Annotated in this window: 41 protein-coding genes and 1 tRNA gene; 28 read left to right on the top strand and 14 right to left on the bottom strand. The window is 64.2% G+C overall.

Features of this window, described 5'->3' with window-relative positions:
• The 5 genes from C2I19_RS10295 to C2I19_RS10315 all read right to left on the bottom strand — a co-directional run.
• Positions 1 to 978: integrase catalytic domain-containing protein (locus tag C2I19_RS10295; protein ID WP_158253685.1), on the bottom strand; the 978-nt coding region annotated here is incomplete at its 3' end.
• Between the two features lie 2 nt (positions 979 to 980).
• Entirely contained in the window at positions 981 to 1,652 is a 672-nt protein-coding gene (locus tag C2I19_RS10300; RefSeq protein ID WP_103902610.1) for a TnsA endonuclease N-terminal domain-containing protein, read from the bottom strand.
• Between the two features lie 684 nt (positions 1,653 to 2,336).
• On the bottom strand, positions 2,337 to 3,185 hold the full coding sequence (locus tag C2I19_RS10305; RefSeq protein WP_103902611.1) for an SIR2 family protein: 849 nt from the start codon (positions 3,183 to 3,185) through the stop codon (positions 2,337 to 2,339).
• A gap of 865 nt (positions 3,186 to 4,050) precedes the next feature.
• Positions 4,051 to 4,126: transfer RNA gene (locus tag C2I19_RS10310), tRNA-Ala, on the bottom strand.
• Between the two features lie 60 nt (positions 4,127 to 4,186).
• Entirely contained in the window at positions 4,187 to 6,475 is a 2,289-nt protein-coding gene (locus C2I19_RS10315) for a PAS domain-containing sensor histidine kinase (RefSeq protein ID WP_199181136.1), read from the bottom strand.
• Positions 6,476 to 6,658: 183 nt separating this feature from the next.
• Here C2I19_RS10315 and C2I19_RS10320 point away from each other — a divergent pair, with 183 nt between their 5' ends.
• From C2I19_RS10320 to C2I19_RS10345, 6 genes are all read left to right on the top strand, one after another.
• The gene (locus C2I19_RS10320; protein WP_103902612.1) at positions 6,659 to 7,663 is read left to right on the top strand and encodes a TRAP transporter substrate-binding protein; all 1,005 of its coding nucleotides are present in this window, start codon (positions 6,659 to 6,661) and stop codon (positions 7,661 to 7,663) included.
• 199 nt (positions 7,664 to 7,862) lie between these two features.
• Positions 7,863 to 8,453 carry a TRAP transporter small permease gene (locus C2I19_RS10325; protein WP_103902613.1) on the top strand — a complete coding sequence of 197 codons (591 nt, stop codon included), beginning with the start codon at positions 7,863 to 7,865 and terminating at the stop codon, positions 8,451 to 8,453.
• Complete coding sequence (locus C2I19_RS10330) at positions 8,450 to 9,778, top strand: TRAP transporter large permease (RefSeq protein ID WP_103902614.1); 1,329 nt, start codon at positions 8,450 to 8,452, stop codon at positions 9,776 to 9,778. Before C2I19_RS10325 ends, C2I19_RS10330 begins: the two co-directional genes overlap by 4 nt.
• A 149-nt stretch (positions 9,779 to 9,927) precedes the next feature.
• The gene (locus C2I19_RS10335) at positions 9,928 to 12,213 is read left to right on the top strand and encodes an NADP-dependent malic enzyme (protein WP_103902615.1); all 2,286 of its coding nucleotides are present in this window, start codon (positions 9,928 to 9,930) and stop codon (positions 12,211 to 12,213) included.
• A gap of 75 nt (positions 12,214 to 12,288) precedes the next feature.
• Complete coding sequence (locus C2I19_RS10340) at positions 12,289 to 12,540, top strand: PhaM family polyhydroxyalkanoate granule multifunctional regulatory protein (RefSeq protein WP_103902616.1); 252 nt, start codon at positions 12,289 to 12,291, stop codon at positions 12,538 to 12,540.
• Positions 12,541 to 12,745: 205 nt separating this feature from the next.
• Positions 12,746 to 13,648: a VirK/YbjX family protein gene (locus C2I19_RS10345; protein ID WP_158253686.1), complete on the top strand. Its 903-nt coding sequence runs from the start codon at positions 12,746 to 12,748 to the stop codon at positions 13,646 to 13,648.
• Between the two features lie 7 nt (positions 13,649 to 13,655).
• On the opposite strand, the gene C2I19_RS10350 is transcribed toward C2I19_RS10345, so the two are convergent.
• Positions 13,656 to 14,258 (bottom strand): flavin reductase family protein, encoded by a 603-nt coding sequence (locus C2I19_RS10350; protein WP_103902618.1) that lies wholly within the window; start codon positions 14,256 to 14,258, stop codon positions 13,656 to 13,658.
• Between the two features lie 117 nt (positions 14,259 to 14,375).
• Here C2I19_RS10350 and dnaE point away from each other — a divergent pair, with 117 nt between their 5' ends.
• The 8 genes from dnaE to C2I19_RS10390 all read left to right on the top strand — a co-directional run bounded on the left by dnaE (position 14,376) and on the right by C2I19_RS10390 (position 26,397).
• Complete coding sequence (gene dnaE, locus C2I19_RS10355) at positions 14,376 to 17,810, top strand: DNA polymerase III subunit alpha (RefSeq protein ID WP_103902619.1); 3,435 nt, start codon at positions 14,376 to 14,378, stop codon at positions 17,808 to 17,810.
• A gap of 507 nt (positions 17,811 to 18,317) precedes the next feature.
• Entirely contained in the window at positions 18,318 to 18,809 is a 492-nt protein-coding gene (locus C2I19_RS10360; protein ID WP_103902620.1) for a 2TM domain-containing protein, read from the top strand.
• A gap of 627 nt (positions 18,810 to 19,436) precedes the next feature.
• Positions 19,437 to 20,246 carry a 2OG-Fe(II)-dependent halogenase WelO5 family protein gene (locus C2I19_RS10365; protein WP_199181137.1) on the top strand — a complete coding sequence of 270 codons (810 nt, stop codon included), beginning with the start codon at positions 19,437 to 19,439 and terminating at the stop codon, positions 20,244 to 20,246.
• Between the two features lie 29 nt (positions 20,247 to 20,275).
• The gene (locus tag C2I19_RS10370; RefSeq protein ID WP_103902621.1) at positions 20,276 to 21,061 is read left to right on the top strand and encodes a 2OG-Fe dioxygenase family protein; all 786 of its coding nucleotides are present in this window, start codon (positions 20,276 to 20,278) and stop codon (positions 21,059 to 21,061) included.
• Between the two features lie 6 nt (positions 21,062 to 21,067).
• Positions 21,068 to 22,276, top strand: a complete 1,209-nt coding sequence (locus tag C2I19_RS10375) for an ATP-grasp domain-containing protein (RefSeq protein ID WP_103902622.1) — start codon at positions 21,068 to 21,070, stop codon at positions 22,274 to 22,276.
• Positions 22,277 to 22,327: 51 nt separating this feature from the next.
• Positions 22,328 to 23,551 carry an ATP-grasp domain-containing protein gene (locus C2I19_RS10380; RefSeq protein ID WP_103902623.1) on the top strand — a complete coding sequence of 408 codons (1,224 nt, stop codon included), beginning with the start codon at positions 22,328 to 22,330 and terminating at the stop codon, positions 23,549 to 23,551.
• Between the two features lie 55 nt (positions 23,552 to 23,606).
• Positions 23,607 to 25,106, top strand: a complete 1,500-nt coding sequence (locus C2I19_RS10385) for an FAD/NAD(P)-binding protein (RefSeq protein WP_103902624.1) — start codon at positions 23,607 to 23,609, stop codon at positions 25,104 to 25,106.
• A gap of 67 nt (positions 25,107 to 25,173) precedes the next feature.
• The gene (locus C2I19_RS10390; protein WP_146056776.1) at positions 25,174 to 26,397 is read left to right on the top strand and encodes an MFS transporter; all 1,224 of its coding nucleotides are present in this window, start codon (positions 25,174 to 25,176) and stop codon (positions 26,395 to 26,397) included.
• A gap of 5 nt (positions 26,398 to 26,402) precedes the next feature.
• On the opposite strand, the gene C2I19_RS10395 is transcribed toward C2I19_RS10390, so the two are convergent.
• Positions 26,403 to 28,373: a phosphocholine-specific phospholipase C gene (locus tag C2I19_RS10395; RefSeq protein ID WP_103902626.1), complete on the bottom strand. Its 1,971-nt coding sequence runs from the start codon at positions 28,371 to 28,373 to the stop codon at positions 26,403 to 26,405.
• A 166-nt stretch (positions 28,374 to 28,539) separates the two neighbouring features.
• Here C2I19_RS10395 and C2I19_RS10400 point away from each other — a divergent pair, with 166 nt between their 5' ends.
• The 8 genes from C2I19_RS10400 to C2I19_RS10435 are packed head-to-tail and all read left to right on the top strand — an operon-like array spanning position 28,540 to position 35,865.
• The gene (locus C2I19_RS10400; protein WP_103902627.1) at positions 28,540 to 28,977 is read left to right on the top strand and encodes a GNAT family N-acetyltransferase; all 438 of its coding nucleotides are present in this window, start codon (positions 28,540 to 28,542) and stop codon (positions 28,975 to 28,977) included.
• Between the two features lie 37 nt (positions 28,978 to 29,014).
• Positions 29,015 to 29,200, top strand: coding sequence for a DUF485 domain-containing protein (locus C2I19_RS10405; protein WP_103902628.1), 186 nt, complete (start codon positions 29,015 to 29,017; stop codon positions 29,198 to 29,200).
• Positions 29,197 to 30,660, top strand: a complete 1,464-nt coding sequence (locus C2I19_RS10410) for a sodium:solute symporter family transporter (RefSeq protein ID WP_103902629.1) — start codon at positions 29,197 to 29,199, stop codon at positions 30,658 to 30,660. The genes C2I19_RS10405 and C2I19_RS10410 overlap by 4 nt, the downstream gene beginning before the upstream one ends.
• A gap of 34 nt (positions 30,661 to 30,694) precedes the next feature.
• Positions 30,695 to 31,318 (top strand): glutathione S-transferase family protein, encoded by a 624-nt coding sequence (locus tag C2I19_RS10415; RefSeq protein ID WP_103902630.1) that lies wholly within the window; start codon positions 30,695 to 30,697, stop codon positions 31,316 to 31,318.
• Positions 31,319 to 31,354: 36 nt separating this feature from the next.
• Positions 31,355 to 33,274: a UvrD-helicase domain-containing protein gene (locus C2I19_RS10420; protein ID WP_103902631.1), complete on the top strand. Its 1,920-nt coding sequence runs from the start codon at positions 31,355 to 31,357 to the stop codon at positions 33,272 to 33,274.
• A 15-nt stretch (positions 33,275 to 33,289) separates the two neighbouring features.
• Positions 33,290 to 33,802, top strand: a complete 513-nt coding sequence (locus tag C2I19_RS10425; protein WP_103902632.1) for a cupin domain-containing protein — start codon at positions 33,290 to 33,292, stop codon at positions 33,800 to 33,802.
• Positions 33,803 to 33,817: 15 nt separating this feature from the next.
• Positions 33,818 to 34,486, top strand: coding sequence for a M15 family metallopeptidase (locus C2I19_RS10430; RefSeq protein ID WP_103902633.1), 669 nt, complete (start codon positions 33,818 to 33,820; stop codon positions 34,484 to 34,486).
• Positions 34,483 to 35,865, top strand: coding sequence for an FAD-binding oxidoreductase (locus C2I19_RS10435; protein WP_103902634.1), 1,383 nt, complete (start codon positions 34,483 to 34,485; stop codon positions 35,863 to 35,865). Before C2I19_RS10430 ends, C2I19_RS10435 begins: the two co-directional genes overlap by 4 nt.
• Before the next feature lie 47 nt (positions 35,866 to 35,912).
• Here the strand turns inward: C2I19_RS10435 and C2I19_RS10440 are convergent, their stop codons facing one another.
• The 5 genes from C2I19_RS10440 to C2I19_RS10460 form a co-directional block, all read right to left on the bottom strand.
• On the bottom strand, positions 35,913 to 37,754 hold the full coding sequence (locus tag C2I19_RS10440) for a tetratricopeptide repeat protein (RefSeq protein WP_103902635.1): 1,842 nt from the start codon (positions 37,752 to 37,754) through the stop codon (positions 35,913 to 35,915).
• A gap of 70 nt (positions 37,755 to 37,824) precedes the next feature.
• Positions 37,825 to 39,702: a methyl-accepting chemotaxis protein gene (locus C2I19_RS10445; protein WP_103902636.1), complete on the bottom strand. Its 1,878-nt coding sequence runs from the start codon at positions 39,700 to 39,702 to the stop codon at positions 37,825 to 37,827.
• A gap of 435 nt (positions 39,703 to 40,137) precedes the next feature.
• Positions 40,138 to 41,769: a 3-(methylthio)propionyl-CoA ligase gene (locus C2I19_RS10450; protein WP_103902637.1), complete on the bottom strand. Its 1,632-nt coding sequence runs from the start codon at positions 41,767 to 41,769 to the stop codon at positions 40,138 to 40,140.
• Positions 41,770 to 41,889: 120 nt separating this feature from the next.
• Complete coding sequence (locus C2I19_RS10455; protein ID WP_103902638.1) at positions 41,890 to 42,414, bottom strand: response regulator transcription factor; 525 nt, start codon at positions 42,412 to 42,414, stop codon at positions 41,890 to 41,892.
• On the bottom strand, positions 42,411 to 43,673 hold the full coding sequence (locus C2I19_RS10460; protein ID WP_233201162.1) for an ATP-binding protein: 1,263 nt from the start codon (positions 43,671 to 43,673) through the stop codon (positions 42,411 to 42,413). The genes C2I19_RS10455 and C2I19_RS10460 overlap by 4 nt, the downstream gene beginning before the upstream one ends.
• Before the next feature lie 112 nt (positions 43,674 to 43,785).
• Here C2I19_RS10460 and C2I19_RS10465 point away from each other — a divergent pair, with 112 nt between their 5' ends.
• From C2I19_RS10465 to C2I19_RS10485, 5 genes are all read left to right on the top strand, one after another.
• Positions 43,786 to 45,732, top strand: a complete 1,947-nt coding sequence (locus C2I19_RS10465; RefSeq protein WP_103902639.1) for a TonB-dependent copper receptor — start codon at positions 43,786 to 43,788, stop codon at positions 45,730 to 45,732.
• Positions 45,733 to 46,293: 561 nt separating this feature from the next.
• Entirely contained in the window at positions 46,294 to 47,319 is a 1,026-nt protein-coding gene (locus C2I19_RS10470; protein ID WP_103902640.1) for an MbnP family copper-binding protein, read from the top strand.
• The gene (locus tag C2I19_RS10475; protein ID WP_103902641.1) at positions 47,316 to 48,458 is read left to right on the top strand and encodes a methanobactin export MATE transporter MbnM; all 1,143 of its coding nucleotides are present in this window, start codon (positions 47,316 to 47,318) and stop codon (positions 48,456 to 48,458) included. Before C2I19_RS10470 ends, C2I19_RS10475 begins: the two co-directional genes overlap by 4 nt.
• 67 nt (positions 48,459 to 48,525) lie before the next feature.
• Positions 48,526 to 48,921: a hypothetical protein gene (locus tag C2I19_RS10480; protein WP_103902642.1), complete on the top strand. Its 396-nt coding sequence runs from the start codon at positions 48,526 to 48,528 to the stop codon at positions 48,919 to 48,921.
• A gap of 23 nt (positions 48,922 to 48,944) precedes the next feature.
• Entirely contained in the window at positions 48,945 to 49,286 is a 342-nt protein-coding gene (locus C2I19_RS10485; RefSeq protein WP_103902643.1) for a 5-carboxymethyl-2-hydroxymuconate Delta-isomerase, read from the top strand.
• A 122-nt stretch (positions 49,287 to 49,408) separates the two neighbouring features.
• Here C2I19_RS10485 and C2I19_RS10490 read toward each other — a convergent pair whose 3' ends face one another.
• Together C2I19_RS10490 and C2I19_RS10495 are read right to left on the bottom strand one after the other, a co-directional pair.
• Positions 49,409 to 50,758, bottom strand: coding sequence for an ATP-binding protein (locus C2I19_RS10490; protein ID WP_233201163.1), 1,350 nt, complete (start codon positions 50,756 to 50,758; stop codon positions 49,409 to 49,411).
• A complete protein-coding gene (locus tag C2I19_RS10495) occupies positions 50,755 to 51,417 on the bottom strand; it encodes a response regulator (protein ID WP_103902644.1) in 663 nt (220 codons plus the stop codon). Before C2I19_RS10495 ends, C2I19_RS10490 begins: the two co-directional genes overlap by 4 nt.
• Positions 51,418 to 51,559: 142 nt before the next feature.
• Between C2I19_RS10495 and C2I19_RS10500 the strand changes: the two genes are divergently transcribed.
• On the top strand, positions 51,560 to 52,384 hold an 825-nt coding region (locus tag C2I19_RS10500), incomplete at its 3' end, for a UDP-2,3-diacylglucosamine diphosphatase (RefSeq protein WP_103902650.1).

A 52,384-nucleotide genomic window follows, 5' to 3' on the forward strand; every position in this document is an offset into this window, starting at 1 on the left:
GGGCGGGCAGAACTGATAGTTGATGCCCAGTTCGAAAGTGGCGCGCAGCAGGTCCTGGGAGTGAAACTCCAATCCGTTGTCGACGACAGCAGTGGTAGGAATGCCATGGCATGGCCAGTCATGCTGGATGTCGGGATACCGCTCTTTCACATAGTCTTTGCTGCCGATGGCGTGCTGCAAGCAACGCAGCACCGCCTCGATGCTGGGCGGCGAAAACGACAGGTAAAAGCCCAGGATCATGCGCGTGTGGCAATCGATGATCACCGTGATGTAGGGGCGCCCCAGCACCAGCATAGACTCCTCATCGATGACGAAGATGTTGAACGGCGTATGGTCAATTTCGACGCGTTCCAGCAGGTACATTGTGGTGGGTGTGATGCTGCTGTGCCGGTACTTTTTGCGGGCGTACTCGCGCCCGTAGCGGGCAAGATCTACCTCATACTGAGGTTGATTGCGAACCAACCGTCGGAAGGTGTCGTAGCAGGGGACTTTGAGTTGTTTATCCGCAGGCGCTTGATCGTTGTGAGCAGCAATCTGGATAAGCAGCTTTTCATAGGTGACGCGGATGGATGGGCGCTTCAACGTCAAATAGGTTGTTTGAATTGCGGCCTCTGCCAAGAGGAGCAACTCGCCTTCCATCCGTGGGCCTTTCCCTCCGCGGCGGTCAAAGTTAGGCACGAGCACCAAGGGGTTGCCTCCGCTGCTTTGCAGGCGCGTATGCCATCGATATAGCGTACTGCTAGAGGGTGGGGTGCGATCCCCGATGCGTTGGGCAATGTCTTGGATGAACGCTTCCAGCTTATGTTTGGTGTAGCAAGGGCTGCGCTGGGCATTGAAGGCGTCAGTATAGGCTTGCCGCCGTAAAGCCGCAGTTTGGGCAAGAGAGGAGTGGCTGTCGAATGGACGCTGTTGAGCACTGGCCAGTGGTTCTTGGCCGGAAAGCCCTTCCGGGCTTTCCAGAATGATCTGGAGCGACATGATCAAATCCTCCAGATCAAGGTACTGGGACGAAGTGGCTTGTAGAGGCTGACTGCTAGCCATTCCTGGCCAATGGCGGCATAGACCAGTCGGACATCTCCTGCAGCGCTACTGAGGGCTTCCAGTGAGGCGGGACCCTCCCTGAGGATTTGAAGCATTGCGGTCTTGGCTGTTAGTGGAATAAGTCGATGGCGCTGGCCTTCAATCAACCCAAGGTTTTGCCGTATGACCTTGTTCCGCAGCGTTTTTTCGGTCACGACCGCGAAAAGCCCACCTGCGGATTCGATCAGTGGCGCGATCACTTGGAAACGGCGCTGGTTCTCAGGGGTGTCAGCCTCCTCCTGATACTTGATCTCTACAACGGCGCGTCGACCGTCGCGTAGGTGCAACAAAAAATCTGGCGTATAGCTATGGGCCTCACCGTCGAGCTCGTAGTCCAGAGCGAACGGCTCAGGGATGATGAGCATGACCTCGGGAGCCAAGTTGTAAAGTCGGATCGCGTCGCGGGCTAGCCCGGATTCATTGGGTATCCAGCCATCAATCCCTTTGTTTGACGGACAAATACCGCGATAGGAGCCATTTCCGTGCTTGTGGAATGCATCACGGACAGGGCGTTTGGAGTTAAGTAATTTTCGAATTGTGGCAAGTAAAGCTGCATAGATTTGACTGGTCATGTCGATCTCCTAAGATTTTTAGGCCGCACGTTCCCATCTCGATGTTCGAGACACAGAAAAAAGACGTGCGGGGAGCTTGACCAGTGCGAGACGTTAGACGATACTGAACTTGCTTAGGGTTATGAATACCGTCTGGTCTTTATCGCACGGGCAATAGGGCACTTCTCTATATTTAGGGGGTGTCCTTTTTGCTATGTAGCCATAGGTGTTCCTTTCACGTTTTCTCGTAATGTTCTCGTTGCATTTCCTCTAAATTCTAGCTGCCGACTGCTTGATGCGACAGCAATTTTTCTGCGTAACATGCTGTTTTTCCGTAGAAACTATATTCTACGAAAAATTATGCCATTGGAATTTTTGTGAATGAATGATAAAGCTAGCTCCGAGGATGAACTTAAGCCAATTTTTGTCGTGGATGCTTCTTTGGATCCCAGGATTTTTATCCGGAGGAGATTCCGGATTTGCGAAGGGATAATGGGTAGTTTTCAATGAGTTACTGAGGTGTAAGTCGGGGATTGGATATCGGGGAGTTGGCAGGCTTTGCTCTTTATTCTGCAGTGAACTGAAATGAAAAACACAGAACAGATGAAATCTATTCTGTGTTGTATTTTTGATACTAAATGTCGTTTGGTTTGCTTTTGGGATTTTGATGGGTTGATTTTTTATCGACTTGGAGCGAGTTGCAATTTATTTGCCTTGAGTTGTCAATAACTTTGCCTCCCTACATGAAAGGCCAAGCATCAGCGTGCGCTTGCTCCCAACGATGTGCGTCAATGCAGTGACCAGCCCCTGGTTGTTCGCCTGCGTGCAGAAGGCGGCAACCTGATCGTTGGACGCCACCAACCATTGGCGGTACTGGCCCGGGTCACCTTGAGCTTTCGCAGCACAGCCATGGAACTTGATGAGGCGGGTCTTATTGCGTGGCAGTTGAAGATCGGCGGGACGTGCAACAACAGTCGGGCTCAGCGCGGCAGTACCGCCTGTCAGGGCGTCCACAGCCCTTTCGACCAGTGGATCCCAATTGGCGGAGAGCATCTCAGGCGCAGTGCCCTCCAGACTCAAGGCCGCGAGGCAGAGGTGCTCCACATCTGGGACCATGGCGGGATCCGCGAACGTCGCGCCAACGTCGATGACGCTCCACAAGAGATAGTCCATGTCCTCGCCTTCGACAGTGAGGCCGAGCAGCTTGGAATAGTTATTGACCAAGCGCCAAACGATGGCATCCTGATCCGGCCAACTGGCAAAGGGCTCATCGAACTTCGAGCGCGCACGTTCTTCCGCTGAGGCGCTGGCCAAGTTGAGAATCTCTTGCAAGGTGCGGGCGAACTTGCAGTTGGGATCCGCATGGTTAATGCGCGAGCGTACGAACTCGACAACTTTGCCGACGAGGATCCGCAGACTCGGCGCGCGTCCGAATGAAATCCCCGACCCCAACCAGAATGCGTAAAGCCCGTTTGACACGCCGGCAGCGAAGGGTTCGAACGAGCCATCTAGCAGATTGAGCGTATCACGTACGCTGATGTCAGACGCGGCCATGTGTGGCCTCTCCCAGTTTTCATTTTATTACGGAGTCATCGAATGATACGGCACGCGCGCGTAGTGCGGGAAGGATCATTTGCTGCCATCCCGTCGGCGAGCGAGGCCGATTGCCCTGGCCGAACGAGATCGCGTTCTGTTCGACCAAGTCATGCGCTCCTGATAGGGGGTAGGTTGACGTCGTGACCACTCGGAAAAGATGGGCGTCAACGCTTCCTAGACATCACCCCTGCAGCACTGCTTCCTGATCCTCAGCCCGCGTGTCGCTAACTGGTAAACCAGTTAGTCGTCCGTGGAATATAAAGACGCTCAAAGAAACCACGTAATGGCTGCTTGGCAATCGAGACACTCGAATGAGCTAAGCCCGAGCGATGGGCAGTTTTGGCGATACATGACCAGTAGCAATGGTGCAGTTGCGGCTATCAGCGAGGCCATAGACGAATGGCAGCGGACGTATTGGGTTGCGGCGGTGACTATCCGCTTTGGCCGAACTTCTGTCAGTCAGTATCCGAGCCTGGTATCTGCTCCACTCAAATACCGGTTAAATCGACATGTAGTAGTGGGCTGGAAGCTATCCTCTGAGGAGGAATACCACTGTGGCCGAACCTTCATCCATCGGTAGTGACGCTGGATGACAACTTCACTTGAACAAGCACACGGTAGAAACGACTAACCCGCCGTTAGGCGGGTTCATGGATAGTGATACGCAGAGCAGTGCTATATGCACGCACCTTGTGCAACGCTTACGAACTATCTCGTGTAAGGACAGATAGCATATTTTTGCAGTTCGTCTGGGTAGCATATCTTTGCAGTAGCTGCAAAAAAATGCTTCCTGTTTCAACGCTGCTAAGCCCTTGATATTCCTTGGTGGACCGAAAGGGGATCGAACCCTCGACCTCTGCATTGCGAACGCAGCGCTCTCCCAGCTGAGCTATCGGCCCATCGATTTGGCAATACTAGCACGACGGCATTTCGCTTGACCAGCCCCCTGCCCGCCCCTGTCAGACGCCGGCTTGCGGCAGGCTGAACCAGAACACGCAGCCGCCCTCCAGGCTGCTGACGGCGCCGAATTCGCCGCGGTGGAATTCCACGATGGAGCGACAGATATTGAGGCCTATGCCCATGCCTTCCGGCTTGGTGGAGTAGAAAGGCGTGAACAGGTTGTCCTGCATCCCGGCCGCCAGGCCTGGGCCGTTGTCCACAACTTCCACCTTCCATCTTCCGTTTTCCACGCAGGTATGCAACTCCACGCCGGGGCGCGGCGTGCCGGCTTCCACCAGCGCCTCGATGGCGTTTTTCATCAGATTGAGCAGCACCTGCTCGATCAGCACCGGGTCCATGTCCACCTGGCAGGGCCGGCGGTCTGCCGCCAGTTGCAGGCTGACGCCGTTCTTGGCCGCCAGCGGCTCCGCCAGGCCCAGCGCGCGCTGCACCACGCGCGCCGGTTCCACCCGCTCCAACTGCGGCTCGTGTTTTTTGACAAAAGCGCGGATGCTGCTGACGATTTGCGCCGCGCGCCGGGCTTGGTCGGCGATGGCGTGGATGGCTTCGCGCACGCCGGGCGGCAGTTCCAGATCTTCCGGCAAGCGGCGGCCCACGCCGGCGGCGTAGGTGTTGATGGCGGTCAGCGGCTGGTTCAGCTCGTGGGCCAGGGTAGAGGCCATTTCGCCCATGGCGATCAGCCGCGCGGTGTTCTGGAAGCGTTCTTGCTGCGCCTGCTCGCGCTCCTCGCGATGGCGATCGGCCGTGACGTCGCTGACGATGGCGAGCCAGGCGGATTCGCCGCTCACCCATTCGATGCGGCGGCGGCGGATCAGCAGGTAGCGGCTGTCATGCGCCACGATGAATTCCTGGGCATACTCCTCGTCGCGCCCGCCGGCCATCAGGCCCGGAAGCAGCACGCAGCACGGCGCGTCGGCATCGCCCACCAGCCACATTTCAGCGAACCCCGGATTAGCGTACAGCAACTGGCCGCTGCCCTCGTCCACCACGCACACGCCAGCGGCCAGGCCGTTCAGCACGGTCAGAAAGCGTCGATGCGCCGCGTCCAGCGCCGTGCGCTGGCGCTGGCGTTCGGTGATGTCGAACAGCGAGGCGATCCAGCCATGCTGCCCGCCGTCCTCCCCCACCAGCGGCGTGGCGAACAGCCGCACCACCAGCGTGCCGCCATGCTTGCGCCGCAGCGTCAGCTCGAAGCCTTGCTCCGGCTGGCGGTTGTCGCGCACGGCGTCCATCGCCGCGGCCAGCGCGCCGTGCTGCGAGGCGGGCCAGAATGGATGCGGCGGATAGCTGCCTACCAGTTCGTCCGGCGCGAAACCCAGCATGTCGCAAAAGGCGCGGTTGACGCGGACGATTTCGCCCTCCAGCCCTATTGCCACCAGGCCGCTCTTCATCGAATCCTCTATCGCCTGGCGCAGCGACACCTCCTGCGCCAGCTTTTGCTCGGCCTGCGCCCGCTCGCGCATGTGGCGGCGGATGCGCCACACCGCGTACAGCAGCGTCAGCAGCAGCAAAACGATGACGCCGGTCAGCACCGGCAGCGTCAGCCCCAGTCCGCTGCGGTAGCCCACCGCGCGCAGATAGAGGCCGTAGCCGGGCGGGTCGAAACCGGTCTGGTGCGACAGCGGGCCTGCTTGCTCCGCCGCGTCGAACTTCTGCGCCAGGGTCTTGCCGTCCAGATCGACGATGCTGATGTAGTTCTTGGAAGCGATCCACCACGGCACCTGGTGGTACAGCAGCGCGTCCAGCTGGTAGGAAATGCGCACGCCGCCCAGCAGCCTGCCGTCGCGGACGATGGGCACGGCCAAGTCGAAACGGTATTTGCCGGCCGGCCCCTGGTAGGGCGCGCCATAGCTGGGCCGCAGCAAACGGCCGGCGCGCCACAGCGCGTCGAACTCGGCGGAGTTGAGCTGGCGGCCGTCGCGGCGCACGCCGTGGGAATCCCACTCCACGCGGTGGTCTGGCCCAACGCGCTCAAAGCTAACCAGCTCCGGGTTCTCGCGCAGGTAGAACGCCGCCTGCCGGCTGAAGCGCTCGCTGTCCACCTTGCCGGCGGCGATGTCGCGCGCCAGCGTGTCCGCCCACTCCTGATGCCCCTCCAGATGCATGCGCAGCGATTGTTCCAGCCATAACACCTCCTGGATCAGATTGTCCTGCTGCTCGTCGCGCCAGTCGCGGTACACCAGATAGCTGAGGCTGCACAGAGCCACCAGCAAGGCGATCAGGGCGATGCTGACGCCGGGCCACAGCATGAGCGGCGCGCGGCGCGCGGAGGAGGCGGAAGAAGGCATGGCAGCCACCGGATGGGAACACGCTCAGATGATACCGCGCCTGGGCCGTAGCGGGGCGGCATGCCCTTGTTCTGGAATTCCCTAATGGTCAGCGCGGCCTGGAGCTTCTACTTTAACGGCAGAAGAAGCGCCGGCAACTGCCGGCCGACAAAACCGACAACGCTACGAATGGATGGAGAAACCATGAAATTGAAGCATATCGCGCTGGCCTTCTGCGCCAGCCTCACCCTGTCCGGCTTCGCCCAGGCCGCGGCCCCCATCGTGATCAAGTTCAGCCATGTGGTGGCGCCGGATACCCCCAAGGGCAAGGCGGCGGACTATTTCAAGAAACTGGCGGAACAGCGCACCCACGGCCGGGTCAAGGTGGAGGTCTACCCCAACAGCCAGCTGTACAAGGACAAGGAAGAGCTGGAGGCGCTGCAGCTGGGCGCGGTGCAGATGCTGGCTCCCAGCCTGGCCAAGTTCGGCCCGCTGGGCGTGAAGGAGTTCGAGGTGTTCGACCTGCCCTACGTCTTCGACAACTACGACGAAGTCAACAAGGTGATGCACGGCGCCATCGGCAAGCAGCTGCTGGGCAAGCTGGATAGCAAGGGCATCAAGGGCCTGGCGTACTGGGACAATGGTTTCAAGAACTTCTCTGCCAACAAGCCCATCAAGTCACCGGCCGACCTCAAGGGCATGAAGATCCGCATCCAGTCCTCCAAGGTGCTGGAAGAGGAAATGCGCACCCTGGGCGCGCTGCCGCAGGTGATGGCCTTCTCCGAGGTCTACCAGGCGCTGCAGACCGGCGTGGTGGACGGCACCGAGCTGGAGGCGTCCAATCTTTACACCAGCAAGGCCTATGAGGTGCAGAAGAACCTGACGCTGACCCAGCACGGTTTCCTCGGCTACGCGCTGATCGTCAACAAGAAGTTCTGGGACGGCCTGCCGGCCGACGTCCGCGGCGAACTGGACAGCGCGGTGCAAGACGCCTCCGTCTACGCCAACAAGATCGCCAAGGAAGAAAACGACAAGGCCGTGGCCGCGATCAAGGCCTCCGGCAAGACCAAGGTCTACGTGCCGACGCCGCAAGAACGCGAAGCCTTCAAGAAGGCCATGCTGCCGGTTCACCAGAAAATGGCTTCCCGCATCGGCCCGGATCTGTTGAAGCAAATCTATAAAGAAACCGGCTTCAACCCCGCCAAGTAAGCCGCAAACAGCCGCGCGCCCGCGCGGCTTTTCTTCGCATTGATAGACCCGGCGGTGTACGGTGAAGTCAGGCATGGGCCGCGGCGAAGCGGCCCGTGCCTCCTTGCGCGCAGATGCCGCGCGGGCGAGTCCCGCGCTTTACCGGCCTCCACGCAAGGCCTACCGCAAGCTTCATTGCCGGTTGAATAGGAATACCATCATGCTGAAAGTCCTCGACCACCTCGAGGAGTGGCTGATTGCCTGTCTGATGGGGGCCGCCACCCTGATCACCTTCGTCGCGGTGCTGCATCGCTACGGCTCGGGCATTCCCGCTCTGCAACCCTATCTCGCCCACATCAACCTGGCCTGGGCGCAGGAACTGACCGTTTATCTCTTCGTGTGGATGGCCAAATTCGGCGCCGCCTACGGCGTGCGCACCGGCATCCACGTCGGCGTGGATGTGCTGATCAACCGTCTGCCGGACCGCGTCCGCGCCAAGTTCATCGTGTTCGGCCTCTTGGCCGGCGCGCTGTTCACCGGCGCAGTAGCCGTGATGGGCGGCAATTTCGTCTGGGAAATCGCCCATACCGACCAGACCTCGCCTGACCTGGAAGCGCCGATGTGGCTGGTGTATCTGGCCATCCCATCCGGCTCCTCGCTGATGTGCTTCCGCTTTTTGCAAGTGGCCTGGAACTTCATCCGGACCGGCAGCCTGCCCAAGCATGACCACGGCCACGTGGAAGGCATAGACGGCGACGAAGGGCTGGATAATCTGCACCCGCACGACCTGAACCACGGAGGCCGTCCATGAGCGCGCTGATCATTTTCGGACTGTTGATCGCGCTGATGCTGACCGGCATGCCGATCTCCATTTCCCTGGGCCTGACCGTCCTGACTTATCTGTTCACCATGACCGAGGTGCCCATCACCTCCGTCGCGCTGAAGCTGTTCACCGGCATAGAGAAGTTCGAGATCATGGCCATCCCGTTCTTCATCCTGGCCGGCAATTTCCTGATGCACGGCGGCGTGGCGCGGCGGATGATACGCTTCGCCACTACGCTGGTAGGCCACTGGTACGGCGGCCTGGGCCTGGCCGGCGTGGTGTCCTGCGCGCTGTTCGCCGCCATCACCGGCTCCTCGGTCGCCACCGTCGTCGCCGTCGGCTCCATCATCCTGCCGGCCATGCTGAAACAGGGCTATCCGCAGCGCTTCGGCGCCGGCGTGATCACCACTTCCGGCGCGCTGGGCATTCTGTTCCCGCCGTCCATCAATCTGGTGATGTACAGCATCGCCACCGCCGGCATGCAGGTCACCGGCCCGGACGGCTCCAGCGTGTCCAGCGCCTCGGTCGGCCAGCTGTTCATGGCCGGCGTGCTGCCGGGCCTGGCGCTGTCCGTTCTGCTGGGCCTGACCACCTGGTCCCGCGCGCGCAAGCATGACTACCCGCGCCTGCCCAAGGCGAGCTGGGGCGAACGCTGGCGCGCCTTCCGCGAATGCGTATGGGGCCTGCTGCTGATCGTGCTGGTCATAGGCGGCATTTACACCGGCATTTTCACGCCCACCGAGGCGGCGGCCATGGCGGCGGTGTACGCCTTCGTGATCGCGGTATTCGTCTACAAGGACATGGGCGTGAAGGACGTGCCCAAGGTGCTGATCAACGCGGCGTCGATGAGCGCGATGTTGCTGTACATCATCACCAACGCGGTGCTGTTTTCCTTCCTGATGGCGTCCGAGCAGATCCCGCAGAGCATGGCAGCCTGGATGGCCACCCAGGGCTTCGGCATCGTCGCCTTCCTGCTGCTGACCAATATCCTGCTGCTGGCGGCCGGCAACTTCATGGACCCATCGGCCATCGTGCTGATCATGGCGCCCATCCTGTATCCGGTGGCGGTGAAGCTGGGCGTCAACCCGATCCACTTCGGCATCCTGATCGCGGTGAACATGGAGGTGGGCATGTGCCATCCGCCTGTCGGATTGAACCTTTACGTGGCTTCGGGGATCACCAAGATGGGGATCACCGAGCTGACGGTCGCGGTATGGCCGTGGCTGCTGACCATGCTGGGCTTCCTGGTGGCCGTCACCTTCATCCCGCAAATCTCGCTGTGGCTGCCGCGGGCGCTGGGAATGCTGGGCTGAGCGAGTCAGGGCATGGATGGGCCGCGACGGCGGATTTTCCCGCCGCGGCTTTTGTCCGACACGCGTAGCCCGGCCCCTGCATAAGGCCTTATAATGCCCAACCATCCCTTACCCACATAAGAACATCTCTCTCAATCAGGAGCCTGCCAATGGACGAGCAATTGCGTCAAAGCGCCTTGGAGTTTCACCAGTTCCCGACCCCGGGCAAGATTCAGGTCTCCCCGACCAAGCCGCTGACCACTCAGCGCGATCTGGCGCTGGCCTATTCTCCCGGCGTGGCCGCCCCGTGCGACGCCATCGTCGAAGACCCGCTGAATGCCTACAAGTACACCGCGCGCGGCAACTTGGTGGCCGTGATCTCCAACGGCACCGCCGTGCTGGGCCTGGGCAATATCGGCGCGCTGGCCAGCAAGCCGGTGATGGAGGGCAAGGGCGTATTGTTCAAAAAATTCGCCGGCATCGATGTTTTCGATATCGAAGTCAATGAGCTGGACCCGGACAAGCTGGTGGACATCATCTGCTCGCTGGAACCGACCTTCGGCGGCATCAACCTGGAAGACATCAAGGCGCCGGAGTGCTTCTACATCGAGAAGAAGTGCCGTGAGCGCATGGGCATCCCGGTCTTCCACGACGACCAGCACGGCACCGCCATCGTGGCTGCCGCCACGGTGCTGAACGGCCTGCGCCTGGTGAAGAAGGAAATCGGCGAAGTGCGCGTGGTGGCCTCCGGCGCCGGCGCCGCCGCCATCGCCTGCCTGGACCTGCTGGTGGCGCTGGGCGTGAAGCGCGAAAACATCACCATTTGCGATTCCAAAGGCGTGGTCTTCATTGGCCGCGACGAGAAGTTGGACGAGTCCAAGCTGCGTTACGCCATCCCGGACAACGGCTGGCGCAAACTGGCCGACGCCATGACCGGCGCCGACATCTTCATGGGCCTGTCCGGCCCGCGCCTGGTGTCGCAAGACATGGTCAAATCCATGGCCCGCGACCCGCTGATCCTGGCCATGGCCAACCCGGAACCGGAAATCCTGCCGCCGCTGGTCAAGGAAGTGCGCCCGGACGCCATCATCGGCACCGGCCGCTCGGACTTCCCGAACCAGGTCAACAACGTGCTGTGCTTCCCCTTCATCTTCCGCGGCGCGCTGGACGTGGGCGCCACCACCATCAATGAAGAGATGAAGCTGGCCACCGTGCGCGCGATCGCCGACCTGGCGATGGCCGAGCAGAACGATGTGGTGGCCACCGCCTACGGCAACCAGGAGCTGTCCTTCGGACCGGAATACGTGATTCCGAAGCCGTTCGACCCGCGCCTGATCGTCAAGATTGCCCCGGCCGTGGCCAAGGCCGCCATGGACTCCGGCGTCGCCACCCGCCCGATCCAGGACTTCGACGCCTACGCCGACCAACTGGCGCAGTTCGTCTACAAGACCAATCTGTTCATGAAGCCGGTGTTCGCCCAGGCCAAGCAAAACCCGAAACGCGTGGTGCTGACCGAGGGCGAAGACGAGCGCGTGCTGCACGCCACCCAGGAAATCGTCACCCAGGGTCTGGCCAAGCCCATCCTGGTGGGTCGTCCCAGCGTGATCGAGAAGCGCATCGAGAAACTGGGCCTGAAGCTGCGCGCCGGCGTGGACTTCGAGCTGGTCAACAATGAATCCGACCCGCGCTTCAACGACTACTGGCAGGACTACTACCAGCTGATGAAGCGCAAAGGCGTATCGCAAGAGCAGGCCCGCCGCCGCGTGATCGGCAACACCACGCTGATCGGCGCGATGATGGTGCGCCGCGGCGACGCCGACGCGCTGATCTGCGGCACCTACGGCCCCTACCGCCAGCACTTCGACATCCTGGAAAACGTGCTGGGCTATGCCAACAAGGACAAGGTGGCCGGCGCGATGAACGCGCTGATCCTGCCGACCGGCAACATCTTCATCGCCGACACCTACGTCAACGCCGAGCCTAGCGCCGAGCAACTGGCCTCCATCACCAAGATGGCGTCGCAGTCGATCAAGCGCTTCGGCATCCAGCCCAAGGCCGCGCTGCTGTCCAACTCCAGCTTCGGCGCCTTGAACACCCCGTCGGCGCAGAAGATGCGCGCGGCGTTCGATCTGATCCGCGAAGCCCAGCCGGAGCTGGAAATCGACGGCGAAATGCAGGGCGACGCGGCGCTGGTGGAAGCCATCCGCACCCAGGCAATGCCGGACTCCACGCTGAAGGGCTCGGCCAATCTGCTGATCATGCCCAACGTGGAAGCCGCCAACATCAGCTACAACCTGCTGCGCGTGTCGGCAGCCGACGGCGTGACCATAGGCCCGATCCTGATGGGCATGGCCAAGCCGGTGCACATCCTGACGCCGATCTCCTCGGTGCGCCGCATCGTCAATATGGTGGCGCTGGCCTCCGTGGACGCGCAGGCTGTGGTGCAACAGGGCTGATCCGTTTCGGCCTAGGGCATATACTGAACGGGCAAGCGTCGCTTGCCCGTTTTTTCATGCCGCAGGATGAAGCCCATGAGCCAAGACAAGCACAACGATCCATTCGCCCTGTTCCGCCAGTTCTGGCAGCAAGCCACGCCGCCCGGCATGCAGGCCTTCCTGCCGCCGATGTCGGAAGAGGAAATCGACCGCAAGTTGGCCGAGCTCCGCGTGGTGGAAGGCTGGCTGACCATGAATCTGGGCGTGCTGTCCATGCAGATCAAAACGCTGGAAATGCAGCGGGCCGCCCTGCACTCGATGCGTCCCAAGGATCCGCCGGCCAGCTGACCCCGTATTCCCGCCCAAGCGCGAAGACGATTGCATACCGTCCGTTTACGCTAGCCGGCTGTCCTCTTCCAGTCGCAATTCTTGGGCAAAATCCATCATGACAGGGCTATTTTCTGTCACATACCGTCACACGGTTGGACACATTTTTTAACATCTTCTTGTCAGAACTTATCTTATCCTAATAAGACTGAAGATGAGGGATGGCATGACTGCAATCAATTCCATGGATCTGTTCTGGTCTCTGGCCAGCGGGACGTTTTCCCGCCGCGATGGTTTCGACGAGAGCAAGAACCGTTTCAAGTTCGCGTTTCGCGGCATGCTGACGCTGCCGTGGACCTTGCGCTGGCTGGACACCGTCCGCTCGCAGGCCCTGTTGCCCTACCTGCGGCACAACCCGCGGCTGGCCTGCAAATTGCATCGTCCCTATCTGTACCGTTCGCTGGGCGCCGCCGGCAAGCTGCAAGCGCTGCAGGCGCATTACCAATTGCTGGAACAGCGCTTCTCCGGCGCGGCGCGGCAGCAACTCTTGGCCAGCCAAACCTTGCATCTGGCTACGCTGACGGGCAAGAACGACAGCGCGCTGCTGGTTCAGCTGACCCAGCAGCACAGCTTCGACAAAGAAGGGGAAATGTCGCTGCAGGTCAGCAATGCGGATGGCGTCCCCTTGGCGACGCTGACCTTCACCCTGATTCGCCGCGACGAACAGCCGGCAATCATGGTGGGCGGCCTGCAGGGACCACGCAAGCCGCATGGCGCGGAAGAGGTGCAGCTGGCCACCAAGGCCGCCCACGGCCTGTTTCCCAAACGGCTGGCGATAGAAGCGCTGGCCGCTTTGGCCGAACGCATAGGCATCTCGCAGATCCTGGCCGTCGGCAACCGTGAGCACATCTACAGCTCCTGGCGCTACCGCCGCGGCTTCCACGCCGATTACGACAGCTTCTGGCAGACGCTGGAAGCCGAGCCGCTGGACGACGGCCGCTTCCACCGCATTCCGCCGACGCTGCCGCGCAAGGCGATGCAGGACATCGCCAGCAAGAAGCGCGCCGAATACCAGCGCCGCTATGGCCTGCTCGACGCGCTCGCCGAGCAGATCCAGGCCACGTTGTAAAACCCCGTCACGGCCGCGCCAGGCTGAACGCCGGCTCGGCCAGGCTGTAGCGGTCTCCGCCCAGCTTGCCCACAGCCTGCAGCGCCGCATCGTCTATCGCGCCGTCGCGCCACACCTCGTCCGCCACATGGATGTGCTTGACCTCGGCCAGCACCAGATTGCCGGCGCCGCTGCCATGGCCAAAAGTCAGGCACTGGTGCAAGGTGCACTCCAGCCGCACCGGCGCCAGGGCCACGCCGGGCGGCTTGACCGCCACGCTGGCCGATTTGGCCAAGCCCGCCAGTTCGAATTCGTCTACATCCGGCGGATAGCTGCCGCAGGTCAGATTCATCGCCTCGGCCAGAGGCTGGCTGACGATGTTGACCACCAGCTCGCCGGTCAGCCGAATATTGGCCAAGGTGTCCTTGTCCCGCTCCGACGCCTGCTTCAGTATGCTGATGCCCAGCAGCGGCGGCGTGACGCTCATCACATTGAAGAACGAAAACGGCGCCAGATTGCAGACGCCCTTCAAGTCCTGCGTGCTCACCCAGGCGATGGGCCGCGGCAAGACGCAGCCCACCAGCAGCTGATACAGATTCGTTCGCTCCAATTGCTGCACATTGAACTCCATCGTTTTGCTACGCCTGTGGTGAAAATTGCCATGCCATCATTCTAATGCGCGGCGGCGTCGCCGTGCCAGCCGTTAATTGAACTGGTTCGCCTCACGGGCTGCCGGTAAAATGCCGGAATGAACGCACCTCGCTTTGTCCATCTTCGCCTCCACTCGGAGTTTTCCATCACCGACGGCATCGTCCGCCTCGATGACGCGGTCAAACGCGCCGTCAAGGAACAGATGCCCGCGCTCGGCGTGTCGGACCTGATGAATCTGTTCGGCATGGTCAAGTTCTACAAGAGCTGCCGCAACAAGGGCATCAAGCCCATCGTGTCCGCCGACATCTGGCTGGAAAACGAGGAGGACCGCGACAAGCCTTACCGGCTGATGTTGACGGCGAAGAACCGCGAGGGCTATCGCCGCTTGTGCGAACTGCTGACCGAGGCCTTCAGCCACAACCAGTACCGCGGCCGCGCCGAGATCAAGCGCGCCTGGCTGGAGAACGGCGACAACAGCAATCTGCTCTGTCTGTCCGGCGCGCATCTGGGCGACGTGGGCGTCGCGCTGTCCATGGGCCAGCGCGACGAGGCGCGCCGCCGCGCCGAATACTGGGAAAAACTGTTCCCCGGCGCCTTCTATCTGGAAATTCAGCGCGTGGACAGCCCACAGGTGGAAAACGTGGTGCAGGCCACGCTGTGGCTGGCCGGCGAAACCACGCTGCCGGTGGTGGCCACCCACCCCATCCAGTTCATGGACAAGGATGACTTCAAGGCGCACGAGGCGCGAGTGTGCATCGCCGAAGGCTACACCCTGGGCGACAAGCGCCGCCCGCGCAGCTTCAACGAGTGCCAGCACTTCCTCAGCGCCGACGAAATGGAAGCCCGCTTCGCGGACATCCCCGAGGCGCTGGCCAATACGGTGGAAATCGCCAAGCGCTGCAATATCTCGGTGGTGCTGGGCAAGAACTACCTGCCGCTCTTCCCCACGCCGGACGGCATGACCCTGGACGACTTCCTGGTGTACGAGGCCAAGCGCGGCCTGGAGGAGCGGCTGAAGCAGCTGTACCCGGACGAGGCCGAACGCGAGGCCAAGCGGCCCGATTACGACGCGCGGCTGAAGTTCGAGTGCGACACCATCATCCAGATGGGCTTCCCTGGCTACTTCCTGATCGTGGCGGACTTTATCCAGTGGGGCAAAGGCAACGGCTGCCCGGTGGGCCCCGGCCGGGGCTCCGGCGCCGGCTCTCTCGTGGCCTACAGCCTGTCCATTACCGATCTGGACCCGCTGAAGTACGCGCTGCTGTTCGAGCGCTTCCTGAACCCGGAACGGGTATCCATGCCCGACTTCGACGTGGACTTCTGCCAGGAAAACCGCTGGCGCGTGATCGAGTACACCCGCCGCAAATACGGCGAGGAGGCGGTGAGCCAGATCGTCACCTTCGGCACCATGTCGTCCAAGTCGGTGATCCGCGACGTCGGCCGCGTGCTGGACCTCCCCTTCGGCCTGTGCGACCGCCTGTCCAAGCTGATCCCGCTGGAGGCCAACAAGCCGCTGAGCCTGGACAAGGCGATGCAAGTGGAGGCGCAGATCGGCGAGATCATCGAAAGCGAGGGCGCGCAGGAGCTGATCGAGCTGGCGATGAAGCTGGAAGACCTGACCCGCGGTCTGGGCATGCACGCCGGCGGCGTGTTGATCGCGCCGGGCCGCTTGACCGACTTCTGCCCGCTGTACATCGCCAGCGGCGAAGGCGCGTCTCCCGTTTCGCAGTTCGACAAGGACGACGTCGAGCAGATCGGCCTGGTGAAGTTCGACTTCCTGGGCCTGCGCAACCTCACCATCATCGAGCTGGCGCAAAAGTACATCAAGGACATCACCGGCGAGGAGGTGGACGTCGCCCACCTGCCGCTGGACGACAAGCCGGCCTACAAGGTGTTCGCCACCGCCAACACCACCGCCGTGTTCCAGTTCGAATCCACCGGCATGAAAAAGATGCTGGTGGAGGCCAAACCGAGCAAGTTTGAGGAAATTATCGCCTTCGTGGCGCTGTATCGCCCGGGCCCGATGGACCTGATTCCGGACTTCATCCAGCGCATGCACGGCGCCAAGTTCGAGTACCTGCACCCTCTCTTGGAGCCGGTATTGGCCCCGACCTACGGCATCATGGTGTACCAGGAACAGGTGATGCAGTCCGCCCAGGTGATCGGCGGCTATAGCTTGGGCGGCGCCGACTTGCTGCGCCGCGCCATGGGTAAGAAAAAAGTCGAAGAGATGGTGGCGCAGCGCGCCATGTTCGTGCAGGGCGCGGCCAAGCAGGACATCCCGGAGTCCAAGGCTAACGAAATCTTCGACTATATGGAGAAGTTCGCCGGCTACGGCTTCAACAAATCGCACGCCGCCGCCTACGCGCTGGTGGCCTACCACACCGCCTGGCTCAAGGCCCACCACTGCGCGGCCTATATGGCGGCGACCATGTCCACGGAATTGGACAACACCGACCAGCTCAAGGTGTTCTACGACGATTGCCAGGACGCCAAGAACGGCATCACCTTCCTGCCGCCGGACGTCAACCACAGCTTCTACCGCTTCGTGCCGGTCAGCCGCAAGGAAATCCGCTACGCGCTGGGCGCGATCAAGGGCACCGGCGAATCGGCGGTCGACCACATCGTCTCCGCGCGCCAAGCCGGCGGTCCCTTCACCGACCTGTTCGATTTCTGCAAGCGAACGGACAAGAAGCTGGTCAACAAACGAGTGATCGAGGCGCTGATCCGCGCCGGCGCCTTCGACGCCATCGAAGCCAACCGCGCGCTCTTGTTCGCCAACGTCGGCCTGGCCATGGAAGCGGCTGAGCAGGAACACGCCAACGCCAATCAGGGCGGCCTGTTCGACATGTTCGGCGACGACGTCGCGCCGGCGGTGGCGATGGTGGCCACCCGGCCGTGGAACGACGCGGTGAAGCTGGCCGAGGAAAAACTGGCCATAGGCTTCTACCTGTCCGACCACCCGTTCTCGTCCTATGAGAAAGAAGTGCGCGGCTTCATCAAAACCACGCTGTCCCGCCTCAGCCCGCGCAAGGAGCCGCAGCTGTTGGCCGGCTTCGTCACCGGCATCCGCGTCAAGGTGGGCAACCGCGGCAAGATGGCCTTCGTCCAGCTGGATGACGGCACCGCCAAGCTGGAAGTCAGCCTGTTCGCCGAGAGCTTCGAGCTGAACCGCGACAAGCTGAAGGAAGACATCGTGCTGGTGGTGGAAGGCAAGGTCAGCGAGGACAGCTTCTCCGGCGGCCTGCGCATCATCGTGGACAAGCTGCACACCCTGGGCGAGGCGCGCAGCCGCTACGCGCGCGGCCTGTCGCTGCAGCTGCCGGCCAAGCCGGACATCGCCCGCCTCAAATCCGAGCTGCACCCCTTCAAGAGCCTGGACGCCGGCTGCCTGGTGCGGCTGGCCTACAACAACGGCCAGGCCCGCGGCGAGCTGATGCTGCCCCAGGAATGGGGCGTGCGCCTGGACGACGGCCTCTTGCTGTCGCTGAGCGACTGGCTGGGCGAAGGCAAGGTCAAGGTGCTGTGGTAGGGCGGAAGCCTCGCATCCCGCGGGGCGTTCCGCCGATCGCAACGACACAGCCATAGCGCGGCTTGGCCATGCCAGCGAACAACGCTGGACCAACCGCTCTTATGGATCGCGGGCATGGCCGGAACGGCCTAACCCGCGCTACGAAACTGCGACACATGGCGACAAGCGGCGGAACGCCCGGCAAACCGGGCTTCCGCCCTACCGCTGACTCATGGGCATGGTCTGCACAGCCAAGCCGCGCTACCTGACTGAACCGCTCCGCCCCCGCGCCGCCATTCGCTCCAACGGCGGCGTTTTTCATTCCGGCTTGCCTCCTTGCTAGCCGATACTCATGTCATTACCATGCAAATGGCGTTTCAACCGCGGCCGGAGGCCTCTACGATCCCCCCGGCAAAACCTAAGCCAGACGGGCATTGGCGGGCCGCTGTCGTCTGTCTGTCGCCCCACTGTCCTTGTCCATGCGGGCGAGCCAAGCCACACTGCCCCCAGTGATCCAACGGAGGTTTTATGCTGATACAGAAACTGAGACTGCAACGCGGCTGGTCGCAACAACAACTGGCCGGTCTGAGCGTGCGGACCATCCAGCGCATCGAGCGCGGCCAGGGCGCCAGCGTTGAGTCGCTGAAGTCGCTGGCCTCCGTATTCGAGATCGACTTCTCGGAACTCAACCAGGAGCTAGCCATGACCGACTCGACCACCCCAGACGCCGTCGCAGCCCCCATCGTCTCCCGCGACCTGGAGGAAATGCTGGCCCTGCAGCACGTGAACCGGCTAAAACGCTTCTACCGCCAGTTGGCGCAATATGCTTTGGTAATGATGCTGCTGGCCGCCGTCAATCTACTGACTTCGCCACACCAGCTGTGGGTGGTCTGGCCGGCGCTAGGCTGGGGCATAGGCCTGCTGCTGCAAGCGGTCAGCACCTTCGAGCTTTTACCCATACTGGGGCCGGACTGGGAGCGGCGGCAGGTGGAAAAACGACTCGGCCGCAAATTGTCTTAACGAGGCGAATCGCATCGCAGACATTATCTGAGCGCCCCCGTACTACGAGACGTTAATCCGCGCGACAAAACCGTGCGTGCGATGAGCTGCGGCAAAGCCCCTCTCCCCTCGCGGGAGAGGGGTTGGGGAGAGGGGGCTAACGGATCGCGCGCCGGCTGCCATGGACACCGAACTCACCGCCTCCAGCGCGCCCATGGCGACAAGCGGCGAAACGCCCGGCAAGCCGGACTTTCGCCCGACTTTTATCCGTTCGCGCCAGCCCTAGCGCGGCTTGATGTTTTACTCCAGCTAGACGCCGTCCGACTTTCCGCCAGGCCGCGTTCATCATTGCAGCCATAGTTCGGATTAGCCCTATCCCTCCCCGCAAACAACGTTCCCCCGCTCGTTGACCAGCCTCACATATCGATTGCGGCCGGGTCTGGCAGGCCACGGCCTGCGGCCAACGGCGGCAAAACCCCTCCCGACATGCGACGCTCTCCCTTGAGAGCCGGCGTGCTCTTATCTCCATTCTTTGCTTTTCTATTGCGGTCGCTGCGGTTTTAGCCACAAACCAGAGACTCCTCTTTAAAATGACATTGAAATAGTATACATTTGTCATCTTAATTTTTCTAACTAGACCTCTCTGGCATGGAAATGGAAACTTTAGAAACGATTCGCCTCACCACTCCGGCACATGCCGGATGGTCAGCAGGTCCCGCAGAGGAATTGACTCGCGCCAGCCTGCACCAACTGTTCACCAACCAGATCCCGTTCATCCGGCTGCGAAACTTCGCCTCTGTGGCGGAGTGCGAGCAATTGGTCAAGCAGGCCGGCCGCTACGGCTTTAGCCCTTACCGCGGCGTAGAGCCGCAGATCAACAAGATCGGCATCACCGTTTTCGAATACAACCGCTTATCCCAAGAGCGTTACTTCTCCGATGCCGCAGCCGCAACCACTCAGCTGCAAGACATCTTCGACAACAGCTTCGATCCGATTGAGAGGCTGATGGGACAAATTCAACATGCCGGGATGCACGCCATCGTCGCGCGCCGCGGAAACGGCCAGCCTTATTACGCCGGCCTGGTCCGCCGCATCGAGAACGGCACCCTGCTCCACATCGACTTCGCGCCGGCTGAACAGCAAGAGTGGGAAGTCGCCGGCATTACGCATCAATTAGCATGGAACCTCTACTTGCGGACCTCCGAGGACCAGGGCAAAACCCATATCTACAACCGGCAATGGACGCCGCAAGATGACGTATTCCGCGACGGAACCTATGGCTACGATCCGCAGGTAGCCGCAGGCTGCCAGCAAATCAGCTTCCAACCGCGTCCAGGCGAGCTCGTCATCTTCAACACGCGCAACTTCCACTATGTGGATCCGACACCTGACGAGCGCGTGACGGTCACCTCCGCCATAGGCCGGATCTCTGACGACGAAACGGTATTCTGGTCCTGACCCTCCCCGACACACCCGCAAACAAAATCATGCCTGCCACTACACATATCGAGGACTTGCGGCAAACCATCGCCGCCCTGGTCAAGCAACAAGGCTATGCCCACGTCAGCTCGAACAACGCCATTCGCCTGCTGGCCGAGGCAATACCGGGTATCGAACAGCATCTGCCCTCTTATTTGGAGCAGTGGGACCACTTGCCGCAAGACCGCTTCATGGCGGACGGCGGCCTGTACCGCTATCGCCGATTCAATTGCCTGGGAGCCGAGCGGCGCGATGGCCAGATGCTTTTCACCTCGCAGCCACAACGTCCGTTCTATCAGTCGACGGAATTCAACACGCTCAACGGCGGCATCGAACGCATCTATGAAGGACTGGACGAACAGGATCTGGCGCACCCGGTATATCGCGCGCTGCTTGCCGCCTCCAGCCGCATCATAGACGCGCTGCACCCGGCACCCGCTTGGGACATTGAATTGCATCCGATTCGCACAGCCTGCGCGCCGGGCTGCGCTGGCGAGCCCACGCCCGAAGGCATTCATCAGGACGGCGTCGATTACTTTTTCGCCATTCTGATCCATCGCCAGAATGTCGAAGGCGGCGTCAGCGAACTGCAGGACGAACACCACGCCCAGGTATGGCAGGCGCCCTTGCTGAACAGCATGGAATTCCTGCTGGTGGACGATCGCCGCATGTATCACGGCGTCTCTTCATGCCTGGCCGCGAATAACGCCCCCGGCTGGCGCGATGCGCTCATCCTCAACTACCGCCTCCCCAAAGGCGCGCCTTCCCGCCACGCATCGTGGCAACAAGGATAAAAATCCATGCAACAGAAACACGTGCTGGTGGTCGGCGGACGCGACCATACTCTAGACAAGCTGGACAAGCTGGGCGTCCGTTACTCCATGATGCAGACGCCGGACTTGGTGACGGATAAACAAGTGCGCGACTCGGAACGCTACGTCGTGATGGATTATCGGGATGTCGAGGAAGTCCTCTTGGTTGCTCGGGCCTGGCATGCCAAAGATCCGTTCGACGCCATCGTGTCGCTAGCGGAATACGGCATGCACGCCGCCTCGCTATGCGCGATTGATTTGCAACTGCCTGGCGACAACCTGAGCGCGGTGCAACTTACCCGGGACAAAATCCACATGCGCGCGGCCATGGAGCAGCATCGACTCAGCCCTGTGCGCTACCAAACCTGCGCTCGCCTGGAAGATGCGCTGGCCTTCCTCCATAGTCTGGACGGCCAGCCCATGGTGCTCAAGCCGTTCGACGGCGGCGGCAGCGAGGGCGTGTTCTACGTGGAAAACGAGGCGGCATTGCGCGAGCGCTGGCCGCTGACCCAGGCCGCCACGGCCAGCCCCATCCTGGCTGAGGAATTTCTGGAAGGGCCGGAATTCAGCGTGGAATCGATTTCCCGCAACGGCCGCCATGAAATCGCGATCATCACCGAAAAAATCACCACCGAGCTACCCACCTTTGTCGAGTTGGGCCATCAGGTGCCCGCCCGTCTGGCCCCAGCCGACAAGGCCGCGATAGAAAGCCTGGTGCTTGGCTTCCTGGAGGTCGTCGGACAACGCACCGCCCCCGCGCACACGGAAATTCGGCTCACCCGCAGCGGCCCCCGCATCATCGAATCGCAAACCCGGATCGGCGGCGACCAGATCTGGGAGATGTGCGAGATGGTCAGTGGCGTAGACCTGATGAGCGAAACAATCTGCGAACTGCTCAGCCTGCCGCAACCGCCCCGCCAGCCGGTCGCCTCTGCCGCCGCCATCCGTTTCTTCCCGCTCCAGCATGCGCGCATCGTCAAGGTGGAAAACCTAGAACAGGCTGAACGCGCTCCAGGCATTGTCCGCGTCAAATGCACTTTGAAGCCGGGCCAAGAATTGGGGCGCCTCAGCGGCTCTGACTCTCGCCAAGGCTATGTGCTCTGCACGGGTAAAGACATTGACGAGGCCATGCTCAACGCCGAAACCGGCCGCGATCTGGTCAAGGTCGAATGGGAACCGCTTCCGGCGACCGTCTGAAACTGAAACGCTACTCGCCCGCAATAGCGGGCGAACCCAAGGCAAAACTCCATGCGCGCACTGTTACTCGCCCCACCTAAAATCATTCTGCAAAACAGCTCGGCGGACTGGGCCTCCGCCACCGGCGGAGATGCGGTCCTTTTCACCGACGCCGCCGAACGGGAGGCCATCGTCGCCCATGCCGGCAGCGCCTTCGCCGAGATCCGCTTCTTCAAGGACTTCAACAATAACGGTCTGGTGGAAAAGCAGGCCCTTGACATGCATCGGGCAGCCCCGTTCCGCAATGTGATCGCGCTTGCGGAAAGCGACGTGCTGCGCGCGGCCAGGCTGCGCCAGAAATGGAATCTCGGAGGGTTGACGCCAGCCGACGCCGTCTTCTTTCGCGACAAATTCGAGATGAAGAAGCGCGCGCGCGCCGCCGGCGTCCCGGTTGCCGACTTCCAACTGAGCCACACCCCGCTCGACCTGCTGGATTTCATCGGTGTCCATGGCTACCCCATTGTCGTCAAACCGGTAGACGGCCGCGGCTCTTCCGGTGTGCAAGTGCTTCGCGACGAAGCCATGTTGGAATCGTATCTAGAATCCGGCGCGGCCGTTCTGGGCAAAAGCCCGCTGACCGAAAGCTTTGTGCCAGGCGAGATGTATCAGGCCAACGGCCTCTATCTGGACGGCAAGCTCGTACTGCTGTCCTGCGTGCAATGCGTGCACTCCAACCTGGAGTTTCTCAACGGCGAATGGCTAGGCTTGAAAATGCTAGACCCTGCCGGCGAGCTATGGGGCCGCCTGGATGCCTTCGCGACGGACCTGCTGCAGCGCGTGCTGCCCATGCCGCCGAACGGCCTATTCCACATCGAGATATTCCACACGCCGGACGGGCAGCTATACCTGTGCGAGGCCGCCTGCCGACTAGCCGGCTGCCTGGCCAACGACCAAATTCGACACGCTTTCGGCATCGACGTGCGGATGGAGTACATCCGGTCGGAATGCGGCTATCCGCAACGGCTGACGACGGAAAGGCCCCGCCCGGCGAAAATGATCGCAGAACTGAACATCCCGCCCCGCCCCGCTCTGCTGCGCAGCCTGCCCGGGCAGGCGCCGCAGCCATGGGTAGCGTTCTACAAGCGCAACGCCAGCCCCGGACAGGAATACCGGAAGATGGCGTTCACCAATGGCGAGATCGCCAGCCTGCTGATCACCGGCGCCGACGAAGCGGAATTGGCACAGCGCTTACAACAAGCGGCCACCTGGTTCGAACGCGAAACCATCTGGGACTGAGCCTCCCTCCAGGCCCGCGCGCGGCGCGGGCCTCCCATGACACTCCATTCTCCACATGAGCCACGACAAACACTGCATCGCCATCATCGGCGTCGGCGCCGTCGGCGTGTCCATGATCATTCATCTGGTCAAGGATCTGATTGCCAGCCGCGCCGCCGCCACCGAAATTCTCGCCTTCGAGCGTTCCGGCCGTTTCGGCACCGGCGTAGCCTACCAGCCCGACTTGGACGCCGCGATTCTGAACCGCACCCGACACAATATGTCGGCGCAGCCGCAATACCCTGCGGACTTCGCCAATTGGCTGGCGCGCCAACCTGACCCGGACTGCGCAGACGCGGACTATCTACCGCGCCCGCTGTTCGGCCGCTACCTGCAGGATGCCCTGCAACAAGCGGTCGATCTCGCGGCGACCACTGGACATCGGGTTCGGCTGATCCCGGCCGAGATCATCGACGTCAAGCGGCAAGAGGACGTCTACCTATTGCTCTCCGATCGGGATACTTGGCGAGTCAAACACCTGATCCTCGCCACCGGCAACCAGCGCTCGGGCCAATTCCTGCATCTTCGAGACAAACCGGGCTACCGCCACAGCCCCTACCCGCTCGTCCAGACTTGCCGCGCCATACATCCGGAGCAACGCGTCGCCATTATCGGCTCCAGGCTGAGCGCGGTGGACACCGTCATCGCACTCAGCCGCCAAGGCCACCGCGGTCCGATCACGCTGATGTCGCGTCAGGGATATCTGCCGATGGCGCAACTGCCGCAAGCCAACGCGCCGCTTCGCTATTGCACTGTGGAGCGGATCGCCGCCCAAAAAACCGCCTGCGGCGGCTGGCTGAGCTTGCGCATGGTATTTCGCCTGGTACTGAAGGAGCTGAGCGCGGCGGCAGGCTGCCGCTTCAGCGCGAAACGACACAAACCCTTGAAGGGCGACGCCGCCGCTCTGCTTGATCTCGACATTCAAGCCTTGGATGCCGGGCCTCGAAACTGGCAGGCCGTCTTCGTCGCCCTGAACGCCGTCATCGATGAACTCTGGCGCTCGCTACGGCCTCAGGATCAACAGCGTTTCCGCGACTTCGGCTACAGCCGCTTCATGGCTCTGCGGGTGCCCATTCCTCTGCCCAGCGCCTTGACCCTGCAAAAGCTGCTGAAGCGGGAGCAGTTGGAAATCCGCTCAGGCATCCGTCGGATCGACCATGCGGATGGCGGCTTCCTCGCCCAATTCGAGGATGGCTCGCAGGCGATGTTCGATATCGTGGTCAATGCGACCAGCTCCGACAATCGCCTGCAGAATACGGCGGACCCGCTCTATGCGGCCTTGCTGCGCGAACAGCTCGCTATCGCCCACCCGCTTGGCGGCGTGGAAGTCGACTGGGCCGATAACCAGGTGCTGGCGCCATCCGGCGCGCCATCGGGCGGACTCTACGCTGTGGGCAACATGACATGCGGCACGCATTTGTTCTGCAGCGTGTACGAAACCAATACCCGCCATTGCCAACGCATCAGCCGCCAGCTGACCGAACGCTTGCATCGCCCGGCCACTCATCCAATATAATGATAAAAACATAAAACGCACATCCCACTCACAACTGCCGCCGAATCGGTCCGCGGAGAAGACACTCTTGACGAATTTGCTACGCAATCTGCAAAAACTATCGCCCGCCACCCAATGGCTGCTGTTCATCAGCTTCACCTTCAACATTGGCAGCTTCGTGATCGTGCCGTTCATCGCAGTGTATTTGCACACGCAACTCGGGTTTTCTCTGGCCTTTGTCAGCGTGCAGTTGACCCTGAAGCTGTTTTCCCAACGCGGCATGATGCTATTGGGCGGCATAGTCTCCGACCGACTCAACACGCGGCTTGCCATGGCGCTGGGCTGTCTGCTGCGGATCAGCTCGTTTTTCCTCTATGCCCTGGGCCGAGACGCCATCTCCATCAGCGTCGCCTCACTGACCTTCGGCTTGGCCAGCGCGCTTTTCGTGCCCGCCTCAAAATCCGCGCTGAGCCAGACCGCGGCGCCAGGGGGGCGTACCCTGCTGTTTTCGCTGCGCAGCACCGCCAACAATCTAGGCATGGCTCTGGGCGGCCTGCTTGGATCGGCATTGATCGCCTTGCCGCCGCTCGCGTTGTTCAGCGCCGCCGCCGGCGTGCAATCTATATGCGCGCTGCTGCTGTGGCTGCCACGACTAAGCCTGTCGATGGCCATGGCGACGCCAGACCGAGGCAGCCGCGCTGTCGCGGCCTGGCGCCCCCTCGTTTCAATGCTAGGCAATCCAATCATTCTGCAAATGGCCGCGCTGTACATCATCTACATTGCCTTGTACGCGCAACTGGAGTTCACTTTGCCGCTAGCGGCCGCCAATTTGTTTTCCAGCAAAAGCGTCGGCCTGCTGTTCTTTTGCAATACCGCCACCGTGTTTCTGCTGCAGATTCCGCTCAACTACTATCTGGGCCGCAGATTCAGCCTGCCGCGGATGATCGTGCTCGGCTTCGTCTGCATCGCGCTGGCCATGGTCGGCTTCCACTTCGCGCCGCCGCTGGCGGCCTTCCTCGCGCTGATTTCGATCTATACGCTGGGAGAAGTCATCATAGATCCGGCCATAGACGCCATGGCATCGTCCCAAGTCGCGGAGCATCAAACCGGCACCCTGTTCGGACTGCTGGGCAGCGGCGCCATGGCGGGCGGGCTGCTTGGAAACTGGCTTGGCGCAACCGGCTTCGCCCCGCCGGGAGGCGGTGGCTTCTGGCTGGTCTGCGCCGCCATAGCCGCCTCCGCCTGCCTGCTCTTGCTGCTGCCCGTCGCCCGCTTCTCTCCCGGCAGGCTGGGCTATCAACGCAAGGCCTGACCGGATCAACCGCTCACGCTGACCGCGCCGGTTTCCACATGGCCGGCCAGGCGGCGCACGAAATTGCTTTCGCCCACGCAGCTCACGGTCAGGTCGTACCAGCCGGCGGTGGACGCCAGATTCCAGCTCAGCAGCTGGCTGCCGCCCGCCGACACCGCCACCTGCTGCGCCGCGCCGCCGCCGTAGCCGTTGGCGCTGACCAGGAAGGTGGCTGCCTTGCCGCCCGGATTGCTCAATTGCAGCGTCAGCTGCGGCGCGCCGGCCGCCACGGACACCGAACTCACCGCCTCCAGCGCGCCCATGGCGCTGTGCAGATTGCCGACAAAGCGGCGCAAGAAACCGTTCGGGCCGTACAGCGTCAGGTCGTAGAAGCCGCCGCCATAGGTCTGGGCGTGGAAGTAGTCCTTGATCTCGGCGCCGGCAGCCACGTCGTATTGCCACGGACCGTCGCTACGGTACTGGTTGGCGTAGATCGAGTAATGCGCGGCCTGCTGGCCGCCGTTCTGCAGATGCACCCAGAAAATCCCGGTGGACAGCTCGGTGCTGCCATAGGCGTTGCACTGGTAAGGCAGCGGCCGCGCCGGCTTGCGGCCGGCCTCCGGTTGCGGCATCTGCCCCGGCACCGGCGCGCTGGGCTTGGGCCAGTTCTTGGTCTGCAGCGCCTGGGTCAGCAGGGCCGAAGCATCCGGGAAGGCCGGCACGCTGACATTGCTGCTGCCGAAATCCAGCGCCGTGGTCAGATCGCCGCAGATCTGCCGCCGCCAGGCCGAGATATTGGGCTCCTGCACGCCGCTCCAGGTTTCCAGGAAGCGGATCACCGAGGTGTGGTCGAATACCTGCGAGCAGACATAGCCGCCGCGGCTCCACGGCGACAGCACCAGCATGGGCACGCGCGGCCCCAGGCCTATGGGCGCGCCGGACACGAACTCGTCGGCCGTGCCGGACGGCGGCACCGGCGGCGGCAAGTGGTCGAAGAAGCCGTCGTTTTCGTCGTAGTTTAGCAACAATACGGTAGAGGCCCACACGTCGGGATTAGCCGTCAGCGCCTGCAATACCTGATCTATCAGATAGGCGCCGGCGGCCGGCGAGGCGCTGGGGTGTTCGGAATAATCCTGCGGCGCGACGATCCACGACACCTGCGGCAGCGTGCCGTTGACCGCGTCCTTGCGTATCGCCGCCGTCAAATCCGCCACCGAGTTGCCGCTGATCTTGGGCACCGAGCTCATGCCGCGGTCGTACAGCGGATTGCCCGGCTTGGCGCCGCGGTACTGGTTGAACCAGGCCAGCGCGTTGTCGTCGAAATTGTCGCCCAGCACCTGGTACACCTTCCAGCTGACGCCGGCGTTCTGCAGCCGCTCCGGGTAGGTGGTCCAGCTATAGCCCTTCTCGCTGTTGTCGGTCACCGGGCCGCCCTTGCCGCCCTGCGGATTGATGGAGCCGCTCCACAGATAAAGCCGGTTGGGGTTGGTCGGTCCCTGCACCGAGCAGAAATAGTGGTCGCAAATGGTGAAGGCGTCGGCCAGCGCGTAGTGGTAGGGAATGTCGGCGCGGTTGAAGTAACCCATGGTCATCGCCGTCTTGGCGCCCACCCAGCCGTCGTACTTGCCGTTGTTCCAGGCGGCGTGCGTGCCGGTCCAGGAGTGGTCCAGATCGCCCAGGTACTGCGCGCTGGTGCGGCCGGTATCGAGGTGGAACGGAAACTCGGTGGACAAGAGATGCGGCTGGCGGAACACGCTGTTGCCGTTGCGCAGCTGCAGCGCGCTGCGGTCGCCGAAGCCCCGCACGCCGCGCAGATTGCCGAAGTAATGGTCGAACGACCGGTTTTCCTGCATGAACACCACGACATGCTTGACCGCGGACAGGCTGCGGCCAGCCGGCTTGACGCCCATGGCGGCGGCCAGGCCGGGCGGGATGGCGCCGGCCGCGATACCGGCGGCCGACAGCTTGAGAAACTCGCGACGCGACAACTCGCTCATGACAACGCTCCGGAAAAGTTCAGGGTGGGCTGAAGGGCAAAACAGCGCGCAGTGTGCGCAAGCAATATGATGCTTTCATTAAGAAACGCATCCCGGCCGGCTTTGCCCGGCGCGCGCCATCGTTTACCCTTGCCCCTTCTCTTCATCCCTTACTCAGAATAGCCCCATGAAACTGCGCCAGGTCCGCCGCGCCGATCTCGCCGCCGTCTTCGCCATCGAACAGGCGGTGTTCGGCAGCCACGTCTATCCCGATTTCTTCTTCCGCCAGGCGCTGGACCTCTGGCCGGACTGGTTCTGGCTGGCCGAGGACAAGGCCGGCAAGCCGGTAGGCTACGCCTTGGGCGCGCCCAGCCAGCAGCCGGACGAGCTGTGGCTGCTGTCGCTGGCCCTGCTGCCGGAATCCCGCGGCCGGGGCGCGGGCAAGGCCTTGATGCAAGCCGCGCTCAGCGCCATGATGCCGCGCGCCAGCGGCATCCGGCTGACCGTGGACCCCGCCAATCCGGCGGCCGCGCTGTATCGCCGGCTCGGCTTTGTCGAAACCGGCCGCGAGGACGACTACTTCGGCCCCGGCGAGCCGCGCTTGCTGATGCGGTGGCAGCCCTAAGGCGCTACACTCGGACTTTTGCCCGAATGAAGCGCGCATGAAGTATTTGCTGGCCCTGCTCGCCGCGGCCGTCTGCCTCGGCTATTACCTGATCCTGGCGCTGCGCCCGGCCTGGCTCGCCGCCAGCCTGGGCGGACTGCCCGCCTCCATCGTCCTGGCGCTGGCCGCCATGCTGCTGTTCTGCCTGATCGCCGCCGTTTACTGCCGGGGAGCGCGACGATGAGCCTGGCGCAAATCCTGTTCCTCGCGCTGACGCTGCTGACCCTGGCGCTGACCGCCGCCGCGCGCCGCCGCACCGTATCGCTGGGCGACTTCTACACCGCCGGCGGCCGCGTGCCGGCTTGGCAGAACGGCCTGGCGCTGGCCGGAGACTATTTATCCGCCGCCGCCTTCCTCGGCGCGGCCGGCATGTATCTGGGCCAAGGTTATGACTCGCTGGCCTATGCCGTGGGCACCCTGGCCGGCTGGCCGCTGCTGTTGCTATTGCTGGCGGAGCCGCTGCGGCGGCAGGGCCGCTACACCGTGGCCGGCATCCTGAGCCAGCGCTTCGACCACGCCGGCGTGCGCCTGGTCGGCATCGCCGGCTCGCTGACAGTGACGCTGTGCTATCTGATCGTGCAGCTGGTGGGCGCGGGCAAACTGATCGAACTGCTGTTCGGCCTGCCTTATCTCGCCGCAGTGGGCCTGGTGGGCGCGCTGATGATGGCCTACGTGGCGCTGGGCGGCATGCTGGCCGCCACCTGGGTGCAGATGAGCAAGGCCGCCCTGCTGTTCGTCTGCGCCCTGCTGCTGGCCGGCGGCGTGCTCGCGCGCTACCACGGCAGCCCGGCCGACTTGTTCGCCGCGGCGGAAAAACTGCGCGGCGCGGCCGTATTCCTGCCCAGCAAAAGCCTGTCCGACCCGGTCGAAGTGTTGTCGCTGGGACTGGGCCTGAGCCTGGGCCTATTGGGCTTGCCGCACGTTTTGATGCGCTTCTTCACCGTGGCGGACGAAGCCGCCGCGCGGCGATCGGTAGGCATCGCCACCTGGCTGGTGGCGGCCTTCTTCGTGCTGAACCTGATCATAGGCTACGGCGCGCTGGCGCTGGTCGGCCCCGATCCGCAGTTTCACGGCGCGGACGGCAAGCTGCTGGGCGGCGGCAATATGGCGGCCCTGCACCTGGCCGAGCTGCTGGGCGGCGACTTCGCCCGCGCCGCCGTGGCGGCCGTGGCCTTCGCCACTATCCTGGCCGTGGTGGCCGGCCTGACCCTGGCCGGCGCCAGCGCGGTCAGTCATGATCTGTACGCCGGCTGGCTGAAACGCGGCCAAGCCGATCCGCGGCGCGAGCTGCGGGTTTCGCGGCTGGCCACGCTGGGCTTGGGCCTGGCGGCCATGTTGCTGTCCACCGTGTTCCAGCAGCTGAACATCGCGCTGATGATGGGCCTGGCCTTCGCCATCGCCGCCTCCGCCAATTTTCCGCTGCTGCTGCTTGGCCTGCGCTGGCGCGGCCTCACCGCGCGCGGCGCGGTGTGGGGCGGCGCGGCGGGCATCGCCACCTCGCTGCTGCTGATCGTCTGCGGGCCGGCGGTGTGGGTGGGCGCGCTGGGCCACGCGCAGCCGCTGTTCCCGTATTCCAACCCGGCGCTGTTCTCGCTGCCGCTGGCCTTCGCCGCGGCCTGGCTGGGATCGCGCCGGACGAACTAAGATGATGTCTACGCATGAAAAGAAAGCTATCGCAATGAGCAATCTGACCCTCTACGGCAACCGCTACTCCGGCCACAGCTACAAGGTGCGGCTGGCCCTGGTGCTGGCCGACATCTCGCACGACTACGCCCACATCGACCTCGCCCAGCCGCGCGAGGAGCGCCCGGAAGACTTCCGCGCCGCCAGCCGCTTCGGCGAGGTGCCGGTGCTGGTGGCCGACGGCGTGCCGCTGTGCCAATCCAACGCCATCCTGCAATGGTTGGCCGACAGCTACGGCGCGCTGGGCGGCGCCCTGGGCGAGCGCCAGCGCGTGCGCGAATGGCTGAACTGGGAAACCAACCGCCTGGGCATGTCCCTGCCCAATCTGCGCTACTCCCGCCTGATGGCTCACTACGAGCCGGCGGTGGAGGCCTGGCTGGAAGCGCGGCTGCGCGACGACCTGGCCGTGCTGGAAGCAGAGCTGGCCGAGCGCCGCTACCTGGCCGGAGACCAGATCAGCATCGCCGACGTGTCGCTGAGCGCCTATCTGTGGTGGCTGGCCGACGCTGGCCTGGACATCGCGGATTGGCCCAACATCCAGGCCTGGCTCGCCCGCATCGCCGCCCAGCCGGGCTGGCAGCATCCGGACGAGCTGATGGCGGCCGACATCCCGGCCTAACAGCCGCGCCGAAGCAGAACTCCCCCACAGGCAAGCATGAGCACATTTCCTTCAGCAGAGCAGCAGGACATTCTGAATCATCAGCGCGGCAATCTGCTGATCGAAGCGGCAGCGGGCAGCGGCAAAACCACCATCCTGGCCCACCTGGCTGCGCAATATGCCGGCATCGGTGAGCAGGTGCTGGTGCTGACCTTCAGCCAAAGCGGCAAAGCCGCCTTTGAAGAACGGCTGAAGGCTATCAGCGGCAGCGGCAACATCGCCGCCAGCACCTTTGGCGAATACTGCCTGGCCGCCTCCCGCCGCCATCTGCCGGACGACAAGTATCTGGCCAATCTGGAGTGGGTACTGGAAAATATCATTCCCAGTCTGATCTCCACGCTGAATCGCAGCCTAGCCGACCTCGGCCATGAGCAACTAGCCACCGACGAAGAAGGCGCGCGCGACCTGATCGACACCATCCAGCGCATCAAGAACGGCCGCCTGCAACATTGGCTGGCCGAGGTGAGCGACCCAGAGGAAATCGAGGATGCGATAGAACGCCCCTACTCGGTCTGGTTGGCATTTTTTGAATACGAAAAACTGCGCAACAGCTATGCGTTCCAGCACAACGGTCGCAAGCATCTGGGTTTTCGCCTGCTGGAGGATGTCTGCCACGACCTGCTGGACGCCGCCGACAACAATCTGCTGGATAGTGAGGGCGGCTTTCAACAAGCGTACGTATTCATCGATGAATTCCACGACACCACGCCCTTGCAACTTGACTGGATCAAAGCCTGGAGCCGGCGCAATAAGCGCGTTGTCGTCGTCGGCGACCGCGACCAGGAGCTCTACTTCTGGCGCGGGGCCAATGCTCAGACCGTGTTTCAGAAGTTTCGCGAACGATTCGCGCCGGTGACCATACTGCCGCTGTCCAGCTCCTACCGTTTTGGCCCACTACTGGCGCAACGCTGCCAGGCACTGCGCGGCAAGGGCTTAGCGCCCTTGTCGGGACAAGGCGGGCCAACCCGCATCATCGCCAGCCGGGCAGAACTCGCTAGTCTGCTGCGGACCGCTGCCTTGCCGCTGGCGCACACCGCCATTCTGGCGCGCGACCGCAGCCAGACCATCGCCAGCCAACTGGCGCTGGCCGAAAACGATATCCCGTTCTACACCCTGGACAAGTGGCCGTGCTGGCGCAACCGAGAAGGCCGGCTGATCCAAATGCTGGCCCAATTGATCGACCCGAGCTGGAGACTGTATTCCCTGCGCCAGATCGAGCAGGAGCCGCGCAAGAGAGAATTCGAAGCCCGGCGCTGCGCCGCGCTGGCGCAAAGCTTACTCAGTCTGCCTGGCTGGAGCCTGACGGAGGAGCGCAAAAACGGCTGCCTGGCCGAGGCCATCAGCCCAGCTAATCTGAAAATGCTGTTTTCCCTGCTGATCCAGGAAGCGCCGCCCGCGCATGAGCCGATGCGCAGCCAAGGTCTCAGGCTGTACCAGGCCCTGCAATGCTTGCTCGACTCTCCGGCCCAGCAGCCGCTGGCCAACACGCTCACCTCTTTCGCCCAAGCCTGCAAGCTGGAGGCCATGCTGCAATCGTTCACCCCGCGCGGGGAGGCGGCCAACAGCCGCTGGCACAGCTGGCAGGCTTTGCTGGCTTATATCCGCGCCAAAAACTTTAGCGCCAGCGGCTGGCTGCAACACTGCAACAAGCTGGATCAGATGCATCACAAGACGACATCCAAAAATATCGAGCAGGCCTTGGCCGTCGGTTCGGTGTTCCACGCCAAGGGCAAAGAGTGGGAGCATGTGATTCTGACGGGCTTGGCCGAACAAGACTTCCCGCTGCGACAAGCTCCCCTCCAAGAAGAGCGGCAGCGGGCTTACGTTGCCGCCACCCGCGCCAGAAGCCTGCTGACTTTACATTGCGACGCGGCAAAAAATCCCAGCCGGTTTTTCAAACAACTTAATGGCGAATAGCCAAGGTCCCTCTCAATGTCCCGTCCCAACTGCGTCAAACACTGGCGAGAACTGGAAAACCCCGAAGCGGGCCGCTATCCGGACAGTCGGGAAGAAATGGGCTATGCCGCCCGTTTCGGCCAGCATTTCGGCTTTGCCCGGCTGGGCGTCAACCATCTGCGGCTGGAGCCGGGCCGCCGCAGCAGCCTGCCGCATTGCGAAAGCACCGAGGACGAATTGATCCTGGTGCTGGAGGGCGCGCCCGACGTGTGGCTGGACGGCGCGCTGCATCGCTTGCAAGAAGGCGATGCCGTCGGTTTCAAGGCCGGCGATGGACTGTGCCACACCTTCATCAACAATACCGAGCAAACCGTGCGCCTGCTGGTGGTGGGCGATACCCGCCGCGCCGACAACCGCTACCACTACCCGCTCAACCCGGAACGCAACGCCGCGGCCGGCGCGGAGCACTGGTCCGACGCGCCCGCGCGGCCAAACGGCAGCCACGACGGCCTGCCGGATAAGCTGCGCGAAAACAACGGGCTGTTTTGAAAGCCGCCAGACGCCATGCTGACCTTAGCCGACCTGAAACTGCTAGCCATCCCCATCGCCAACCAGGACGAGCCTTTCGTCGATCTCGCAGCTTACCCGGACTGGCTGGCGGACCTGAGCCGCAGCCAGATTTCCAGCCGCAGCCCGCATTTCCTGAAAGCCCGCCGCGCGGTGGCCGAACGGCTGCGCGAAGCCGCGCGCCAGTTGCCGGACGGGCTGCGCTTTTGCGTGAAGGAGGCCTATCGCCCGCTAGCCAGACAGCAGCGTTCCTACGACGAGCATCTGGCCCGGCTGCGCGACCTCAAGCCAGGGCTGGATGAGACCGCGCTGCTGCGCGAGGCCAGCCTATACGTCGCGCCGCCGGCGGTGGCACCTCATCCCACCGGCGCGGCGCTGGACCTGACGCTGACGAATGTCGCCGGACAAGAATTGGACATGGGTTGCCCGTTCAACGCCGACAGCGAGGAGTCGAACGGCGCCTGCTACACCGATTGCGCAGCCATTTCCGCTCAAGCCCGCGCCAACCGCGACATCCTGATTAACGCCATGCGTGCAGCCGGTTTCGTCAACTATCCGTCCGAGTGGTGGCACTGGTCCCATGGCGACCGCTACTGGGCGGCCGTCACCTGCGCGCCCGCCGCCCTCTATGCCGCTGTCGAAGAAAGCGCGCTGGATACGATATGAACGATTTCCTGGCCCAATTGGCCGCCATCGTCGGTCCGCAACACCTGCTGACCGATGACATCGACACCGCGCCGTTCACGCTGGACTGGCGCCGCCGCTACCAGGGCGCGCCGCTGGCCGTGGCGCAGCCGGGTTCGACGCAAGAAGTGTCGGCCCTGGTCAAGCTATGCCGCGCCCATCGCGTCGCCATCGTGCCGCAGGGCGGCAACACCTCAACCTGCGGCGCGGCCACGCCGGACGCCAGCGGCCGGCAGCTGGTCGTCGCGCTGAGGCGGCTGAATGCCGTGCGCCATGTCGATACCGACAACAACGCGCTGACGGTGGAGGCCGGCGTCACCTTGCAAGAGGCGCAACAGGCGGCGGAAGCGGCCGGCCGGCTGTTTCCGCTAGCGCTGGCCTCGCAGGGCACGTGCCAAATAGGCGGCAACCTGTCCACCAATGCCGGCGGCGTGGCGGTGCTGCGCTACGGCACCATGCGCGAGCTGACCCTGGGGCTGGAGGCGGTGCTGCCGGATGGCCGCGTGCTGAGCCAGCTGCAAGGCCTGCGCAAGGACACCACCGGTCTGGACCTGAAGCAGCTGTTCATCGGCGCCGAAGGCCAGCTGGGCCTGATCACCGCGGCCACCTTGAAGCTGTTTCCGCTGCCCAGCGCCCACGCCACCGCCATGATAGGCCTGGCGGACATCGAAACGGCCATCGCCTGGCTGAACCGGCTGCGCGACCGCTTCGGCGACCGTCTGACCGCGTTCGAGGTGATGGATGCCAACTGCCAGCAGGTGCTGCTGCGCCATCATCCCTCGTTGATGCCGTTTACTGCGCCATGGCTGGTATTGATCGAGCTGTCCGACGGCGGCGGTGCGGCCGAGCTCAACGACGCGCTGGTGCGCTGGCTGGCGGAGCAGGACATGCTGGACGGCGTGTTGGCGCAGAACGAAACCGAGCGGCGCAAGCTATGGACCTTGCGCGAGGAGATATCGGAAAGCCAGCGCAAGGATGGCCCCAGCATCAAGCACGACATCGCGGTGCCGACTTCCGCCCTGCCGCGGCTGGTGCGCGATTGCGCGGCGGACCTGGACAAGGCCTTTCCCGGCGTGCGCATCGTCGCCTTCGGCCATGCCGGCGACGGCAATCTGCACTACAACGTCAGCTTCACCCGCCCCGGCAACGCGGACTTGTTCGAAGACGAAGATGCCGTCAACGCCATCGTCTACGACCACGTCTACCGGCTGGGGGGCACGCTGGCGGCGGAGCACGGCGTCGGCCAGCTGAAAAAAGACTGGCTGGCCCGCTATAAAGATCCGCTGGCGCTGGAGCTGATGCGCGGCATCAAGCGCGCGCTGGACCCGGACGGGTTGATGAATCCGGGGAAGTGGCTGTAAAGGCCCCCTCTCCCGAGAGGGGAGAGGGGTTGGGGAGAGGGGGCGGCTCAGACCGCCAATCGGCCGGCCAAGCCCTCCCATGTCTCTCCTCGCCGCCGCCTCTCCAAGGTCAAGGACGCGTACCACGCCGTGACGTCGCCACCCTGCCCCCAGCGCCAGTCCACATGCTCGTCCGCCAGCAGCACGCGGCAAGGCTGGCCCAGCGCGCCGGCCAGATGCGCCAGCGCCGTGTCCACGGCGATCAAGCCGTCCAGCGCCGCCAGCAACGCAGCGCTGTCGGCGAAGTCCCGCAGGCCAGACCCCAGTTCCAGCAAGCCATTGCCAAGCAGCCACGCCCGCTCGGCCTCGGTCGGCTCCGGCTGCAGCGAAATCCAGTTGATGCTGCTGTCGGCCAAGAGCGGCAACAAAGCCTCCGGCCCCGGCAAGGAGCGGCAATGATCGAATGGGTGTTCGGCGCGGCCGCGCCAGACCAGGCCGATATTGCGGCCGGCTGGCAAGCGCTCGCGCCAGGCCTGCCACTGGGCCGGGTCTGCCTCCAGATAAGGCGCGCCAGCCCGCGGTTCGAACTCACGCAGCGCCCATGGCAGACTCATCGAGAAAACATGGCAATCGTGCGGCGGAAACTCGGCCGGATAGCCGCTTCCCAACGACAGCCATTCCACTTGCGGCCATTGCCGAACGAACAAGGGCAGCAGCGGCGCTCGACAGAGCGCGATGACGCGCGCCGCGCCGCGCGCGAGCAGCGGGACCAGATAGCGGCTGAACTGTATGGCGTCGCCATAGCCCTGCTCGAACAACACCAGCAGCCGCCGGCCCGCCAGGCTTTCGCCCTGCCAGCGCGGCGATGGCAGGCTGGGATAAGCCGCCGCCTCCAGCCTGGCCTCGTGATGCTCCCAGCCGGCCTGCCACTCTCCGCGCGCCAATCGCAGATAGCCCAGGTTCTGCCGCAAGCGGCGATGCTTGGGCGCTATGGCCAGCCCGCGCGCCCATGCCGCCTCGGCTTCATCTCCCCGCGCCTGATCCGCCAGCGCGACGCCTAGCAGGCACAGCCAATCGGCATGATCCGGCGCTTCCGCCGCGGCTTGCCGCGCCAGCGCCTCGGCCTCCGCGGCGCGGCCGGTGGCGCACAATAGCGCGGCCAGATTGGGCAGCGCCGCATCCGCTTGCCTGGCATAAACGCCGCGCAGCAGCGCTTCCGCCTCCTCCCAGCGCCGCTCCGCCATCAGCAGTACGCCCAGATTATTGCCGGCGGCCGCATGGCCAGGCTCCAAGCTCAGCGCGCGCCGCAGCATCGCCTCAGCCTCATCGGCCGCGCCTTGCTCCGCCAGCGATTGGCCCAGCAGTTGCAAGGCTTCCACGTCCTCCGGCGCTTGCTCCAGGCAGGCTTGCAGTTGACGCGCCGCCTCTTGCGCCGCGCCGCGCTCGCGCAGCAGCCTGCCTAACTGGTAATGCGCGGCGGCGGACGGATGCGCGGCCAGCCGGCTACGGAAGCAGGTTTCGGCCTCGGCCAACCGGCCGGCGTCCTGCAACAGATTGCCCAGATTGCCCAGGCTGGATGGATGATGCGGATCGCGCGTCAGCTCCGCGCGGTAGTACGCCTCGGCCTGCGCCGGCTCGCCCCGCTCCTCGCTCAGGCAGCCCAGGTTGTACTGCGCGTCCGGCGTCGCGGAATCCAGCGCCAACGCCTGTCGCCAGCAATGCTCGGCCAGCAGCGGCTGCTCCAGCCCGGCGGCGCAGACGCCCAGCAAATTCCAAAGCGGCGCGTTGCAGGGTTCCGCCTGCAGGCCTTGTTGCGCCGCGCGCAAGGCGCCTACCAGATCGCCATCGGCCAACAGCTTGGCGGCGCTCAGGGCATGGGAAGAAAACGGGATCATCACGCGTTTGGCCATAAAAAAGGTTCGTCCGGATCATCAACGCAAAAACGCCGCCTGGCAAGGCGGCGTTTCGGAGCGGCCGGACTTACAGCCGGAACTTGTTGAACTCGGCATCCATCTTGCCGGCGTTGCCGGCCAGGCCTTGCAGCGTGCTGCTGACGTTTTGCAGCACGTCGTCGTTCTCCAGCACGTGGCCGTTGATCGCTTCCGAGCTTTGCGCGATCAGGGTGGTGGCCTTGTGCTGCTCCTGGGTGGAGTTGGAAATCTCGCTCATCTTGGCCACCACCTCGCGCATGGACTCGCGGATGGCGGCTATCTTGCCCACCGCCTCGCGGGTCAGGCCCACGCCCTCGTCCACCGCCTGCACCGTGCTGTTGACGTCTCCCACCGCGCGGCCGGTTTCCTCGCGGATGGCGCCCACCATATTGGAGATCTCCAGCGTGGCCTGCGCGGTGCGCTCGGCCAATTTTCGCACCTCATCCGCCACTACGGCGAAGCCGCGGCCCTGTTCGCCGGCGCGCGCGGCCTCGATGGCGGCGTTCAGCGCCAAGAGGTTGGTCTGGTCGGCGATATCGCGGATCACATTGGTGATGCCGGAAATTTCCTGCGAGCGCTTGTCCAGCGAGGCCAGCATCTCCTCCAGCCCGCGCACCGACTGCACGGTATTTTCCATGCCGCTGGACAGCTGCTGCATATTGTCGGAACTCGCGGCCAAATGATGGCCGGTGGCGCTGGCCAGCTCGTCGGCCTGGCGCGCGCTGTCCGCGATGTGGGAGATCGACACGGTGATCTGCTCCAACGTGGCCGCGTTGGACGATGACACGTCGGAAATATGGCGCGAGCTCTGCGCGACATTAGCCACCAGCTGGCTGGCGTCCTGCACGCCGCCCACCACGCCCTCTGCGTCTACCTTCAGGCCGCGGAACAGCTGGCCCAGCTGGGCGACAAAGGTATTGAAGGCGCGCGCGGTGGCGGCGATTTCGTCTTGGCCGTCGTCTTTCAGCCGCAGCGTCAGGTCGCCCTGGCCGCGCGCGATGTCTTCCATCGCCGCCTTCAGGCGCACCAGGCCGGCCAGCATCTTGCCTATGATCATGCTGGAGAACGGGATCATCAGCGCGAACACCAGCAGGGTCAGCCCGCCTATGGTGTACAGCAGCTTGTTCAGCGGCGCCAGGATCACGTCCTTGTCCGTCGCCAGCGCCAGAATCCAGCTAGTGCCGGGGATGGCCCGGGCGGAAATCAGCATGTTCTTGCCGCCGATGCTCATGTCCGACGCGTTGGCGCTTTGCGCCAGCTGGGCCAGCCGCTCCGCCGTGAGTTCCGGCACCACGCTGGCGATGGATTTCAGCGTCAAGTCGGCTTGCGGGTGGGCGATGACGGTGCCCTTGGCATCGACGATGAAGGCGTAGCCGTCGCCGCGCACCTTCATCGACAGCACGGACTTGACCAGCGTGTCCACCATCACGTCGCCGCCCACCACGCCGGCGAAGGCGCCGTTATGGTTGAACGGGGCGGCGATGGTGACGGTCAGCTTCTTGGAGGCTTCGTCGACATAGGGCTCGGTGACGATAGCTTGGCCGGCGGCCTGGGCCTGCTTGTACCAGTCTCGGTCCGCCACCTTGTAGTCGGCCGGGGCGGTCCAGTCGTCGGAAAACAGCGAATGGCCGTCGGCGTAGCCCGCATAGTTGACGTTGAAGCCGCCGGCCTTGCTGCCCACTTTGAGGAAGCGCAGCGCGTCGGCCTCGTTGGCCACGCCGGTCTGGGCGACGATTTGCTGCTTTTTCTCGGCCAGCCAGGTGGTCACCACCGCGCTCTGCCCTTTCAGGCTGGCGGAGAATTCATTATCCAGGCCGTCCAGGATTTCCGATCGCATCTGCATGAAGACGATGCCGACCAGAACCAGGCCGAACAAGGCCATCAGCAAGGCGTTGAGCGCTATCAGGCGACTGCGGAGTGATTTCATGTGCTTCCCTTTTCCACGCTGTGTTGAGCCAGGCCAAACCGGCATTCCCAAGCAGAAGACGCGTGCGAGGCCACTAGGCCATGCCAAGGCACGGCGCTGCCGGGACTGACGCGCTTTATAGGTTTTATTTGAGATGGCAGGCATACGCTAAACCAAGCCGCGCGGAACGCGCTTGATCGCGCGCATGCCATCCTAATTATGATAGGAGCAAGAAAGGACGCCGTCGATGTGAATACCACACTTTGCCGGCGCAAAAAAATACCCCTGCGGCATTGCGGCAGGGGCCAACACGAGGAAGAAACATCGGACCGGCTTGGGCCAGCTCGATATTTCGAGGGGCTAACACCTCAAAACCTTGCGGCTCTCAGTGCAGGCGGCATTCTAACGTAAATGCTCTACAAAAATCCAGCGCATTTAGAGCAAATCATCCATTTTTCATGATTCCGGCCATTGATGATCGCGGAACAGCTCGCGCAGCTTCATCTTCAGCAGCTTGCCGGTGGCGGTGTGCGGCAGCTCGTCGACGAAGGCCACGTCATTGGGCGTCCACCATTTGGCGATCTTGCCGTCGAAATAGGCCAGCAGCTCCTCGCGCGTGGCGCGCGCGCCGGGCTTCAGCGTCACCACCATCAGCGGCCTCTCGTCCCACTTCGGGTGCGCCACCGCGATGGCAGCCGCCTCCGCCACCGCCGGGTGGCCCACCAAGATGTTTTCCAGATCAATGGAACTGATCCATTCGCCGCCGGACTTGATCACGTCCTTGGTGCGGTCTGTGATGCGCATGAAGCCGTCCGGATCTATGGTCACCACGTCGCCGGTGTGGAACCAGCCGTCGGCGCTGTGGTTGGCATCCAGCTCGCGCTTGAAATACTGAGACAGCACCCACGGCCCGCGCACCTGCAGATTGCCGAAAGAGACGCCGTCGTGCGGCAGCGGCAGCCCGGCGTCGTCCACGATGCGGATGTCCACGCCGTATACCGGGCGGCCCTGCTTGATCAGCAGCGCGTTTCTGTCCTTGCCGTCCAGCGCGTCGTGCTTGAGCTTGGGCGTGCAGGTGGTGCCGCAGGGCGACAGCTCGGTCATGCCCCATAGCTGGCGCATTTCGATGCCGTGCTCGGCCAACTGCTCTATCATGCTTTCCGGCACGGCGGAGCCGCCGGCGATGACGCGCTTCAGCGGCGCGAGCGGCAGCTTTTCGCGCTGGCAATATTGCAAGAGCTGCAGCCACACCGTGGGCACGCCTATGGTGGTGGTGACGCCTTCTTCCGCGATCAGGCTTTGCAGGCTGGCGCCGTCCAGCTTGGCGCCGGGCAGCACCAGCTTGCTGCCGTTCATCGCGCAGCTGTAAGGCAAGCCCCAGGCGTTGGCGTGGAACATCGGCACCACCGGCATCACCACGGCGCGCGCCGAGATGTCGAAGCTGTCCGGCAGCGAGCTGCCGAAGGCGTGCAGCACGGTGGAGCGGTGCGAGTACAGCACGCCCTTGGGATTGCCGGTGGTGCCGGAGGTGTAGCACAGGCTGGAGGCGGTATTCTCATCTAGCTTAGGCCAGTCGTAGACGTCGCTGTGGCCATGCACCAGGTCTTCGTAGCTGAGCAGATCCGGAATGCCGCTGTCCGCCGGCAGATGGGCATGGTCGGCCAGCAGCACGAAATGCTCCACGCTCTTCAACTGGTCCGCTATCTGCTTCACCAGCGGCAGGAAGGTAGCGTCGAACATCAGCACCTTGTCCTCGGCATGGTTGATGATCCAGGCGATCTGCTCCGGAAACAGCCGCGGATTGACGGTGTGGCAGACGGCGCCGCCGCCGGAGACGGCGAAGTAGATTTCGAAGTGGCGGTAGCCGTTCCAGGCCAGGGTGGCCACGCGGTCTCCCGGCGCCACCCCCAGCGAGGGCAGCGCGTTGGCCAGCTGGCGCGCTCGGCGCGCGGCGTCGCGGTAGGTATAGCGGTGGACAGGCCCTTCCACGGTGCGCGACACGATCTCGGTGTCGCCGTGGAAGCGCTCGGCATGCACGAGCAAATCGGAAATCAACAGCGGCAGTTCCATCATCTGGCCACGCAGCATCTCGCATCTCCCCATTATCAGTATGGAATCCGCACGTTACGCCGCGTTGGAGCATTCGCTCCAATCATATTTTCTGATGGGCCGCCATTGTCCGATTTATATATCCGTCATGGCACGGAATCAGCTTTTGACCGGTTTCTTGGCCAGCATGCGCTGCAGGGTGCGGCGGTGCATGTTCAGCGCGCGCGCGGTGGCGGAAATATTGCCGTCATGTTCGGCCAATACGCGCTGCAGGTGCTCCCAGGTGACGCGGCGCAAGGACATGGGCTGGGGCGCCACCGGCAGCGCCGGGTTGGCTGCCTGCTGGCCGAAGGCGGCCAGGATTTCATCCGCGCCGGCCGGCTTGGCCAGGTATTGCACCGCGCCCAGCTTGGTGGCCTCCACCGCGGTGGCGATGCTGGCGTAGCCGGTCAGCACCACGATGGCGCTGTCCGGACTGGCCGCGCGCAGCGCCGGCAGCAGCCGGAGGCCGCTGTCGCCGTCCAGGTTCAGATCCAGCAGGATGCGCGCCGGCTGTTCCTCCGCCCGCGCCAGCGCCTCATCCGCATTGCGCGCCCAAGCCGCCGCATGGCCGCGCCGCGCCAGCGAGCGCATCAGCACCGCGGCGAAGGCCTCGTCGTCGTCTATCAGCAGAAAATCTCTCACTTGCTTTCCTCCTGCGCCAGCGGCAGCTCGATGCGCGCGTGCACGCCGCCCTCGGCGCGGTTGTCCAGGCTCAGGGTGCCGCCCAGCCGCGCCAGCGTGGCGTGGCTGAGCATCATGCCCAGGCCCATGCCGGCCGGCTTGGCCGACTCCAGCGGCGCCAGGCCGGCGCGCGCCAGCTGCGCCTCGCTCAGCCAGCCCTGGCGGTTGACGATGTCCAGCCGCAGCCGGCCATCGCAGAGGCTGGCCGATACCGCCACCTCGCCGCCGCCGGCCTCGGCCGCGTTATTGACCAGATTGAACAGCGCCGGCCAGAACGCCGCGTCCAGCCGCACCATGGGATCGTCGCCTCCTGGCGCGAACCAGTCCAAACGCACGTCCGGCCGCAGGCTGCGCCAGCCTTCCAGCCGCTCGGCCAAGGCGGCGAACAGCGGCAACGCGCCGGGGCTGGGTTCGGAGCCGTGCTTGAGCCGGGCCAAGGTGGTGCGGCAGCTGGACAGTTGCGACTGCATCAGCCGCAAGTCCTGCGCCAGCGCGGCATCGTCCGCCCGCTCGCTGAGCAGCTCGTCCACCAGCAGGGTCAGAGTGTTCAAGGGCGTGGACAGCGAGTGCGCCGCGCCGGCCGCCTGCATGCCCACCGCCAGCAGCTGCTCGTCGCGCAGCTGGGTCTCGCGCGCCTCGGCCAGCGCGTCGCCCTGCCGGCGCAGCTGGCGGGCCAGCCAGGACACGAAACCAGCTATCAACAGCGCGGACAGCGCGAACGACATCCACATGCCGGCCAGGTGCAGATTGAAGGCGTAAGCGGCATTGCCGCCGTTGAGCGGCCAATCCAGATGCCACTCGAACAAAAGACCGTAAGCGGCCATGGCCAGCAGGGCCAGCAGCCAGGCGAAGCCGCCCGGCGACAGCAAGGCGGCGAACAGCACCGGCGGCAGGTAGAGCGAGGCCAGCGGATTGGCCGCGCCGCCGCTGAAGGCCAGCAGCTCGGTCAACACCAGCACGTCGGCCAAGAGGCCTACCCGCAGCGCGGCCTCGTCCGACAGCCCCCAGGCCGGCAGCCTGGGCAGCGCCAAATTGACCAGGGCCAGCGTGGCCAGCGCCTGGCCTATCAAGGGCCACGGCAACGCCACCTCCAGCGCGGCGCAGGCGGCGGCCAAAGCCAGGGCGAGCAGCAGCATCAACCAGCGCAGGCGGCCGATGCGGCGGCCGGTGTCCCGCGCGTCTGCCGCCCGCTCCGGCGCGAAAATCGCATTCCATTTCATGCCGCCACTTTACACCATGAGGCCGCCGCGGCGCGCTGCGACAATATGCCGCATTCCGGGCGGGAACTGTTTCAAATAGCATCGCCGCCAAACTCAAAAACGACTTTCCGCGATGAACCTGAAACCTCTATTGCTTCCCGCGCCCCTGGCGCTGGCGGCCGGCCACGCCTTTGCCGCCGATCTGCCCGTGTTCCAGCTCGACCCCATCGTCGTCACCGCCGTCAAGACCGAGCAGCCGCTGCGCGTCGAGACCGACCCGCGCGCGCCGCGCCAGCCGGTGCCGGCCGGCGACGGCGCCGATCTCTTGAAAACCATCCCCGGCTTCAGCGTGGTGCGCAAGGGCGGCAGCTCCGGCGACCCGCTGCTGCGCGGCCTGGGCGGCTCTCGCCTGAACATCCTGGCCAACGGCGGCTTCGTCTACGGCGGCTGCCCCGGCCGCATGGACCCGCCCACCGCCTACCTGTTTCCGGACGCCTACGACAAGCTGGTGGTGATCAAGGGTCCGCAGTCGGTCAAATACGGCGGCGCGCTGATCAGCGGCGCGGTCAGCTTCGAGCGCAAGACCAAGCCGTTTGCCGAACCCGGACTGCGCTTCGACGGCAGCCTGCTGGCCGGCAGCGCCAACCGCCAGGACGCCTATGCCGACCTGACCATGGGCGGCAAACTGGGCTATCTGCGGCTGATCGACTCGCACAACCAGGCCGAGGACTACCGCGACGGCAATGGCGAGAAAGTGCATTCGGCCTACCGCCGCGACAGCCAGAGCGTGATCGCCGGCCTCACACCGGGCCGCGACACCACCCTAGAGCTGTCCGGCGACGTCAGCAACGGCCGCGCCGCCTACGCGGACCGCGGCATGGACGGCAGCCGGTTCGACCGCCGCGCCTGGGGCGTCAAGGCGGAACAGCGCCATCTCGCGCCGTGGCTGGACGCCGTGCGGCTGGCGGCCAACCGCAGCTACGCCGACCACGTGATGGACAACTACACCTTGCGGCCGCAGGCCCCCGGCAAGACGCCGCGCGCCAGCAATCCGGACCGCCGCACCGACGCCGCCAAGCTGGAGGCGGACCTGGCCTTCGCCGACATCGAGCTGACCGCGGGCGCGGATTGGCAGCAAGACCGACACACCAGCCGCGTCGGCGGCCTGAGCTACGCCAGCCTGCCGCGCGTGCCGGACCAGCATATCGAACGCGCCGGCCTGTATCTGGAAGGCAACGCCCCGCTGCTGGGCGGCAAGGCGGTGGCAGGCTGGCGCCACGACCGCGCGCGCGCCTATTACGACGCCTCCGCCACGCGCGGCGAGCAACTGCAGGATTACCGCCTGTACAGCGGCTTCGCCCGTTACGAATACAAGCTGGACAACTGGACGCCTTACGCCGGCATCGGCCTGGCCGAGCGCGCGCCGGACTACTGGGAGCGCAGCTACGTCGCCGGCAATCGCCCGACGCTGCAACCGGAACGCAATACCCAGCTGGACCTGGGCGCGCTGTACCAGGGCGACAAGATCAAGGGCTCGCTGTCAGGCTATCTGAGCCGCATCGACAACTTCCTGCTGGTGGACGACAACGCCGCCCAGGCCACGCGCAACATCCAGGCCTACCGCTACGGACTGGAGGCCGACGCCTCCTGGCAACTGGCCCCGCGATGGCAGCTATCCGGCAGCGCCGCCTACAGCTGGGGCGCCAACGCCACCGACGACAGGCCGCTGGCGCAAACCCCGCCGCTCTCCGCCACCTTGAGCCTGGCCTGGGACAACCAGACCTGGGCCGCCGCCGCCGTATGGCGCGTGGCCGCCGGCCAGGATCGCGTGGCCGTGGGCCAAGGCAATATCGCCAGCCAGGACATCGGCCCGACGCCGGGCTTCGCCACCCTGTCGCTGAACGGCGGCTGGCGCGCCAGCAAGGCCGTCAAGCTGAGCGCCGGCCTGGACAATCTGTTCAACCGGACTTACGCCGAACACATCAGCAGCGGCGGCGCCGACGTGGCCGGCTACGCCCGCGCGACCCGCGTCAACGAACCGGGCCGCACGCTGTGGATGAAGCTGCAGGCGCATTGGTAAGACGGCCGTAGGGCGGAAGCCCGGCAAACCCGGGCGTTCCGCCGCAAGCCGCTCGCCGTCAACAGCTTGGTAGGGCGTGCAGGCCCTAAGGCCTTGCCCGCGCTTCCCATCTAGACAGACTCTTTCGGTGTCCGCTACGCGGACGATATTTTAATGACGGTTCCGCCCGTCGGACGGAAAAGGGGGCTGAACGGCCAGCCCCCTTTTAACCCCAGGCCGCCCCTGCAGCGCGCGAAACCCCGACAAAAAAGCCCAGGTCGAGGAGCCGCCGAAACTAGCCGCGCGCTACCGTCGCGCGGCGTCGAACAAGTCGGCGGCTTAAAACCTCGCCCAGCGCTTTTTGCCGGCTCGCGCTGAAAGGGGAAGTGGCGCATCGCATACGTTTTACGCCTTGCCAAGCATTCCGCTGCACAAGGCTCAGTCAGACAAGCCAGGTAGGGCGGGCAGGCCCTAAGGCCTTGCCCGCGCGACAGATTCGGCGCGGCTTGGCGCGTCCCCTGGCGGATCGCCCCTGCGGGACATCCGCCCTACGCATTGCATAACAAGAAATGGAGAACCGTGATGAAGCCAAATTGGATATTCCTCCCCGCTTTGTGCCTAAGCCTGTCCGCCTGCCTCGGCGGCGGCGTCAGCAGTAGCGACAGCCCGTCCCAGAGCCAGAGCGAGACGTCCCCCGCCGGCTACGGCGGCGGCGCCACCACAGTCCGCTTCGCCCTGAAATCCGGCAGCCAGCCGGTGACCTGCAACAGCCAGCTCAGCGGCATCGGCGCCGGCCAAGCCAACGCCACCCTGGCCGAGGGCATGGTCTATGTGCACGATGTGTCGCTGATCAACAGCCGCGGCCAGGAAGTGCCGCTGCAGCTGGACCAGGCCAATAAATGGCAGTTCCTGAACCTGGCCCTGCTGGATTTCGCCGGCGGCAGCTGCAAGGACAAGTCGCGCGACGACGGCGACACGCCGGTGTTCAAGCCGCTGTCCGGCAGCAATAGCGAAGTCGTGGGCAGCGCGCCGGCCGACAACTACACCGGCCTCAGCTTCAAGGTGGGCGTGCCAGTTTCGGCCAAAAACGCCAAGGGCGAAGACGTGGCGTTGAACCATCAGCCGGCGCACAGCCCGCCGCACCCGATACTGGGCGTGTACTGGCTGATGTGGGAGTGGCAATCCGGCCACCGCTTCATGCGCATAGACCTGGCGCCCGCGGGCGGCGTCAAGCGCGCGGACAATTCGACCGCCGACCGCTGGGCCTTCCACCTGGGCTCCACCGACTGCCAGGCCGACGCCGCCATCGTCGGCGGCTACCGCTGCGGCAAGCCCAACCGCTTCAAGGTGAGCTTCGACCGCTTCGACCCCAAAACCGATCGCGTGGCGCTGGACATCCAGTCGCTGTTTGCCGGCAACGACATCAACCGCGATGTCAGCGCCGATGTCGGCTGCCGCTCCAACGCCACCGACGCCGAATGCCAGCCGATATTCGACCGCCTGGGCCTGCGCCTGAACGAGAGCAGCCCCGGCGCCAACGACGGCGGCCAGCCGCTGGGCGATGGCCGCGACAGCCGCGTGTTCCGGGTGGAGAAGATAGGCTCATGAAACCTTGCGCCGCGCTGCTGTTGACCGGCCTGCTGGCCGCCTGCGGGCGCGAAGCCGCGCCGCCGCCCGCCCCTGTGGAAGACTGGCAGTGGCAGCTGCCGCCCGGCGTGGCGCCGCCGCCGGTGCCGGCGGACAATGCCATGAGCCAGGCCAAGTTCGAGCTAGGCCGCCGCCTGTTCTACGACAAGCGGCTGTCCGGCAAAGGCACTATCAGCTGCGCCAGCTGCCATCCGCAGGACAAGGCCTTCAGCGACAGCGCGGCGCTGTCGCGGGGCGGCACCGGCGAGCGCACCCTGCGCAACGCCCAGCCGCTGGCCAACGTCGCCTGGCGCAAGAGCTACACCTGGGCCAATTATTCGCTGACCACGCTGGAACGACAGATGGACGGCCCGCTGTTCCGCACCGAACCGGTGGAGATGGGCATCAACGACGGCAATCTACCAACCGTGTTGGCGCGGCTGGATGCGGATCCGCTGTACCTGCGCGCATTCGCCAGTGTTTTTCCCGGCGAGGAGAAACCGCTGAGCCTGGCCAATATCGTCAAGGCCATCGCCACTTTCGAGCGCGGCATCGTGTCCTTCGACTCGCGCTACGACCGCTACCAGGCGGGCCAGGCCCAGCTGTCCGCTGCCGAGCTGCGCGGGCTGAAGCTGTTCCGCGCTGACAAGAGCCAGTGCCTGCGCTGCCACGGCAGCCCGGACTTCGATGACCAGATGGCCGGCCACGGCGATGGCCTGTCCTTCCACAACATCGGCCTCTACAACGCCGACGGCAAGGGCAGCTATCCGTTTCCCAACCGCGGCACGCTGGAATTAAGCGGCCGGCCGGCCGACATGGGCCGCTTCCGCAGCCCCAGCCTGCGCAACGCGGCCCTCACCGCGCCCTATATGCACGACGGCAGCGTGGCGACGCTGGAGGAAGCGGTGCGCATCCATGCCGATCATGGCAGAGACAATGGGAAAACCGGCGACGGCCGCCGCAATCCGTGGAAAGACCCGGCCATGGACCACATCCGGCTGACGCCGGCCGAGCAGGCCGACATCGTCGCCTTCCTGAAGACCCTGAGCGATGAAACGCTGACCCGCAACCCGCGGCTGGCCGACCCATTCGCCGCGGATAAAACCGCCGCGCGGCCATGACGCCCGCGCTCGCCGCCGCAAGGCCAGTCTGCTACGCTGTGCCTTTTGTCCTGTTCGAAGAAGGCGGATGAAGACTCCCTACCTGAAAATCCTGGCCTGCGGCCTGACGCTGTTCATCTTGCTCGGGCCGCTGGTGGCGCTCTTGGCCAGCGGCGTGGTGCCGATGATGGCCTACCTGATGGGCGCGGTGCCGGCGCTGATCTTCGGTTTCATGCTGTGCCTGCTGCGCATCATCCTGGCCGGGAGCGTGGCGCGCTGGCAGCGGCAATGGCCGGCCTGGCTGCTGTTGCTGGCCGCCTTCGCGCCGGGGGCCTTCAGCGGCGGCTTGATCACGCTGCTCTATGCCCGCGTGGCGGAGCCGCTGCTGTATAACGACTGGATGACCCTATATCTGGGCGCGATGGCCGGCGGCGTGTGCAATGCGCTGTTCTGGCGCCTGCGCTTCGGCGATGACGCCGTTTGACCGCTCCGAAAGAGAGAGAAACCATGCCCCACTGCATCATCGAATGCTCGGCCGATCTGGCCCGCCATCCCGAGATCGCCACCCTGGCCAAGGCCATCCATGACGCGGCCGAGCAAAGCGGCCTGTTTCAGACCGCCGACATCAAAACCCGGCTGCTGCCGGCCGCCCAGGCGCTGGTAGGCGGCGCGGAGGCCGATTTCATCCACATCAATTGCCTGGTCCTGGCCGGGCGCAGCGCGGAGCAAAAGGGCAAGCTCGCCGACAGCCTGATGCGGGCCGCCTGCGTGCAGTTTCCCGGCCTGGCCGCGGTCAGCTGCGAGGTGCGCGACATGGAGCGGGCGGCCTACGCCAAGCGCGGCGGCTGAGACGAAAAAAAGCCCGCCGGTCAGAGCGGGCTTGCAACCTTTGTCTGCCGGGCGCCTTCGCGTCCGGACCTTCGCAGCTTAATCCAAATCGTCCGGCGCGCCCTGCGACAGATTGCCGCAGCTCATTCGGCGCGCTCCAGCCTGGCCTCCAGGCCGCCTTCCGGCCGATTGCGCAGCATCAGCCGCAAGCCATGCAGCGCGGCGACGCGTTCGACGATGGACAGACCCAGGCCGCTGCCGGCCTGATGCTGTCCCGGAGGGCGGAAGAAGCGCTCCCTCACCCTCTCCAGCCATTGCGGCGGTATGCCCGGCCCCTGGTCCAGCACGCTGATCGCATCTTCCTCCAGCCGCAGTTCCACCACGCCGTCGGCCGGGCCGTAACGGCAGGCATTCTCCAATAGATTGCGCAGCATCAGTCCGGCCAAGGCCTCGTCGCCGCGCAGCGGCAACACCGCCTGCGGCGCGCAGCGCCAGTCCAGCTTCCACTCTACTTGTTCCGCCGTCGTCGACAACTCCGCCAACAGCCGCTCGGCCAGCCTCTGCCAATCCAGCGGCGCGCTCGATTGCGGCCCCGGCAACGGGTCTAGCCGCGACAAGGCCAGCAACTGCTCCACCAGCCGCCCGGCGCGGTCTATGCCCAGCCGCAGCTGCGCCAACGCGTGGCTGCGGCCGCCGTCGTCCGGCATCAACTCCAGCACCTCGGCCTGCACCCGCAAGGCCGCCAGCGGCGTGCGCAACTCGTGGGCGGCGTCGGCGGTGAAGCGTCGCTCATGCTCCAGCATCTGGCCGATCCGGCCAAACAGCGCGTTCAGCGAGCGCAACAAAGGCTGAACCTCTTGCGGCACCTCGGCGCGCACCGGGCTGTTGTCGTCCGGCTGCCGCTCGGCGATGGCCCCCGCCAGCCGACGCAGCGGCGCCAGCTCGCGCCGCAGCGCCAGCAGAATGGCCAGCATCATCAAGGGCAGGCCTATCATCCACGGCAGCAGCTGGGCCTTGACCACGCTCCACACCATCTCTTGCCGCAAACCCTGCTTCTGCCCCACCGCCACCAGCCGCGAGCCGTCCGGCGCCGTCAGGTAGAACATGCGCCAGCCGTGGCGGCTGTCCTTGCCCGCTTCGTCGTAGAAGCCGCGGCGCAGCGGCTGGTAGTCGAAACGGCGGCCGCGGCCGTCGCACAGCAGGCGCTTGCCCTGTTGGTCCCACACCGCCAGCCCCAGGTCGCCGCTGTCGGTGCGGCCCGCGTCCGCGCCATTCAGCAAATGCTTGAGCTTGGGCGTGTCGTCGGGCAAAGCCTCATGGACATCGATGGCCAGCAACTGGCGGCCATACAGCGCCATTTGGGTGTCGAACAACTCGTCCACCTCGCGCTTGGCCAGCCACACCGCCGCCAGCGAAGCGACCAGCCAGACCAGCGGCACGGTCAGCAGCAAGACCAGCAGCAATCTCGCCTGCAGGCTGCCGGGCCGCCTCACGCCGGGTCTCCCAGCGTATAGCCCAGGCCGCGCAAGGTGCGGATGAAGCCAGCGCCCAGCTTCTTGCGCAGGTGGTGGACATGCACCTCCAGCGCGTTGCTCTCCAGCTCCTGTCCCCAGCCGTACAGCTTTTCCTCGATGCGCTCGCGCGGCAGCACCCGGCCCTTGTTGCAAAGCAGCAACTCCAGCAGCGCCAGTTCCTTGCCTGTCAGTTCCAGCGCTTCGCCGTCCAGCGTCGCCGTCTTGCCCACCAGGTCCAGGCTGAGCCGGCCATGGCTGAGCAGCGATTGGGACAAACCGTGGCGGCGGCGGTGCAGCGCGCGCAGCCGTGCCGCCACTTCGGCCAGCGCGAACGGCTTGACCAGGTAGTCGTCGGCGCCGGCATCCAGGCCGCCCAGCCGGTCGGCCAGCGAGTCGCGCGCGGTCAATACCAACACCGGCGCGTCGCAGCCCCCGCGCCGCCAGGCGCTCAGCAGCTCCATGCCGTCCATGCCTGGCAGGCCCAGGTCCAGCACCACGGCGTCGTACGGCGCATCCGTCAGCGCGCCCAGCGCCTGGCGGCCATCGCGCAGCCAGTCCACGGCGAAGCCCAGCTGGCGCAAACCCGCCTGCACGCCGTCGCCGATCTGGCAATCATCTTCCACCAGCAATATCCGCATTTGTCCTCCCCAGCCTGCCTTATCGCACAAGCAGCTTAAACGACGCTTAAGCGCCGCGCTTCATCAGCCTGTCAACAAAATCTCATTTGCCTGTCACCTGCCCATTGCAGCATGGGCCATCATCCCGGCCAATGGATTCGCCATGCAGCCAGACTCCGCTTCCGACGCCCCCCGCCGCTTGCGCAGCATCTGGATTTCCGACGTGCATCTCGGCACCGCCGGCTGCCGCGCGGACCACTTGCTCGACTTCCTGCGCGAGCATGAGTCGGACTATCTCTACCTGGTCGGCGACATCGTCGACGGCTGGCAGCTGAAAAAATCCTGGTACTGGAAACAGAGCCACAACGACGTGGTGCAAAAACTGCTGCGCAAGGCGCGCAAGGGCTGCCAGGTGATCTACATTCCCGGCAATCACGACGAGGCGGCGCGCCAGTACTGCGGGCTGGACTTCGGCGGCATCGCCATCCGTCTCGAAGCCGAGCACCTGACCGCCGACGGCAAGCGGCTCCTGGTGCTCCACGGCGACGAATTCGACGGCGTGATCCAGTACGCCAAGTGGCTGGCCCGATTGGGCGACAATCTATACACGCTGATCCTGGAGCTGAACCGCGGCTTCAACTGGGTGCGGCATCGGCTGGGCCTGCCATATTGGTCGCTGTCGCAATACCTGAAGCACAAGGTCAAAAACGCGGTCAATTTCATCAGCCAGTTCGAAGCCATCCTGGCCGGCGAGGCCAGGCGGCGCGGCTTCGACGGCGTGGTGTGCGGCCACATCCACAAGCCGGAAGTGCGAATGATAGACGGCATTCTGTACGGCAACAGCGGCGACTGGGTGGAAAGCCTGTCCGCGCTGGTGGAGCACATGGATGGCCGCTTGCAAGTGCTGCACTGGACCGCGCTGGCGCCCGCCTTGCGCGAAACCGAATCCCTGATCCCGCCCCCCACCGCCACGGAGGAATCCACATGC

Source organism: Chromobacterium alticapitis (assembly GCF_002924365.1).
GTDB lineage: Bacteria > Pseudomonadota > Gammaproteobacteria > Burkholderiales > Chromobacteriaceae > Chromobacterium > Chromobacterium alticapitis.

Coding starts and splice junctions, on each gene's coding strand:
- C2I19_RS10300 (WP_103902610.1), bottom strand. CDS start 1,652: ATGACCAGTCAAATCTATGCAGCTTTACTTGCCACAATTCGAAAATTA.
- C2I19_RS10305 (WP_103902611.1), bottom strand. CDS start 3,185: ATGGCCGCGTCTGACATCAGCGTACGTGATACGCTCAATCTGCTAGAT.
- C2I19_RS10315 (WP_199181136.1), bottom strand. CDS start 6,475: ATGCCTTCTTCCGCCTCCTCCGCGCGCCGCGCGCCGCTCATGCTGTGG.
- C2I19_RS10320 (WP_103902612.1), top strand. CDS start 6,659: ATGAAATTGAAGCATATCGCGCTGGCCTTCTGCGCCAGCCTCACCCTG.
- C2I19_RS10325 (WP_103902613.1), top strand. CDS start 7,863: ATGCTGAAAGTCCTCGACCACCTCGAGGAGTGGCTGATTGCCTGTCTG.
- C2I19_RS10330 (WP_103902614.1), top strand. CDS start 8,450: ATGAGCGCGCTGATCATTTTCGGACTGTTGATCGCGCTGATGCTGACC.
- C2I19_RS10335 (WP_103902615.1), top strand. CDS start 9,928: ATGGACGAGCAATTGCGTCAAAGCGCCTTGGAGTTTCACCAGTTCCCG.
- C2I19_RS10340 (WP_103902616.1), top strand. CDS start 12,289: ATGAGCCAAGACAAGCACAACGATCCATTCGCCCTGTTCCGCCAGTTC.
- C2I19_RS10345 (WP_158253686.1), top strand. CDS start 12,746: ATGACTGCAATCAATTCCATGGATCTGTTCTGGTCTCTGGCCAGCGGG.
- C2I19_RS10350 (WP_103902618.1), bottom strand. CDS start 14,258: ATGGAGTTCAATGTGCAGCAATTGGAGCGAACGAATCTGTATCAGCTG.
- dnaE (WP_103902619.1), top strand. CDS start 14,376: ATGAACGCACCTCGCTTTGTCCATCTTCGCCTCCACTCGGAGTTTTCC.
- C2I19_RS10360 (WP_103902620.1), top strand. CDS start 18,318: ATGCTGATACAGAAACTGAGACTGCAACGCGGCTGGTCGCAACAACAA.
- C2I19_RS10365 (WP_199181137.1), top strand. CDS start 19,437: ATGGAAATGGAAACTTTAGAAACGATTCGCCTCACCACTCCGGCACAT.
- C2I19_RS10370 (WP_103902621.1), top strand. CDS start 20,276: ATGCCTGCCACTACACATATCGAGGACTTGCGGCAAACCATCGCCGCC.
- C2I19_RS10375 (WP_103902622.1), top strand. CDS start 21,068: ATGCAACAGAAACACGTGCTGGTGGTCGGCGGACGCGACCATACTCTA.
- C2I19_RS10380 (WP_103902623.1), top strand. CDS start 22,328: ATGCGCGCACTGTTACTCGCCCCACCTAAAATCATTCTGCAAAACAGC.
- C2I19_RS10385 (WP_103902624.1), top strand. CDS start 23,607: ATGAGCCACGACAAACACTGCATCGCCATCATCGGCGTCGGCGCCGTC.
- C2I19_RS10395 (WP_103902626.1), bottom strand. CDS start 28,373: ATGAGCGAGTTGTCGCGTCGCGAGTTTCTCAAGCTGTCGGCCGCCGGT.
- C2I19_RS10400 (WP_103902627.1), top strand. CDS start 28,540: ATGAAACTGCGCCAGGTCCGCCGCGCCGATCTCGCCGCCGTCTTCGCC.
- C2I19_RS10405 (WP_103902628.1), top strand. CDS start 29,015: ATGAAGTATTTGCTGGCCCTGCTCGCCGCGGCCGTCTGCCTCGGCTAT.
- C2I19_RS10410 (WP_103902629.1), top strand. CDS start 29,197: ATGAGCCTGGCGCAAATCCTGTTCCTCGCGCTGACGCTGCTGACCCTG.
- C2I19_RS10415 (WP_103902630.1), top strand. CDS start 30,695: ATGAGCAATCTGACCCTCTACGGCAACCGCTACTCCGGCCACAGCTAC.
- C2I19_RS10420 (WP_103902631.1), top strand. CDS start 31,355: ATGAGCACATTTCCTTCAGCAGAGCAGCAGGACATTCTGAATCATCAG.
- C2I19_RS10425 (WP_103902632.1), top strand. CDS start 33,290: ATGTCCCGTCCCAACTGCGTCAAACACTGGCGAGAACTGGAAAACCCC.
- C2I19_RS10430 (WP_103902633.1), top strand. CDS start 33,818: ATGCTGACCTTAGCCGACCTGAAACTGCTAGCCATCCCCATCGCCAAC.
- C2I19_RS10435 (WP_103902634.1), top strand. CDS start 34,483: ATGAACGATTTCCTGGCCCAATTGGCCGCCATCGTCGGTCCGCAACAC.
- C2I19_RS10440 (WP_103902635.1), bottom strand. CDS start 37,754: ATGGCCAAACGCGTGATGATCCCGTTTTCTTCCCATGCCCTGAGCGCC.
- C2I19_RS10445 (WP_103902636.1), bottom strand. CDS start 39,702: ATGAAATCACTCCGCAGTCGCCTGATAGCGCTCAACGCCTTGCTGATG.
- C2I19_RS10450 (WP_103902637.1), bottom strand. CDS start 41,769: ATGCTGCGTGGCCAGATGATGGAACTGCCGCTGTTGATTTCCGATTTG.
- C2I19_RS10460 (WP_233201162.1), bottom strand. CDS start 43,673: ATGAAATGGAATGCGATTTTCGCGCCGGAGCGGGCGGCAGACGCGCGG.
- C2I19_RS10465 (WP_103902639.1), top strand. CDS start 43,786: ATGAACCTGAAACCTCTATTGCTTCCCGCGCCCCTGGCGCTGGCGGCC.
- C2I19_RS10470 (WP_103902640.1), top strand. CDS start 46,294: ATGAAGCCAAATTGGATATTCCTCCCCGCTTTGTGCCTAAGCCTGTCC.
- C2I19_RS10475 (WP_103902641.1), top strand. CDS start 47,316: ATGAAACCTTGCGCCGCGCTGCTGTTGACCGGCCTGCTGGCCGCCTGC.
- C2I19_RS10480 (WP_103902642.1), top strand. CDS start 48,526: ATGAAGACTCCCTACCTGAAAATCCTGGCCTGCGGCCTGACGCTGTTC.
- C2I19_RS10485 (WP_103902643.1), top strand. CDS start 48,945: ATGCCCCACTGCATCATCGAATGCTCGGCCGATCTGGCCCGCCATCCC.
- C2I19_RS10495 (WP_103902644.1), bottom strand. CDS start 51,417: ATGCGGATATTGCTGGTGGAAGATGATTGCCAGATCGGCGACGGCGTG.